This window comes from Scandinavium sp. NPDC088450 (genome assembly GCF_044900545.1).
Classification (GTDB): domain Bacteria; phylum Pseudomonadota; class Gammaproteobacteria; order Enterobacterales; family Enterobacteriaceae; genus Scandinavium.
In genome coordinates, this window is the sequence record NZ_JBJDNI010000008.1 from 1 (window position 1) to 57,671 (window position 57,671).

The 57,671-nt window shown below is 55.0% G+C and carries 49 protein-coding genes, 1 pseudogene and 1 other annotated feature (1 of these 51 running past the window's edge); of the genes and pseudogenes, 22 read left to right on the plus strand and 28 right to left on the minus strand.

All coding sequences use genetic code 11. The features are described from left to right. The first annotated feature begins 308 nt into the window (after positions 1-308). The 3 genes from polB (at position 309) to rluA (ending at position 6,374) form a co-directional block, all read left to right on the plus strand. Positions 309-2,666, plus strand: coding sequence for a DNA polymerase II (gene polB / locus ACI2I2_RS09110; RefSeq protein WP_404657620.1), 2,358 nt, complete (start codon positions 309-311; stop codon positions 2,664-2,666). Between the two features lie 131 nt (positions 2,667-2,797). Then, complete coding sequence (rapA, locus tag ACI2I2_RS09115) at positions 2,798-5,704, plus strand: RNA polymerase-associated protein RapA (protein WP_404657621.1); 2,907 nt, start codon at positions 2,798-2,800, stop codon at positions 5,702-5,704. A gap of 10 nt (positions 5,705-5,714) precedes the next feature. Continuing rightward, positions 5,715-6,374, plus strand: coding sequence for a bifunctional tRNA pseudouridine(32) synthase/23S rRNA pseudouridine(746) synthase RluA (gene rluA, locus ACI2I2_RS09120; protein ID WP_404657622.1), 660 nt, complete (start codon positions 5,715-5,717; stop codon positions 6,372-6,374). A 111-nt stretch (positions 6,375-6,485) separates the two neighbouring features. On the opposite strand, the gene djlA is transcribed toward rluA, so the two are convergent. Continuing rightward, positions 6,486-7,304, minus strand: coding sequence for a co-chaperone DjlA (gene djlA, locus ACI2I2_RS09125; RefSeq protein ID WP_330982305.1), 819 nt, complete (start codon positions 7,302-7,304; stop codon positions 6,486-6,488). A 261-nt stretch (positions 7,305-7,565) separates the two neighbouring features. Between djlA and lptD the strand changes: the two genes are divergently transcribed. From lptD to apaH, 6 genes are read left to right on the plus strand one after another with little or no spacing between them, the layout of a single operon-like run. After that, complete coding sequence (gene lptD / locus ACI2I2_RS09130; RefSeq protein ID WP_404657792.1) at positions 7,566-9,911, plus strand: LPS assembly protein LptD; 2,346 nt, start codon at positions 7,566-7,568, stop codon at positions 9,909-9,911. 54 nt (positions 9,912-9,965) lie between these two features. Continuing rightward, positions 9,966-11,252 (plus strand): peptidylprolyl isomerase SurA, encoded by a 1,287-nt coding sequence (gene surA, locus ACI2I2_RS09135; protein WP_404657623.1) that lies wholly within the window; start codon positions 9,966-9,968, stop codon positions 11,250-11,252. Continuing rightward, a complete protein-coding gene (gene pdxA / locus ACI2I2_RS09140) occupies positions 11,252-12,241 on the plus strand; it encodes a 4-hydroxythreonine-4-phosphate dehydrogenase PdxA (RefSeq protein WP_404657624.1) in 990 nt (329 codons plus the stop codon). Before surA ends, pdxA begins: the two co-directional genes overlap by 1 nt. After that, entirely contained in the window at positions 12,238-13,062 is an 825-nt protein-coding gene (rsmA, locus tag ACI2I2_RS09145; RefSeq protein ID WP_404657625.1) for a 16S rRNA (adenine(1518)-N(6)/adenine(1519)-N(6))-dimethyltransferase RsmA, read from the plus strand. Before pdxA ends, rsmA begins: the two co-directional genes overlap by 4 nt. Positions 13,063-13,065: 3 nt before the next feature. Continuing rightward, on the plus strand, positions 13,066-13,443 hold the full coding sequence (apaG, locus tag ACI2I2_RS09150) for a Co2+/Mg2+ efflux protein ApaG (protein ID WP_330982300.1): 378 nt from the start codon (positions 13,066-13,068) through the stop codon (positions 13,441-13,443). A gap of 15 nt (positions 13,444-13,458) precedes the next feature. Further along, on the plus strand, positions 13,459-14,307 hold the full coding sequence (apaH, locus tag ACI2I2_RS09155) for a bis(5'-nucleosyl)-tetraphosphatase (symmetrical) ApaH (protein ID WP_404657626.1): 849 nt from the start codon (positions 13,459-13,461) through the stop codon (positions 14,305-14,307). An 80-nt stretch (positions 14,308-14,387) separates the two neighbouring features. Here apaH and folA read toward each other — a convergent pair whose 3' ends face one another. The 8 genes from folA to rihC all read right to left on the minus strand — a co-directional run bounded on the left by folA (position 14,388) and on the right by rihC (position 24,653). Next, the gene (gene folA, locus ACI2I2_RS09160; protein WP_404657627.1) at positions 14,388-14,867 is read right to left on the minus strand and encodes a type 3 dihydrofolate reductase; all 480 of its coding nucleotides are present in this window, start codon (positions 14,865-14,867) and stop codon (positions 14,388-14,390) included. A 114-nt stretch (positions 14,868-14,981) separates the two neighbouring features. Further along, the gene (gene kefC, locus ACI2I2_RS09165; protein ID WP_404657629.1) at positions 14,982-16,847 is read right to left on the minus strand and encodes a glutathione-regulated potassium-efflux system protein KefC; all 1,866 of its coding nucleotides are present in this window, start codon (positions 16,845-16,847) and stop codon (positions 14,982-14,984) included. Then, positions 16,840-17,370 carry a glutathione-regulated potassium-efflux system oxidoreductase KefF gene (gene kefF / locus ACI2I2_RS09170; RefSeq protein ID WP_404657630.1) on the minus strand — a complete coding sequence of 177 codons (531 nt, stop codon included), beginning with the start codon at positions 17,368-17,370 and terminating at the stop codon, positions 16,840-16,842. Before kefF ends, kefC begins: the two co-directional genes overlap by 8 nt. 105 nt (positions 17,371-17,475) lie before the next feature. Continuing rightward, complete coding sequence (locus tag ACI2I2_RS09175; protein ID WP_404657631.1) at positions 17,476-17,709, minus strand: YgdI/YgdR family lipoprotein; 234 nt, start codon at positions 17,707-17,709, stop codon at positions 17,476-17,478. Positions 17,710-17,897: 188 nt separating this feature from the next. Beyond that, on the minus strand, positions 17,898-21,122 hold the full coding sequence (gene carB / locus ACI2I2_RS09180; protein WP_404657632.1) for a carbamoyl-phosphate synthase large subunit: 3,225 nt from the start codon (positions 21,120-21,122) through the stop codon (positions 17,898-17,900). Positions 21,123-21,140: 18 nt separating this feature from the next. Further along, positions 21,141-22,289: a glutamine-hydrolyzing carbamoyl-phosphate synthase small subunit gene (gene carA, locus ACI2I2_RS09185; protein WP_404657633.1), complete on the minus strand. Its 1,149-nt coding sequence runs from the start codon at positions 22,287-22,289 to the stop codon at positions 21,141-21,143. Between the two features lie 455 nt (positions 22,290-22,744). Beyond that, entirely contained in the window at positions 22,745-23,566 is an 822-nt protein-coding gene (gene dapB / locus ACI2I2_RS09190) for a 4-hydroxy-tetrahydrodipicolinate reductase (protein ID WP_404657634.1), read from the minus strand. A 169-nt stretch (positions 23,567-23,735) separates the two neighbouring features. Next, the gene (gene rihC / locus ACI2I2_RS09195) at positions 23,736-24,653 is read right to left on the minus strand and encodes a ribonucleoside hydrolase RihC (RefSeq protein WP_404657635.1); all 918 of its coding nucleotides are present in this window, start codon (positions 24,651-24,653) and stop codon (positions 23,736-23,738) included. A 94-nt stretch (positions 24,654-24,747) separates the two neighbouring features. On the opposite strand from rihC, the gene ACI2I2_RS09200 reads away from it, so the two are divergent. The 9 genes from ACI2I2_RS09200 (at position 24,748) to ACI2I2_RS09240 (ending at position 33,067) form a co-directional block, all read left to right on the plus strand. After that, complete coding sequence (locus tag ACI2I2_RS09200) at positions 24,748-25,479, plus strand: FadR/GntR family transcriptional regulator (protein WP_404657636.1); 732 nt, start codon at positions 24,748-24,750, stop codon at positions 25,477-25,479. 99 nt (positions 25,480-25,578) lie between these two features. Beyond that, positions 25,579-26,478, plus strand: coding sequence for a 2-dehydro-3-deoxygalactonokinase (locus ACI2I2_RS09205; RefSeq protein ID WP_404657637.1), 900 nt, complete (start codon positions 25,579-25,581; stop codon positions 26,476-26,478). Continuing rightward, positions 26,478-27,134: a 2-dehydro-3-deoxy-6-phosphogalactonate aldolase gene (locus ACI2I2_RS09210; RefSeq protein ID WP_404657638.1), complete on the plus strand. Its 657-nt coding sequence runs from the start codon at positions 26,478-26,480 to the stop codon at positions 27,132-27,134. The genes ACI2I2_RS09205 and ACI2I2_RS09210 overlap by 1 nt, the downstream gene beginning before the upstream one ends. Beyond that, positions 27,131-27,994 (plus strand): SMP-30/gluconolactonase/LRE family protein, encoded by an 864-nt coding sequence (locus ACI2I2_RS09215; protein ID WP_404657639.1) that lies wholly within the window; start codon positions 27,131-27,133, stop codon positions 27,992-27,994. Before ACI2I2_RS09210 ends, ACI2I2_RS09215 begins: the two co-directional genes overlap by 4 nt. Before the next feature lie 25 nt (positions 27,995-28,019). Then, a complete protein-coding gene (locus tag ACI2I2_RS09220) occupies positions 28,020-29,444 on the plus strand; it encodes a sugar porter family MFS transporter (protein WP_404657640.1) in 1,425 nt (474 codons plus the stop codon). A 23-nt stretch (positions 29,445-29,467) separates the two neighbouring features. Then, positions 29,468-29,638, plus strand: coding sequence for a hypothetical protein (locus ACI2I2_RS09225; protein ID WP_404657641.1), 171 nt, complete (start codon positions 29,468-29,470; stop codon positions 29,636-29,638). A gap of 21 nt (positions 29,639-29,659) precedes the next feature. Beyond that, positions 29,660-31,369: a dihydroxy-acid dehydratase gene (gene ilvD / locus ACI2I2_RS09230; RefSeq protein ID WP_404657642.1), complete on the plus strand. Its 1,710-nt coding sequence runs from the start codon at positions 29,660-29,662 to the stop codon at positions 31,367-31,369. Beyond that, entirely contained in the window at positions 31,366-32,274 is a 909-nt protein-coding gene (locus tag ACI2I2_RS09235; protein ID WP_404657643.1) for a dihydrodipicolinate synthase family protein, read from the plus strand. Before ilvD ends, ACI2I2_RS09235 begins: the two co-directional genes overlap by 4 nt. A 10-nt stretch (positions 32,275-32,284) precedes the next feature. Next, entirely contained in the window at positions 32,285-33,067 is a 783-nt protein-coding gene (locus ACI2I2_RS09240; protein ID WP_404657644.1) for an SDR family NAD(P)-dependent oxidoreductase, read from the plus strand. Between the two features lie 30 nt (positions 33,068-33,097). Here the strand turns inward: ACI2I2_RS09240 and ispH are convergent, their stop codons facing one another. The 6 genes and pseudogenes from ispH to ACI2I2_RS09270 form a co-directional block, all read right to left on the minus strand. Further along, the gene (gene ispH, locus ACI2I2_RS09245) at positions 33,098-34,048 is read right to left on the minus strand and encodes a 4-hydroxy-3-methylbut-2-enyl diphosphate reductase (protein ID WP_404657645.1); all 951 of its coding nucleotides are present in this window, start codon (positions 34,046-34,048) and stop codon (positions 33,098-33,100) included. Position 34,049: 1 nt separating this feature from the next. Further along, positions 34,050-34,499, minus strand: a complete 450-nt coding sequence (gene fkpB, locus ACI2I2_RS09250; protein WP_404657646.1) for an FKBP-type peptidyl-prolyl cis-trans isomerase — start codon at positions 34,497-34,499, stop codon at positions 34,050-34,052. A 141-nt stretch (positions 34,500-34,640) separates the two neighbouring features. Continuing rightward, a complete protein-coding gene (gene lspA, locus ACI2I2_RS09255; RefSeq protein ID WP_404657647.1) occupies positions 34,641-35,135 on the minus strand; it encodes a signal peptidase II in 495 nt (164 codons plus the stop codon). After that, positions 35,135-37,951: an isoleucine--tRNA ligase gene (gene ileS / locus ACI2I2_RS09260; protein ID WP_404657648.1), complete on the minus strand. Its 2,817-nt coding sequence runs from the start codon at positions 37,949-37,951 to the stop codon at positions 35,135-35,137. The genes lspA and ileS overlap by 1 nt, the downstream gene beginning before the upstream one ends. A 33-nt stretch (positions 37,952-37,984) precedes the next feature. After that, positions 37,985-38,923: a bifunctional riboflavin kinase/FAD synthetase gene (gene ribF / locus ACI2I2_RS09265; RefSeq protein WP_404657649.1), complete on the minus strand. Its 939-nt coding sequence runs from the start codon at positions 38,921-38,923 to the stop codon at positions 37,985-37,987. Between the two features lie 49 nt (positions 38,924-38,972). After that, positions 38,973-39,134, minus strand: a pseudogene (locus ACI2I2_RS09270) (DUF2575 domain-containing protein); the annotation flags it as partial. Positions 39,135-39,252: 118 nt separating this feature from the next. Here ACI2I2_RS09270 and rpsT point away from each other — a divergent pair. After that, positions 39,253-39,516 carry a 30S ribosomal protein S20 gene (gene rpsT / locus ACI2I2_RS09275; protein WP_404657650.1) on the plus strand — a complete coding sequence of 88 codons (264 nt, stop codon included), beginning with the start codon at positions 39,253-39,255 and terminating at the stop codon, positions 39,514-39,516. 70 nt (positions 39,517-39,586) lie between these two features. Here the strand turns inward: rpsT and nhaR are convergent, their stop codons facing one another. From nhaR to dnaK, 4 genes are all read right to left on the minus strand, one after another. Then, on the minus strand, positions 39,587-40,483 hold the full coding sequence (gene nhaR / locus ACI2I2_RS09280) for a transcriptional activator NhaR (protein WP_404657651.1): 897 nt from the start codon (positions 40,481-40,483) through the stop codon (positions 39,587-39,589). A 60-nt stretch (positions 40,484-40,543) separates the two neighbouring features. Next, entirely contained in the window at positions 40,544-41,719 is a 1,176-nt protein-coding gene (nhaA, locus tag ACI2I2_RS09285; RefSeq protein ID WP_404657652.1) for a Na+/H+ antiporter NhaA, read from the minus strand. A 173-nt stretch (positions 41,720-41,892) separates the two neighbouring features. Then, positions 41,893-43,032 carry a molecular chaperone DnaJ gene (gene dnaJ, locus ACI2I2_RS09290; protein ID WP_404657653.1) on the minus strand — a complete coding sequence of 380 codons (1,140 nt, stop codon included), beginning with the start codon at positions 43,030-43,032 and terminating at the stop codon, positions 41,893-41,895. 86 nt (positions 43,033-43,118) lie between these two features. Next, entirely contained in the window at positions 43,119-45,035 is a 1,917-nt protein-coding gene (gene dnaK / locus ACI2I2_RS09295; protein WP_404657654.1) for a molecular chaperone DnaK, read from the minus strand. Positions 45,036-45,331: 296 nt separating this feature from the next. On the opposite strand from dnaK, the gene satP reads away from it, so the two are divergent. Continuing rightward, positions 45,332-45,898 (plus strand): acetate uptake transporter, encoded by a 567-nt coding sequence (gene satP / locus ACI2I2_RS09300; protein ID WP_404657655.1) that lies wholly within the window; start codon positions 45,332-45,334, stop codon positions 45,896-45,898. A gap of 54 nt (positions 45,899-45,952) precedes the next feature. On the opposite strand, the gene ACI2I2_RS09305 is transcribed toward satP, so the two are convergent. From ACI2I2_RS09305 to tal, 3 genes are all read right to left on the minus strand, one after another. After that, positions 45,953-47,251: an MFS transporter gene (locus tag ACI2I2_RS09305; protein ID WP_404657656.1), complete on the minus strand. Its 1,299-nt coding sequence runs from the start codon at positions 47,249-47,251 to the stop codon at positions 45,953-45,955. A 112-nt stretch (positions 47,252-47,363) separates the two neighbouring features. Beyond that, entirely contained in the window at positions 47,364-47,951 is a 588-nt protein-coding gene (gene mog, locus ACI2I2_RS09310; RefSeq protein ID WP_404657657.1) for a molybdopterin adenylyltransferase, read from the minus strand. A 109-nt stretch (positions 47,952-48,060) separates the two neighbouring features. After that, entirely contained in the window at positions 48,061-49,014 is a 954-nt protein-coding gene (gene tal, locus ACI2I2_RS09315) for a transaldolase (protein ID WP_330982251.1), read from the minus strand. Between the two features lie 204 nt (positions 49,015-49,218). Here tal and ACI2I2_RS09320 point away from each other — a divergent pair, with 204 nt between their 5' ends. Beyond that, complete coding sequence (locus tag ACI2I2_RS09320; RefSeq protein ID WP_404657658.1) at positions 49,219-50,649, plus strand: alanine/glycine:cation symporter family protein; 1,431 nt, start codon at positions 49,219-49,221, stop codon at positions 50,647-50,649. A gap of 65 nt (positions 50,650-50,714) precedes the next feature. Further along, positions 50,715-51,491 (plus strand): peroxide stress protein YaaA, encoded by a 777-nt coding sequence (gene yaaA, locus ACI2I2_RS09325; RefSeq protein WP_404657659.1) that lies wholly within the window; start codon positions 50,715-50,717, stop codon positions 51,489-51,491. Positions 51,492-51,673: 182 nt separating this feature from the next. Here the strand turns inward: yaaA and ACI2I2_RS09330 are convergent, their stop codons facing one another. From ACI2I2_RS09330 to ACI2I2_RS09355, 6 genes are all read right to left on the minus strand, one after another. Next, on the minus strand, positions 51,674-51,970 hold the full coding sequence (locus ACI2I2_RS09330; RefSeq protein ID WP_404657660.1) for a DUF2502 domain-containing protein: 297 nt from the start codon (positions 51,968-51,970) through the stop codon (positions 51,674-51,676). A 203-nt stretch (positions 51,971-52,173) separates the two neighbouring features. After that, positions 52,174-53,460: a threonine synthase gene (gene thrC / locus ACI2I2_RS09335; protein ID WP_404657661.1), complete on the minus strand. Its 1,287-nt coding sequence runs from the start codon at positions 53,458-53,460 to the stop codon at positions 52,174-52,176. Positions 53,461-53,463: 3 nt separating this feature from the next. Beyond that, entirely contained in the window at positions 53,464-54,393 is a 930-nt protein-coding gene (thrB, locus tag ACI2I2_RS09340) for a homoserine kinase (RefSeq protein WP_404657662.1), read from the minus strand. Position 54,394: 1 nt separating this feature from the next. Beyond that, positions 54,395-56,857, minus strand: coding sequence for a bifunctional aspartate kinase/homoserine dehydrogenase I (gene thrA / locus ACI2I2_RS09345; protein ID WP_404657663.1), 2,463 nt, complete (start codon positions 56,855-56,857; stop codon positions 54,395-54,397). Positions 56,858-56,881: 24 nt separating this feature from the next. Beyond that, positions 56,882-56,999 (minus strand) — a sequence feature (Thr leader region). Next, a complete protein-coding gene (thrL, locus tag ACI2I2_RS09350) occupies positions 56,938-57,006 on the minus strand; it encodes a thr operon leader peptide (protein WP_404657793.1) in 69 nt (22 codons plus the stop codon). It overlaps the preceding feature by 62 nt. A 211-nt stretch (positions 57,007-57,217) precedes the next feature. Continuing rightward, on the minus strand, positions 57,218-57,671 hold the 3' portion of the coding sequence (locus tag ACI2I2_RS09355; protein WP_404657664.1) for a tRNA/rRNA methyltransferase. Its footprint extends 233 nt past the window's final position; only the last 454 of its 687 coding nucleotides appear in the window; the start codon falls outside the window, past its right edge — the gene reads right to left on this strand; the stop codon is at positions 57,218-57,220.

Consider the following 57,671-nt stretch of genomic DNA (forward strand, 5'->3'; position numbering starts at 1 on the left):
CCATCGTGTAACCATCCTTGCGAATGCGGGGTACCGGGTGTTCCGGTCCATGATACTGTTCGGTTTATCACATGTGGAGAGGTGCAGTCCGGCGCTAATTATCTACGGTACAGATTCGAAATCTAAGGCCGGATACGGCGTCCGGACTGCAGGCAGAAATAACTGGCCGGTTCTTTCTGCACGAGAGGAATAATACAAGGCCGGATAAGCGTAGCGTCATCCGGCAAAAAAAATAGCTGTATATAAACCCAGCAAAACATCCTCAACCAGGCTATACTCAGGCCTGGTTTTCTTTTTGAGTAGAGTGCGTGGCGCAGGCGCGAGAAGGTTTTTTATTAACCCGTCACTGGCGGGATACCCCGCAGGGCACGGAAGTCACTTTCTGGCTGGCGACGGATAACGGCCCGCTGCAGGTGACGCTTGCGCCGCAGGAATCTGTGGCTTTTATTCCGGAGTCACAGCGAGCGCAAACTGAAAGCTTACTGCGCAGTGAGCGAGATGCACGCCTTGCTCCGCTCGCATTGAAAGATTTTCACCGCCAGCCAGTATTCGGGCTTTATTGCCGTTCACATCGCCAGCTGATGCGTCTTGAAAAACTGCTGCGTGAAGACGGCATTACGGTTTATGAAGCCGATGTGCGCCCGCCCGAGCGCTATCTGATGGAACGCTTTATCACCGCGCCCGTTTGGGTCGAAGGTGAGCAACAGGGTCACGCGCTGGTCAACGCCCGCCTGAAACCCAATCCTCATTATCGCCCGCCGTTAAAATGGGTCTCACTCGATATCGAAACCACTCGCCATGGCGAGCTTTATTGCATTGGGCTCGAAGGCTGTGGTCAGCGCATTGTCTATATGCTCGGTCCGGAAAATGGCGATAAGTCTGCTGTGGATTTTCAGCTGGAATATGTTTCCAGCCGCCCGCAACTGCTGGAAAAACTCAATGCCTGGTTTGCGGAGCACGATCCTGATGTGCTGATCGGCTGGAATGTGGTGCAGTTTGATCTCAAAGTGCTGCAAAAACATGCCGAACGCTACCGAATTCCTTTGATGCTGGGGCGCGGTAACACGGAAATTGACTGGCGCGAGCACGGTTTTAAAAACGGCGTTTTCTTCGCCCAGGCCAGTGGCCGTTTGATTATCGATGGCATTGAGGCGCTGAAATCGGCCTTCTGGAATTTCTCTTCGTTCTCGCTGGAAAACGTGTCGCAGGAACTGCTTGGCGAAGGCAAGTCCATCGATAACCCCTGGGACAGAATGGACGAAATTGACCGCCGGTTTGCCGAAGATAAGCCCGCATTGGCGAAATATAACCTCAAAGACTGTGAGCTGGTGACCCGCATTTTCCATAAAACCGAGATCATGCCGTTCCTGCTGGAACGCGCCACGGTCAATGGTTTACCCGCGGACAGACACGGCGGTTCGGTCGCGGCCTTTGGCCATCTCTATTTCCCGCGCATGCATCGGCTTGGTTACGTCGCGCCGAATCTCGGCGAAGTTCCCCCGCAGGCAAGTCCTGGCGGCTACGTGATGGACTCACGCCCAGGGCTGTACGACTCCGTGCTGGTGCTCGATTACAAAAGCCTGTACCCGTCGATCATTCGCACCTTTCTTATCGATCCTGTCGGGTTGGTGGAAGGGATGGCGCAACCAGATAGCGAACACAGCACGGAAGGTTTCCTCGGCGCCTGGTTTTCACGAACCAACCACTGCCTGCCGGATATCGTCGGCCAGATTTGGCAGGGTCGCGATGAGGCGAAAGCACATCACAATAAGCCGCTGTCTCAGGCACTGAAGATCATCATGAATGCTTTTTACGGCGTTCTGGGTACCAGCGCCTGCCGTTTCTTCGATCCTCGTCTGGCTTCGTCGATCACCATGCGCGGGCACGCGATCATGCGTCAGACTCGCGAACTGATTGAGTCGAAAGGCTACGATGTGATTTACGGTGATACCGACTCCACGTTTGTCTGGCTGAAGCGCGCGCACAGTGAAGACGCTGCCGCCAGTATTGGCCGTGAACTGGTTGCGTTCGTGAATGAATGGTGGGCGAACGAGTTGCAAAAACAAGGCCTGACCAGCGCGATGGAACTGGAGTTTGAAACGCATTTTTGCCGCTTCCTGATGCCAACGATCCGCGGCACGGAAACGGGCAGCAAAAAGCGCTATGCCGGAATGATTCAGGAGGGCGAAGAACAGCGTATGGTGTTCAAAGGCCTGGAAACAGTGCGAACCGACTGGACGCCGCTGGCGCAACAGTTCCAGCAAACGCTCTATCGGCGCATTTTCCGCAATGAGCCGTATCAGGACTTTATTCGTGAGACCATCGACAAGTTAATGTCCGGCCAGCTCGACGACCAGCTGGTCTATCGCAAGCAATTGCGCCGCCCGCTGGCTGAATATCAGCGTAACGTGCCGCCCCATGTGCGTGCGGCAAGGCTAGCCGATGAACAAAATGCTAAACTGGGCAGGCCATTACAGTACCAGTCTCGCGGCAGCATCAAATACGTCTGGACGACAAGCGGCCCTGAACCGCTGGCGTATCAGCAGTCGCCGCCGGATTACGAACACTACCTGAGCAAACAGCTTGAACCCGTTGCTGATGGAATTTTACCGTTTGTCCACGATGACTTTGCTACACTACTGACAGGACAACTGGGGCTATTTTGACAGGTGACTAACACCCTGGCTTCCAGTACCATAGCGCCCTTTCCATTCCTGGACCCCAATTTTGACTCTCCGTGAAGCTTTTCGCGGAGGACACTTATTGCCTGCAATTAAAGATATAGAGCCCAAATTATATGCCTTTTACACTTGGTCAACGCTGGATCAGCGATACAGAAAGCGAGCTGGGATTAGGGACAGTCGTTGCGCTGGACGCGCGCATGGTAACCCTTCTCTACCCTGCTACAGGTGAAAACCGTCTGTATGCGCGTAACGACTCTCCTATCACCCGCGTGATGTTCAACCCGGGCGATACCATTACCAGCCACGACGGCTGGCAGCTGCGCGTTGACGAAGTAAAAGAAGAAAATGGTCTGCTGGCGTACGTCGGGTTCCGTCTGGATACCGAAGAAGAAGGCGTGGTACTGCGTGAAGTGCTGCTCGACAGCAAGCTGATTTTCAGCAAGCCACAGGACCGCCTGTTCGCCGGGCAGATTGACCGTATGGACCGCTTCGCCCTGCGTTACCGTGCGCGTAAATACCAGAGCGAAGAGTACCGCATGCCGTGGAGCGGCCTGCGTGGACAGCGCACCAGCCTGATCCCGCACCAGTTGCATATCGCCCACGACGTTGGCCGTCGCCATGCGCCACGCGTGTTGCTGGCCGATGAAGTCGGCCTTGGGAAAACGATTGAAGCCGGGATGATCCTGCATCAACAGCTCCTCTCCGGCGCGGCTGAACGTGTGCTGATCGTGGTACCTGAAACACTGCAACACCAGTGGCTGGTGGAAATGCTGCGTCGTTTCAACCTGCGCTTTGCGCTGTTTGATGATGAGCGCTATGCCGAAGCGCAGCACGACGCGGACAACCCGTTCGAAACTGAACAGTTAGTGATTTGCTCGCTGGACTTTGTTCGCCGCAGCAAGCAGCGTCTGGAACACCTTTGTGATGCCGAATGGGACATCATGGTGGTCGACGAAGCCCACCATCTGGTGTGGAGCGAAGAGGCCCCAAGCCGCGAATATCAGGCTATCGAGCAGCTCGCTGAACGTGTCCCAGGCATTCTGCTGTTGACCGCAACGCCGGAACAGCTGGGTATGGAAAGTCACTTTGCCCGTCTGCGTTTGTTAGATCCAAACCGTTTCCACGATTTCGAGCAGTTCGTTGAAGAGCAGCAAAATTATCGCCCTGTCGCAGACGCCGTTTCTCTGCTGTTGAGCGGCGAGCAGTTGAATAACGATCAGATGAACGCCCTGAGCGAACTGATTGGCGAGCAGGACATCGAGCCGCTGTTGCAGGCAGCAAACAGTGGTCGTGACGGTGCCGAAAGTGCTCGTCAGGAACTGATTGCCATGCTGATGGATCGCCACGGCACCAGCCGTGTCCTGTTCCGTAACACCCGTAACGGCGTGAAAGGTTTCCCGAAACGCGAACTGCACACCATCAAGCTGCCGTTGCCGACGCAGTATCAGACGGCAATTAAAGTGTCCGGCATTATGGGCGCACGCAAAACGTCAGAAGAACGCGCTCGCGACATGCTCTATCCGGAGCAGATTTATCAGGAATTTGAAGGCGATACCGGTACCTGGTGGAACTTCGATCCCCGTGTTGAATGGCTGATGGGTTACCTGACCGCGCATCGCTCGCAGAAAGTGCTGGTTATCTGTGCGAAGGCCGCCACTGCGCTGCAACTCGAACAAGTGCTGCGCGAGCGTGAAGGCATTCGCGCCGCCGTGTTCCACGAAGGCATGTCCATTGTGGAACGTGACCGTGCTGCGGCCTGGTTTGCGGAAGAAGACACCGGTGCGCAAGTGCTGCTGTGTTCTGAAATCGGTTCTGAAGGCCGTAACTTCCAGTTCGCCAGCCACCTGGTGATGTTCGATCTGCCGTTCAACCCGGATTTGCTGGAGCAGCGTATTGGTCGTCTGGACCGTATCGGTCAGGCGCACGATATTCAAATCCACGTGCCGTATCTGGAAAAAACCGCTCAGTCCGTGCTGGTGCGCTGGTTCCACGAAGGTCTGGATGCGTTCGAGCACACCTGCCCGACGGGCCGCACTATTTACGATAGCGTTCATACGCAACTGATTGAATACCTTGCCGCGCCGGAAAACACCGACGGTTTTGACGAGCTGATCAAAGCCAGCCGCGAGCAGCACGATGCGCTGAAAGCCCAGCTGGAACAGGGGCGTGACCGCCTGCTGGAAATCAACTCTAACGGCGGCGAAAAAGCGCAGGCGCTGGCAGAAAGCATTGAAGAGCAGGATGACGATACCGGGCTCATCAGTTTCTCGATGAACCTTTTCGATATTATCGGTATTAACCAGGATGATCGTGGCGAAAACCTGATCGTGCTGACCCCGTCCGATCATATGCTGGTACCGGATTTCCCTGGCCTGCCAGAGGACGGTTGTACCGTGACGTTCGAGCGTGATGTCGCACTTTCCCGCGAAGATGCGCAATTCCTGACCTGGGAGCATCCGCTGATCCGCAACGGTCTGGATCTGATTCTTTCCGGCGACACAGGCAGCAGCACCATTTCGCTGCTGAAAAATAAAGCATTGCCGGTCGGTACCCTGCTGCTGGAACTGATTTACGTGGTTGAAGCGCAAGCGCCTAAGCAGCTGCAGTTGCACCGCTTCCTGCCGCCAACGCCGGTCCGTATGCTGGTTGATAAGAACGGTAACAACCTGGCCGCTCAGGTTGAGTTCGAAACCTTCAACCGCCAGTTAAGCGCGGTGAACCGTCACACCGGCAGCAAGCTGGTGAACGCTGTTCAGCAGGACGTGCACGCCATTCTGCAACAGGGTGAAGCGCAGGTAGAAAAAACCGCGAAGGCCTTGATTGAAGCGGCGCGTCAAGAAGCGGACGAGAAACTGAGCGCCGAACTGTCGCGTCTGGAAGCGCTGAAAGCCGTCAACCCGAACATCCGTGATGACGAGCTGGAAGCCATTGAAAGCAATCGCCAGCAGGTGATGGAAGCTCTGGCTCAGGCTGGCTGGCGTCTGGATGCGCTGCGACTGATTGTCGTCACGCATCAGTAAGGAAAAGGTTATGGTACTGGAGTCCTACAATCCGCCTCAGGATCCCTGGCTGGTGGTGCTGTATCAGGATGAACACATTATGGTGGTCAACAAGCCGAGCGGCTTGTTGTCCGTGCCGGGTCGTCTGGAAGAGCACAAAGATAGCGTGATGACACGCATTCAGCGTGATTTTCCTGAGGCGGAGTCTGTTCATCGTCTGGATATGGCAACCAGCGGCGTGATTGTGGTGGCTCTGACCAAAGCCGCAGAACGTGAGCTGAAGCGGCAGTTCCGCGAGCGCGAACCGAAGAAGCAGTATCTGGCACGCGTCTGGGGTCATCCGGAAAAGGCAGAAGGCCTGGTGGATTTACCGCTGATCTGCGACTGGCCGAATCGCCCGAAGCAAAAAGTCTGTTTCGAGACAGGCAAATCAGCGCAGACGGAATATGAGGTGCTGGAGTATGCCGATGACAACACCGCACGCGTGCTGCTGAAGCCGATTACCGGACGTTCTCATCAGTTGCGTGTGCATATGCAGGCGCTAGGCCATCCGATTCTGGGCGACCGCTTTTATGCCACGCCAGAAGCTCTGGCGATGGCACCTCGCCTGCTGCTGCACGCAGAAATGCTGACGATTACCCATCCTAAATTTGGCAATAGCATGACGTTTAAAGCGCCGGTGGATTTTTAATTCGCTGCGGCCTGACGCCCTCTCCCCCGGCCCCTCTCCCACAGGGCGAGGGGAGCAAAACCGGCACTAATCCAATCCCCTCTCCCCGCGGGAGAGGGGTTAACTCCCAAACTACTTAAACCCTTTCTGCTCTTTGATGAGCTCATAGGCCTTCTGAATTTCTTGCGCTTTTTGCTTCGCCATTTCCATCATTTCTGGCGGCAAACCTTTGGCGACCAGTTTGTCAGGGTGATGTTCGCTCATCAGCTTACGGTACGCGCGCTTGATGGTCGCCGCATCGTCCGTCGACTTCACGCCCAGCACGTTACAGGCATCTTCAAGGGTGGGCCCGCGCTGTGCTTGTTGCCAACCGCCGCCGGATTGCGATTGCTGCTGATATCCACCGCCAAACTGCGCGCCGCCTTGCATCATGCGCAGGAACTGATCGAACTGCGCTCGGGAAATGCCCAGCTCATCGGCAATAACGAACAATACTTCACGTTCATTCGGGTGCAGTGAACCATCCGCAAAAGCCGCCTGAATCTGAATTTCCAGAAACATCCGAATTAAATCGAAGCGACCAAAACAGACGCTACGCAGCTGACGCATTTTCTCGCGCAGCGGGTAGTTATCGGCCTTACCCACGCGGAAGGCATGCTGTGCAGCAACACGAGACTCGCCGTGCAGATTCATGCGATCCATCAGGATGCTGGCGACATGAATGTCCGCTTCCGTCACCCGCCCTTTGGATTTGGTCAGGTGCCCCATCACTTCAAAGGTGGTCGCGAAGAACAGCGACTGACGTTCCTGCTGGTTGGCAAAAAAGTTGAGTCTGCGGCTACGCGCTTTGTCAAACATGTGGCCAATGAGCAACCCGAGTACTGCGCCCCAGAATCCGCCGCCCATCATCAGCGCCACGGCCACACCAATCACTTTACCCCAATACTGCATAGACTCCCCGGATAGTCAAAATCATCATGCCGCAGGCATTTTCTTGCGCCTTGATAAAAGGCGAGTTTCCCTGCATTGACCTGATGGTCATTGCAGGACATAACCTATAATTTGCTTTATCATACTCGCCATTCTACACAGTGCCTAACGTCACTGGCTCGAAGCGGCAGGATTAACACTGGCGCGTTAACGATGAGTACGTTAGTCTCTGACCGTTTGCAAGCCGCGAAGCCACAGATGACGGAACAACTAATAAAACGTATGAAAAAACGTATTCCCACCCTTCTGGCTACCCTGATCGCCAGCGCTCTCTACAGTCAGCAGAGTGCGGCGGCCGACCTCGCATCACAATGTATGCTGGGGGTACCAAGCTATAATCGTCCGCTGGTGCAGGGGGATACTAATAGTCTGCCTGTCACCATTAATGCCGATCACGCCAAAGGGAATTACCCTGATAATGCCGTATTTACCGGCAATGTCGATATCAATCAGGGTAATAGCCGCTTACAGGCCGATGAAGTGCAGTTGCACCAGAAGCAGGTGCCTGGTCAGGTAGATCCGGTGAGAACCGTCGATGCGCTGGGCAATGTACACTATGACGACAATCAGGTGATCCTGAAAGGTCCGAAAGCCTGGTCGAACCTGAATACCAAAGATACCAACGTCTGGGACGGTAACTACCAGATGGTGGACAGACAAGGTCGCGGCACCGCTGATGTAATGAAACAGCGCGGACAAAACCGCTACACCATTCTTGATAACGGCACCTTTACTTCTTGTCTGCCGGGTTCCAATACCTGGAGCGTGGTCGGCAGCGAAGTGATTCAGGACCGTCAGGAAGAAGTGGCCGAAATCTGGAACGCCCGCTTCAAAATTGGCCCTGTGCCGGTGTTCTACAGCCCGTATCTTCAATTACCGATTGGTGACAAACGCCGCTCGGGTTTCCTGATCCCTAACGCAAAATACAGCAGCAACAACGGCTTTGAATTCTACTTGCCGTACTACTGGAACATTGCACCAAACTTCGATGCCACCATTACGCCTCACTATATGCAAAAGCGTGGCGGCATCATGTGGGAAAACGAATTCCGCTACCTGACTCAGGCAGGTTCTGGCCTCTTTGAATTCGACTATCTGCCGTCTGACAAGGTGTATGACGACGAGCACCCAAGTGACGATAGCCGCCGCTGGTTGTTCTACTGGAAACACGGCGGGGTGATGGATCAGGTGTGGCGCTTCAACGTCGATTACACCAAGGTCAGTGACCCGTATTACTTTAACGATTTCGACTCGAAATACGGTTCAAGTACCGACGGCTACGCCACGCAGAAATTCAGCGTCGGCTATGCGGTAGAGAACTTTAACGCCACCGTCTCCACCAAGCAGTTCCAGGTCTTCGACACCCAGAGCAACAGCTCTTACGCGTCGCAGCCACAGTTGGATATGAACTTCTATCAGAACGACGTTGGCCCGTTTGATACCCGTATTTATGGCCAGGTTGCGCACTTCGTTAACACCAATGATGACCTGCCTGAAGCCACGCGTGTCCACATCGAACCGACTATCGACCTGCCGCTGTCCAACGGCTGGGGAAGTATTGATACTGAAGCCAAACTGATGGCGACTCACTATCAGCAAAGCGATGTCGAGTGGTACAACCAACATTACAACGCGGATTTGAAAGAGTCTGTTAGCCGTGTTCTGCCGCAGTTCAAGATTGACGGCAAAATGGTCTTCGAGCGTGATATGGACTGGTCTCAGGGCTATATCCAGACGCTGGAACCGCGCGTTCAGTATCTGTATGTGCCTTACAAAGATCAGAGCAATATCATGCAGTACGATTCCACACTGTTGCAGTCGGACTACAGCGGCCTGTTCCGTGACCGTAGCTACAGTGGTCTCGACCGTATTGCCTCAGCCAACCAGGTCACTACGGGCGTGACTTCCCGCGTTTATGATGAAAATGCGGTTGAACGTTTTAACGTGTCCGTGGGTCAAATCTACTACTTCACCCCGACTCGTACGGGTGATGAGAGTGATGACTGGTCTTCCAGCGATCAAAAAGGCTCTCTGGTATGGGCTGGTGATACCTACTGGCGCATGAGCGACTTCTGGGGCCTGCGTGGTGGTGTTCAGTACGATACTCGTCTGGATAACGTCGCCACCGGCAACGGTACCATTGAGTACCGCCGCGATCAGGACCGTTTAGTGCAATTTAGTTACCGTTATGCAAGCCCGGAGTATATTACGGCCACTCTGCCGTCTTACTCCAACAGTGCACAGTACAAAGACGGTATTTCTCAGGTCGGTATGACAGCAAGCTGGCCAGTGGTTGATCGCTGGTCGGTGGTCGGTGCGTATTACTACGACACCAATGCCAACAAACCTGCTGACCAAATGCTCGCTGTACAGTACAACTCTTGCTGCTACGCCATCCGTCTGGGTTACGAACGTAAACTCAACGGTTGGGATAGCCCGAACGCGCAAGGGAAATACGACAACGTCATCGGCTTCAATGTTGAACTGCGCGGCCTGAGCTCTAACTATGGCCTGGGCACTCAGCAGATGCTGCGTACGCCGATCATGCCGTATCAGAGCTCTTTGTAACGCCACAGTTTAAAAACGTAATCCGCCTTTGCGGTTAATTGAAATGGAAAGAGTATGAAGAACTGGAAAACGCTGCTTCTCGGTATCGCCATGGTTGCGAATACCAGTTTCGCCGCCCCACAGGTTGTCGATAAGGTCGCAGCAGTCGTGAATAACGGCGTGGTACTGGAAAGCGACGTCGATGGTATGATGCAGTCCGTGAAAGGCAGTGCAGGCCAGGCAGGCCAACAGCTGCCGGATGACGCCACTCTGCGCCACCAGATTCTGGAACGTCTGATCATGGATCAGATTGTCCTGCAAATGGGCCAGAAAATGGGCGTAAAAGTCACCGACGACCAGCTCGATGCCGCCATTGCCAACATTGCAAAACAGAACAACATGACCATGGATCAGATGCGTAGCCGTCTGGCCTATGACGGCATGAACTACAACACCTATCGCGCACAGATTCGTAAAGAGATGATTATCTCTGAAGTGCGTAACAATGAAGTTCGTCGCCGTATTACTGTTCTGCCGCAGGAAGTTGACGCATTGGCTTCCCAGATTGGTAACCAGAATGATGCCAGCACCGAACTGAACCTGAGCCACATTCTGATCCCACTGCCAGAAAACCCATCCTCCGATCAGGTCAAGGATGCTGAAAGCCAGGCGCGTTCAATCGTCGATCAGGCTAAAGGCGGCGCGGACTTCGGTAAACTGGCTATCACCTACTCTGCAGACCAGCAGGCGCTGAAAGGCGGCCAGATGGGTTGGGGTCGTATTCAGGAACTGCCTTCTATCTTCGCTCAGGCACTGAGCACCGCGAAGAAAGGCGACGTTATCGGCCCTATTCGTTCTGGTGTGGGCTTCCACATCCTTAAAGTGAATGATCTGCGCGGTCAGACACAAAGCATTTCTGTGACGGAAGTTCATTCTCGTCACATCCTGCTGAAGCCATCGCCTATCATGACCGACGATCAGGCACGTGCGAAGCTGGAAGAAGTGGCTGCTGATATCAAGAGCGGTAAAACCACCTTCGACAAAGCGGCAAAAGAGCTTTCTCAGGACCCAGGTTCAGCCAATCAGGGCGGTGATTTGGGTTGGGGTACGCCGGATATGTACGATCCTGCGTTCCGTGATGCTCTGCTGAAATTGCAGAAAGGCGAAATCAGCGCACCGGTTCACTCCTCTTTCGGCTGGCACCTGATTCAGTTGCTGGATACACGCAACGTTGACCGTACCGATGCAGCTCAGAAAGATCGTGCTTACCGCATGCTGATGAACCGCAAGTTCTCTGAAGAAGCGGCGACCTGGATGCAGGAACAGCGTGCCAGCGCGTACGTTAAAATTCTGAGCAACTAATGACGCAGCCACAACGTGTTGTTATCACTCCCGGCGAACCCGCCGGGATTGGCCCGGACCTCGTGGTTCAGCTCGCCCAGCTAGACTGGCCGGTTGAACTGGTGGTGTGCGCCGACAAAACGCTTTTAACAGACCGGGCAGCAATGCTCGGTTTGCCGTTAACGCTTCTGCCTTACGCGGCCTCTCAAAAGCCTGTCCCGCAGCGCGCGGGCACATTGACTCTGCTACCTGTCTCCCTTCACGCTCCCGTTATACCTGGAACGCTTAACGTTCAGAATGGTGCTTATGTGGTGGAAACATTAGCCCGAGCTTGTGACGGTGCCACCAGCGGTGAATTCGCGGCACTCATCACAGGCCCTGTGCAAAAGAGCATTATCAACGATGCAGGCATCCCGTTTATCGGGCATACCGAATTCTTTGAAGAGCGTTCAGGCACGAAGAAAGTGGTGATGATGCTGGCGACAGAAGAGCTGCGAGTCGCGCTGGCGACAACGCATCTGCCGCTGAAAGCCATTAGCGAAGCCATTACCGGCGATTTATTGCGTGAAGTGATCACCATTCTTCATGACGATCTGCGTACCAAATTTGGCATCAAAGAACCCCATGTTCTGGTCTGTGGCCTGAATCCCCACGCAGGGGAAGGCGGACACATGGGCATGGAAGAGATCGAGACGATCATTCCCGTGCTTGACGAGCTACGCGCAAAAGGCATGAACCTCAGTGGTCCATTGCCCGCAGACACCCTTTTCCAGCCAAAATATCTCGACCATGCCGATGCAGTCCTGGCGATGTACCACGATCAGGGCCTGCCCGTGCTAAAATACCAGGGATTCGGCCGCGCAGTGAACATCACGCTCGGTTTACCCTTTATCCGTACGTCCGTCGATCACGGCACCGCACTTGAACTGGCGGGCCAGGGAAAAGCGAACGTCGGCAGTTTTATTACGGCGCTTAATCTCGCCATCAAAATGATTGTTAACTCTCAATGAATAATCGAGTCCACCAGGGCCACTTAGCCCGAAAACGCTTCGGGCAAAACTTCCTCAACGATCAATTTGTGATTGAAAGCATTGTCTCAGCCATCAATCCTCAAAAAGGCCAGGCGATGGTAGAAATCGGCCCGGGTCTGGCAGCACTGACCGAGCCGGTTGGCGAACGTCTTGACGAACTGACCGTTATCGAACTGGACCGCGATCTGGCTGCACGTCTGCAAACGCACCCGTTCCTTGGCCCAAAACTGACCATTTACCAACAGGATGCGATGACCATGAACTTCGGCGAGCTGTCGGAGAAAATGGGTCAGCCGCTGCGCGTGTTTGGCAACCTGCCGTACAACATTTCTACCCCGCTGATGTTCCACCTGTTTAGCTATACTGATGCCATTGCCGATATGCACTTTATGTTGCAAAAAGAGGTGGTCAATCGTCTGGTTGCAGGCCCAAACAGTAAAGCGTATGGTCGTTTAAGTGTAATGGCGCAGTATTACTGCAACGTAATCCCAGTGCTGGAAGTGCCGCCAACCGCCTTCACACCACCGCCGAAAGTCGATTCCGCCGTTGTCCGCCTGGTGCCGCACGGCAGCAACAAGCCTTACCCGGTGAAAGACGTGCGTGTCCTGAGTCGTATTACAACCGAAGCGTTTAACCAACGCCGTAAAACGATTCGTAACAGCCTCGGCAACCTCTTCTCTGTTGAGCTTCTGACAGAGCTTGGCGTCGACCCGGCGATGCGTGCAGAAAACATCTCGGTAGCCCAGTATTGCCGTCTGGCGAACTGGCTGTCAGAAAACGCGTCCCCGAAGGAGAGCTAAACCATGATCAATTCGCCCCGCGTCTGTATTCAGGTTCAAAGCGTTTACATTGAGGCGCAGTCCTCACCCGATGATGAGCGCTATGTGTTTGCCTATACGGTCACGATTCGCAATCTGGGGCGAGGATCGGTTCAGCTTCTTGGTCGCTACTGGCTGATAACTAACGGCCATGGCCGAGAAACCGAAGTTCAGGGGGAAGGTGTGGTTGGTGTTCAGCCGCACATTGCTCCAGGCGGTGAATATCAGTACACCAGCGGTGCCGTGCTGGAAACACCGCTCGGCACGATGCAAGGCCACTATGAAATGATCGATGCTGAAGGCAATCCGTTTAGCATCGATATCCCTGTTTTCCGTCTGGCCGTGCCAGCCCTCATCCATTAATACAACACTACTACAATGAGCACATACCTTATTGGCGACGTTCACGGCTGCTACGATGAACTGATCGCGTTGTTAAAGCAGGTGGAATTTACTCCAGGGCAGGATACCCTTTGGCTGACGGGCGATTTGGTGGCGCGAGGCCCCGCATCGCTTGAAGTGCTGCGTTACGTGAAGTCTCTGGGCGACAGCGTGCGTATCGTGCTGGGTAATCACGATTTGCATCTGCTGGCCGTGTTTGCAGGCATCAGCCGCAATAAGCCAAAAGACAGATTGACCCCGCTGCTGGAAGCGCCGGATGCTGATGAGCTGCTGAACTGGCTACGCCGTCAGCCGCTGTTGCAGGTCGATAAAGAGAAAAAACTGGTCATGGCGCACGCCGGGATCACCCCGCAATGGGATCTGGAAACCGCCGAACAGTGTGCTCGTGATGTGGAAGCCGTTCTGTGCAGTGATTCCTATCCGTTTTTCCTCGATGCGATGTACGGCGACCTGCCAAACCACTGGTCAACTGAGCTGTCCGGCCTGGCGCGTCTGCGTTTCATCACCAATGCATTCACCCGCATGCGTTACTGCTTCCCGAACGGCCAACTGGACATGTACACCAAAGAGTCACCGGAAAACGCACCAGCCCCGCTGAAGCCGTGGTTCGCGATCCCTGCACCGGTCACAGACGAGTACAGCGTAGTGTTCGGACACTGGGCATCGCTGGAAGGCAAAGGCACACCAGAAGGGATTTACGGGCTGGATACAGGATGTTGCTGGGGCGGAGAACTGACTTGTCTGCGCTGGGAAGATAAAACTTACTTTGTGCAGCCGTCCAATCGCCATCTGGATTTGGGCGAAGACGAGGCTGTGGCTTCCTGATTCAATGCCTGATGGCGCGTTGCTTATCAGGCCTACAAAAACGTGGCCCCGGTAAGCAAACGCCACCGGGGACAACGACATCAACGACGGTCTAAGATCTCAAAGCAATAACTGTGTGAGTTCTGCTCGTCTGCGTCGTGAAACTCGCTGAAGGTTGATTCCCAGTCGTCTGGATCATAATCCGGGAAGTGAGTATCGCCTTCGACTTCCGCATCAATGTGCGTCAGGTACAGACGATGCGCTTTCGGCAGGAACTGTTCGTACACGCGTCCGCCGCCAATCACCATGATCTCTTCCGCGTCGCCGCAGGCAGCAATCGCTTCATCGACTGATTTCACCCACTCAACCCGATCGTCAGTACCAGGCTTGCTGCTGATGACGATGTTCTTACGGCCAGGCAAAGGACGACCGATAGATTCCCAGGTCAGGCGCCCCATCACCACAGGCTTATTCAGCGTGGTGCGTTTAAACCAGGCGAGATCGGCTGGCAGGTTCCAGGGCATGGCGTTTTCCATGCCGATAACGCGATCCACCGCTAACGCCGCAATCAGACTGATCATTGAAAGTATCCCGGATGCAAAAAATTGCCGCCACTATACGGAAAGCATAATCTTTCGTCGACTGGCGGCAGAGTAAAGAAGACGAAATTTTTTCGTCTTCTGGCTAAGTCACGGTTATACGGAAGGTTTCGTTTCAGGTTCGTCAGCCGGATTTCCGGTATGTTTGCCCTCTTCCGTTCCCTGCCAGCCGTGACGCTGAATAATCGACAGGTTACTGCGGTCTTCATTAATGATATCGGTCAGCATGGCGCTGGTGCGTTTGAACGCAGCAGCAAACGAAGCATCGTCTTCATCGGCCATATCCACCATTTCTTCAACCATCCGTACGTTGAAACGACGAAACACATCCGCACGTTCGCGAGCTTCATACGGCCCGAGCCCTAACGCTTCCAGCGCCATACGGCCTGATTTCAGCGCCCCTTCAAACGTTTCACGCTCCGGCGCATCAATCCCCGCCTGGCGCAGTTGAATGTAATGGTCGATATCGCGCGCACGAGCAATAATCCGCAGATTCGGGAAATGCTCTTTCGCAAGCTCGGTCAGCAGCACGCTAGTTTTGGGATCGTCGATGGCGTTGATCAGCACTTCCGCTCTCGCGGCTCCGGCGGATTCCAGCAAATCGACACGCGTCGCGTCACCGAAAAACACCTTCATATCAAATTTACGCAGCGTATCAACGTGGTCAGGATCGTGGTCGAGGATCACCATTTTGACCCCGCTGGAAAGCAGTAAGCGCCCTGAAATCTGGCCGAATCGCCCGAACCCGGCGATGATCACTCTTGGCTGTTCTTCATCAATTTCATCGGCTTCACGTTCCTGTTCACTGCCCGATTTTTCCATACGCGACAGCAGAACCAACAAAATCGGCGTAGCCGCCATCGATAACGCAACGGCGAGGGTTAGCGCTTTCGCCCACTCTGAATCCAGCACATTCGCCATTTGCGCTGCCCCAAACACCACAAATGCAAATTCACTGCCCTGCCCTAACAACACAGCAAACCAGCGACGTTGGGCTTTTGGCACACCAAGTGGACGAGCAATCAGCCACAGCATGCCCATTTTAATCAGCAAGAATCCGAGCAGCAGGATTAAGATTCGCAACGGATGCGTGACCAATGTGCCGAAGTCGATAGACATGCCGACGCCGATAAAGAACAGCCCGAGCAGCAGGCCTTTAAACGGTTCAATATCGCTTTCAAGTGCGTGACGATATTCGGAGCTCGCCAGTAATACCCCGGCAAGGAAGGCTCCCATCGCCATCGACAAGCCGACTTCTTCCAGCAATAACCCGAAGCCAAATACCAAAAAGAGCGCCACGGCACTGAACACTTCGCGTAACCCTGAACGTGCTACAAAACGCAGCACAGGCCGGGTTACATAGCGGCCAAGCAATATCACCAGCACCAGAGCACCCGCAACTTTCAGTGCCGAGAGGCCAAAGGCTGCGAGCGTTGTAGACGCACCGCTGGCGGCCAGCAGTGGGATCATCGCCACCAGCGGAATGGCAGCAATATCCTGGAACAGCAGCACAGCAAAAGCGCTGCGCCCAAGCTGCGAGACCGTCAGGTTACGCTCATTCATGGCCTGCATGGCGATAGCGGTGGAGGAAAGCGCCAGCGTCAGACCGATGAGTTCCGCCACTTTCCAGTCGAGGCCGAGCAACATGCAGAACACGCCGATCAGCACGCCACAGGCGACCATTTGCAATGCACCGCCACCGAAGACGGAAGCTCGCAGTTTCCATAAACGCTGCGGATCGAGTTCCAGACCAATGACAAACAGCATCAACACCACGCCGATTTCAGCGAAATGCAAAATCGCCTCAGCGTCCGTCACCAGACGAAAACCCCAGGGGCCAATGATGCAGCCAGCAATCAAATACCCCAGCACAGAACCCAGCCCCAAGCGCACCGCAATCGGCACAATGAGCGCGGCTGAACCGAGGTAGATCAAGGCTTGTATGAGCGTATGACTATCCATGATGCACCTCCTGCCACTCCAGCAAACGTTGTTTGAAGTGACGGGCCTGAGCCACCAGCGTCTCGTCATCGCAGATAAAAGTGCAGTGCATTGAAAAAGGCGGGAGCCAGTTCAAACCACAATACAGTGCAGTGGCCTGTAACGGTTGAGCCAACACGTCAAAGCCCGGGAAGCTGCCAATCGCAAAATGATCTTCACCGCCGCCCGTCGTCACGGCCCACATCAGGCTTTTGCCGTGTAGCGCAGCGCCGCCGTGCCCGTAGGCCCAGCCGTGTGAGAGCACTTTGTCGATCCAGAGTTTGAGCAGCGGCGGGACGCTGTACCATTGCATAGGATGTTGCCAGATAATCAGATCAGCACGAGAAAGTGCTTCCTGTTCGGCCGCGACATCAATGTTGAAATCGGGATAAAGGTGATAGAGCGAACGGATTTCGACGCCGTCGATTTCCCTTACCTGCTCAAGCATCCTTTTATTCGCATGCGAATGCTGCGGATAGGGATGTGCATAAATAATCAAAATCATCTGTTAGCCTGCTTGTGCACTTCACTGTGTAATCAGCAGAGTGTAGTCAGATAACCGGCAGGCTAACAGTGAAGATTGGTGATCGCTTCGGTCGAATTTCCTGAACTAGTTGTCCAGTTCGCCCATCGATTTGACCTGATCCCGATTGATTTGCTCGGTCTTACCCGTCTCCGCGTTTTTATACGAGACCAGGCCGGTGTCGCTGTCTACCTCGGGTTTACCGTCGGTGACGATGGTTTTGCCATCGGTAGTTTTGACAGCCTGATTAGAGGAACAGCCTGCCACGGTAAAAAGGGCAGCGGCAGCAAAAATAGAGGTCAGTAGAAGGTTGGTTCGCATGGTGTTCTCCCGTGCTGTGTCGTCATGAATTTATTATCTCGCTAACCATTTTAGGCTAACTGACTGAACAGGGATGGAAAACCAGAAGGTTCTTAACTTGAGATGGGGTTTTGTAGGCCCGGCAAGCAGAGCGCCGCCGGGCAATATTGCCGGGTGGCGGCTAGCGCCTTACCCGGCCTACAGCGAGATTAGTTGTTAATCTGCGCGTGCATTTCCTGCACCGAAATCACCTTCTCAGTGGCATCCGCGTTCAGCGCCATGGCTGTGGCGAAACCGCCGTTCAGGGTGGTGTCGTAATGCACTTTGTACTGCAGCGCGCTGCGGCGAATCAGCTTGGAGTCTTCAATCGCCTGACGACCTGCGGTGGTGTTGATGATGTAGGTGTACTCGCCATTCTTGATACGGTCCTGAATGTGCGGACGGCCTTCATGCACCTTGTTTACCAGACGCGGGTTGATGCCTGCTTCACCCAGCACGACAGCGGTGCCGTGGGTCGCATCCAGTTCGAAGCCTTGTTTCAGCAGCTTCGCGGCCAGGTCGACCACGCGCTCTTTATCACCTTCACGCACGGAGAGCAGTGCACGGCCCTGCTTCTTCATGGTGGAGTTGCTGCCGAGCTGCGCTTTAGCGAACGCTTCTGCGAAGGTGCGGCCCACACCCATCACTTCACCGGTAGAGCGCATTTCTGGCCCTAACAGTGGGTCAACGCCCGGGAATTTGTTGAACGGCAGCACCACTTCTTTCACCGAGTAGTACGGCGGGATGATTTCCTGAGTGTGGCCCTGCTGTTTCAGTGACTGACCGACCATCACACGCGCCGCCACTTTCGCCAGCGGTAAGCCGGTCGCTTTGGAGACGAATGGCACGGTACGCGCCGCACGCGGGTTCACTTCAATCAGGTAGACTTCGTTGTCTTTCACCGCGAACTGAACGTTCATCAGACCACGAACCTGCAGCTCAAATGCCAGCTTCTGCACCTGCTCGCGCATCACATCCTGAATCTCTTTGCTCAGGGTGTAAGCCGGCAGAGAACAGGCGGAGTCCCCGGAGTGAACGCCAGCCTGTTCGATGTGCTCCATGATGCCGCCAATCAGCACGCTTTCACCATCACAGATGGCGTCTACGTCCACTTCTACCGCATCGTCGAGGAAGCGGTCGAGCAGCACTGGCGCATCGTTAGAGACGCTGACCGCAGTCTGGAAGTAGCGACGCAGGTCGGCTTCGTCATACACGATTTCCATCGCGCGGCCGCCCAGGACGTAGGAAGGACGCACCACCAGCGGATAACCGATGTCTTTCGCTTTCTCGACAGCCATTTCGATGGTGGTCACAGTGGCGTTCGCAGGCTGTTTAAGCTTCAGACGGTCAACCGCCTGCTGGAAACGCTCGCGGTCTTCAGCACGGTCAATCGCATCCGGGCTGGTACCGATTACCGGCACGCCAGCAGCTTCCAGAGCACGCGCCAGTTTCAGCGGGGTCTGGCCGCCGTACTGGACGATGACGCCTTTCGGCTTCTCGATACGCACGATTTCCAGCACGTCTTCGAAGGTCACAGGTTCGAAGTACAGGCGGTCAGAGGTGTCGTAGTCGGTTGATACAGTTTCCGGGTTACAGTTGACCATGATGGTCTCGTAACCGTCTTCACGCAGCGCCAGAGAGGCGTGAACGCAGCAGTAGTCGAACTCGATACCCTGACCGATACGGTTCGGGCCGCCGCCAAGGACCATGATTTTATCGCGGTCAACGGACGGGTTCGCTTCACACTCGTCTTCGTACGTGGAGTACATGTAAGCGGTATCGGTAGAGAATTCTGCCGCACAGGTGTCAACACGCTTGTAAACCGGGTGCAGATTGAACTGTTCGCGCAGCTTGCGAATTTCAGACTCACGCACGCCAGCCAGTTTTGCCAGACGCGCATCGGCGAAGCCTTTGCGTTTCAGGGTACGCAGGAAATCAGCGTTGAGGCCAGTAATGCCGACTTCAGCCACCTGCTCTTCCAGACGCACCAGCTCTTCAATCTGCACCAGGAACCAGCGGTCGATGTTGGTCAGGTTGAAAACGCCGTCGACAGACAGGCCCGCACGGAACGCATCGGCGATATACCAGATACGCTCAGCGCCCGCGTCTTTCAGTTCGCGACGGATTTTGGTCAGTGCTTCCGGGTCATCCAGGCTGACTTTCGGGTCGAAACCTGTCGCGCCCACTTCCAGGCCGCGCAGGGCTTTCTGCATGGATTCCTGCTGAGTGCGGCCAATCGCCATCACTTCACCGACAGATTTCATCTGGGTGGTCAGACGGTCATTCGCGCCAACAAATTTCTCGAAGTTGAAGCGAGGAATTTTGGTCACAACGTAGTCGATAGACGGTTCGAACGACGCAGGCGTTTTGCCGCCGGTGATGTCGTTCATCAGCTCATCGAGGGTGTAACCCACGGCCAGTTTGGCGGCGACTTTGGCAATCGGGAAACCGGTCGCTTTAGAAGCCAGGGCGGAAGAGCGCGAGACACGCGGGTTCATTTCGATAACGATCAGGCGGCCGTTTTTCGGGTTCACGGAGAACTGCACGTTAGAGCCGCCGGTTTCCACGCCGATTTCACGCAGTACCGCCATCGAGGCGTTACGCATGATTTGGTATTCTTTATCGGTCAGCGTCTGGGCAGGTGCCACGGTGATGGAGTCACCGGTGTGGATGCCCATCGCATCGAAGTTTTCGATAGAGCAGACGATGATGCAGTTGTCGTTTTTATCACGCACCACTTCCATCTCGTACTCTTTCCAGCCGATCAGGGATTCATCAATCAGCAGCTCGTTGGTCGGAGAGAGATCCAGACCGCGAGCACAGATTTCTTCGAACTCTTCGCGGTTGTACGCGATACCGCCGCCGGTACCGCCCATGGTGAAGGAAGGACGGATGATGCACGGATAACCGACGTCAGCGGCAACCGCCAGCGCTTCTTCCATGTTGTGTGCGATACCAGAGCGCGCGGTGTCGAGGCCGATTTTCTTCATCGCCACGTCGAAACGACGGCGGTCTTCAGCTTTATCAATCGCATCAGCGGTCGCGCCAATCATGGTCACGCCGAACTCTTCCAGCACGCCCTGACGCTCCAGTTCCAGCGCGCAGTTCAGCGCAGTCTGGCCGCCCATGGTTGGCAGCACCGCATCCGGACGCTCTTTTTCAATAATTTTGCGGACCACTTCCCACTGAATCGGCTCGATGTAGGTGGCATCGGCCATTTCCGGGTCGGTCATGATGGTGGCCGGGTTGGAGTTCACCAGAATGACGCGGTAACCCTCTTCGCGCAGCGCTTTACACGCCTGCGCACCGGAGTAGTCGAATTCGCAGGCCTGGCCGATAACGATCGGGCCAGCGCCAAGGATCAGGATGCTTTTTATGTCTGTACGTTTTGGCATGGTCTTCTCGGCTCCTGATTATTTAGCGGTCTTACGGTATTGCTCGATAAGTTCGATGAAGTGATCGAACAGCGGCGCGGCATCGTGCGGGCCTGGGCTGGCTTCCGGGTGGCCCTGGAAGCTGAACGCCGGTTTGTCGGTGCGATGAATGCCTTGCAGCGTGCCGTCGAACAGTGACTTGTGCGTCACGCGCAGGTTGGCAGGCATCGACGCTTCATCTACGGCAAAACCGTGGTTCTGCGCGGTGATCATCACGGTGTTGTTGTCGATATCTTTTACCGGATGGTTGCCGCCGTGGTGGCCGAACTTCATCTTGATGGTTTTCGCCCCGCTCGCCAGCGCCAGCAGCTGATGGCCGAGGCAGATGCCAAAGACCGGAATGTCGGTCTGGAGGAATTTCTCAATCGCGGTAATCGCGTAGTCACACGGTGCCGGGTCGCCCGGGCCGTTGGAGAGGAAGATGCCATCTGGATTCATTTTCAGGACGTCTTCTGCAGAGGTCTGCGCCGGTACCACTGTCAGGCGGCAGCCGCGGTCAACCAGCATGCGCAGGATGTTGCGCTTCGCGCCGTAGTCATACGCCACGACGTGGAATGGCAGTTCTTCTTCTTTCTTCGCTTCTGGCAGTTCATCAGCCAAAGTCCAGCTGCCCTGCGTCCAGCTGTAGCTTTCAGTGGTCGTCACTTCTTTCGCCAGATCCATGCCGTTCAGGCCCGGGAACGCTTTCGCTTTTTCCAGTGCCAGCGCTGCATCCAGGTTATCGCCCGCGATAATGCAGCCGTTCTGTGCGCCCTTCTCACGCAGAATGCGCGTCAGTTTACGGGTATCGATATCGGCGATGGCCACGATGTTATGGCGCTTGAGGTAAGAGGAGAGATCTTCAGTATTGCGGTAGTTGCTGGCAATCAGCGGTAAATCGCGAATGACGAGGCCTTGAGCGTGTACCTGAGAAGATTCTTCATCAGCGGCGTTGGTGCCGACATTACCGATATGGGGATAAGTGAGAGTGACAATTTGGCGAGAATAGGAAGGATCAGTGAGGATTTCTTGATAACCGGTCATTGAAGTATTGAAAACGACTTCCCCAACCGCCGAACCTGTTGCCCCTATGGCCCGACCGTGAAACTGGGTTCCGTCTTCCAGAACCAAAAGCGCTGACTTAATCAAAACATCCTCCGGAGAATATTCACTCAGTTTATTTGCATATTAATTCACTCGGTATCATGAATCAATGCAAATCTGCTGCTCGCGAATTTTGTGCAAACGGCGGCATTCTGGGGATTATCGAGGATAAAGTCAACGTAAAAACCGGGATTTTTTATCTGTTTTTACGTCACTGACGGGTAGTGTGCTGTAAAGCTGGCAAAAAGATCAGCTAAATGCCTTTCGGTAAACGCTTGCGCACCAGGATAACTGTGAATGGGCTTGTGGGATAGAGAAAAAGTGGACCAAATGGTCAAAATTTACAATTACTCAACACAAAATGACAGGAAGAGCTGGCATTTTATGCGCTTTAATAGAAAATTAAGTGAAAACAGATAAAATTAAAGGGCAATAAAATATTGCCCTCTGCAATCAATAAGTTGAGATTGCCACAACCACATCACGATGGGGTAATAAACTCACAAATTGTTGAGATCAAGGACATCTCGCATATCAAAAAGACCATTACGTTTCTCTTTAAGCCACAAAGCCGAGCGAACCGCGCCATTAGCAAAGGTCATACGGCTTGAGGCTTTATGGGTAATTTCAACGCGCTCGCCGATATCGGCGAACATCGCCGTATGTTCACCGACAATGTCGCCAGCTCGCACCGTGGCAAAACCAATGGTGCCCGGCACGCGCTCACCGGTATACCCTTCCCGGCTGTAGACCGCGCACTCTTTCAAATCTTTGTCCATCGCCTGAGCAATCGCTTCACCCATTGCCAGCGCCGTGCCAGAAGGGGCATCCACTTTGTGACGATGATGCGCTTCGATGATTTCGATATCGGTGTAATCGCCCATCACCTTCGCCGCTTTCTCCAGCAGCTTGAGCATCACGTTCACTCCGACACTGAAGTTGGCGGCGAAAACAATCGCCATGCTTTCAGCGGCATCACGAATCGCCTGCTTACCAGCGTCGTCAAAGCCCGTGGTACCAATGACCATGCCTTTACCGTGCTCACGGCAAAAAGCCAGATGCTTCAGCGTGCCTTCCGGACGGGTGAAATCGATGAAAACATCGAAATCATCTTTTACGCCATCAAGGCTGCTCTGCACCTTAACGCCCGTCGCACCTATACCTGCCAGCTCGCCTGCATCAGCGCCTAATAGTGAAGATCCTTCACGCTCCAGCGCCGCACCAAGCTTCACGCCCTCAAGCTGCGTCGCTGCCTGAATCAGTTGCCGTCCCATACGGCCGCCCGCGCCAGCAATGGCAACGCGGATGTGTCCATCTTGCATATCTATTCTCTTCGTTAATACAGTGTGAATCGTTTTCAGAGTAACCAGCGTCCGCATGGCCCGCCACTCTTAAACGGCGATAATTAGAATTTAACGTGAAACTCAGGCCGATATCAGTAAAAAGCATGATGCTGGCTACACATAAGCATCATGCTATTGCTCTGTCCGCTTACGGCGCGAGAGCAAACACCTCTTCGACCCAACGCTGGAAACCTTCGACATTCAGATCCAACGCCACCTGAGCATTGGCCGGTTGACCAAGACGTCCTTCGATATCCACGACGGTGGTGCCCGAGGTGTACGTTCCCTGAGTTTCGACGGCGACAAAGCAAGATTTCAGGGTGAACAGGTCAGGACGAACCAGCCATGCAATGGCACACAGGTCGTGCATGCGTAAGCCGCTGCCCATGCTGCCGCTGCGATAGTGGCTAAACAATGAATGCAGCATTTTGCCGGTCTTATTGAGCTCAGGCAGTTGCGCCAGATACTCCGGCGTTAACATCGCCTGATTAGTGACATCGAGACCGCACATAACGATCTCCAGCCCGCTCTGGAAAACACGCGCTGCGGCTTCAGGATCAATCGCGATGTTGAACTCCGCATTCGGCGTGAAATTGCCTCGCCCTGCTGAGCCGCCCATGATAACCAGGCGTCGGATATTGAATTTGCATTCCGGGTACTGGGTTAGCAATAGCGCAATGTTGGTTAGCGGACCAATGGCGACCAGCGTCATTGGCTCTGGCGCATTCATCAGCTTGTCGCGAATCGCAATACACGCTGGTGTTGCCAGTGGCTGACGCTGATGCTCGACGAAGTCATACCCTTCCATCCCTGATTCGCCATGTACGTAAGCAGCATCACGCAGTGGGCGAAGCAAAGGCGTTGCCGCACCTTGAGCCACCGGAATATCTGCCTGCCAGAAATGCAGCAGCTGTAGCGCGTTGCGGGTAGTTTTCTCTACGGAAACGTTACCTGCCACCGTGGTAATCATTTGCAGATCAAGCTCAGGAGCAAACAAGGCAGCGGCGATGGCGGCGGCATCATCAATGCCGGGATCGGTATCGAGAATAAAGCGAACAGGTTCCATAAGTGATTCTCCCTTCTGCGTTTATTAGCCATTTGACGGGCGATTAGCTTACTATATATGCCACTACTGTGAATGAACTTAGCCGGGAATTGCAATGAAAGTTGTGCAGGCCAGTATTTCAGAATCCGTTACTCAACACCTTGCCACTCGTATTCTGCGCGGCGAGCTTACGCCCGGGATCTCATTACCGGGTGAGAATGAGCTGGCGGCGGAGTACAGCGTGTCTCGCACCTCGATTCGTAACGCGATGGCGACCCTGGCGGCCAAAGGGCTGATTGCCACCCAGGCGAAAAAGCGCAGTACCGTCAACGCCCGTGAGCAGTGGAACCTGCTGGATATGGACGTGCTCAACTGGCTTTCAACGGGAAAAGTAGATACCCAGTTGGTCGAGCAACTGATGGTCACGCGTCTGATTTTTGAGCCCAACGTTGCCACGCTTGCGGCCCTGAACGCCAACGCACACGATCTCGCAGCGATGGAAGACGCGTTGGTGCTGATGCGTCACGGCCAGACGGAGGCGGATAAATCGGCTTTTGAAGCCGGAGACGTCGCCTTCCATCAGGCGCTGTTGCGGGCCACTCACAACGCCTTTCTGCTGTCACTGGGCAACGCCCTGAGCGCAGCGATGGTGCTCTCGTTCCGCCAGACTCTGGAAGAAGACCTGCACCAGACCAAAACAGCGGTTGATGAACATTTTCTGTTATTCGAGGCTATTCGCCTGCGCCAGGTCGACGAGGCCCGCACGCAGATGCGCAGCATCCTGCTGCACGCAGCAGAGAAGAGCATCTGGCAGGATCGACCCGCTTTTCTCGCCAGCATTCTCTGATCCCTTCCTGACGTAATTTCGATCGCCCTCACAGATCGTGGTGTTTTTTTGTTCTATCTTTCTTGTATTACAAGATTAACTTATTTGTATTACATGAAAATGAAAACACACTGGATTGCTGTCGACTGGGGCACCACTAACTTTCGTGCCTTTCTGCTTCAAGACCACCAGCAAGTGGCAAAAATTGCCCATCCTTGCGGTCTGTTATCCCTGACAAAAGAGACCTTCGCCAGCACGCTCGGTCAGCATCTCGCGCCGTGGTTGCAGGAGTACGGCGCGTTACCGATCGTGATGGCGGGTATGGTGGGCTCGCAGCAGGGATGGCAGGAAGTGCCTTACGTCACCGCCCCGGCTGGCGCACAGAACCTGATGGCGCACGCCTACTCTGTTTCCACGCAATGGGGCAGCCCGGCGTGGATTGTTCCCGGCGTCAACAACCTCAGCGCGTTCGGCCAGCCCGATGTGATGCGCGGCGAAGAGGTTCAGCTGCTTGGCCTGCACGCGCTGCATCCTGGTACAGAGCATTACGCCGTGCTGCCCGGTACCCACAGCAAACATGCGCACCTCTGCCACGGCGAAATCACCCACTTTTCCACGTTCATGACCGGAGAGCTGTTCTCGCTGCTAAGCCAGCATTCGCTGCTGGGCCGGGCGCTCCCGGAGCAGACCGACGACGACGGCGCATTTCTGGCGGGGGTTGAAGCCGCCCGCCACGGTGCGCCTTTCAGCCATCTCATTTTTTCCGCCCGTACCCGGCGCCTGAACGGGGAAATTCCGCCGCAGCATGTGCACAGCTATCTCTCCGGCCTGCTGGTGGGCCATGAGCTGGCGGTTATCCCGCAGGAAACCCGTGCCTGGGTGGTGGGCTCGCCTTCACTGACAGCACGCTATCAGCTTGCCGCCAACGCCCTGCAAATCCAGCTCCACGCGGCAAACGGCGACGACTGCTTTTTACGCGGGATGACCGCGCTACGCACGCAGCTTAAGGACACGATCTGATGAATGCCGAACGTTTTTACGAATGCTGGCAGCAGGAACCCCTGCCGCTGGTAGCCATCCTGCGGGGCATTGCGCCGCCGCAAGCCGAAGAGGCCGCTGAGATCCTGATCTCCTGCGGTTTTCGCTGGCTGGAAGTGCCGCTGAACAGTCCTTCGGCGCTGGAGTCTATCGCGCTGATGCGCAAACATGCCGGGGATAAGGCCCGGATCGGGGCCGGTACCGTGCTGACCACAGAACAGGTTGATGAGGTCGCAGACCACGGCGGTCAGTTGATCGTCTCCCCGAACTGCAACCCGGCGGTTATCCGCCGCAGCCGCGAACGGGGGCTGATCAGCCTGCCGGGCGTGACGACGCCAACCGAAGCCTTTAACGCCATTGAAGCCGGGGCCAGCGGCCTCAAGCTGTTTCCCGCCGAGCAGATGTCTCCCGCCGTCGTTAAAGCCTTTCGCGCCGTGCTACCTGCAAAAATCGCCTGTTTACCTGTGGGCGGCATCACGCCGGACGCGCAAACCCTGCGCACATGGCTTCAGGCGGGGGCGAACGGTTTTGGCTTAGGCGGCGCGCTGTATCAAGCGGGCATGAGCTTCAAGACCCTCCACGTACGGGCCTCCGCCTTCCATCTGGCGTGGCTGGCCGCGAGGGGACTGGAAAAATGACCTTCGCGCTGAGTCAGCCAGAAGCCATCGGAAAGTGGCGCGCCCGCCTCGGCGAAACACCGGTGTGGTGCGATCGCAGCGCCTCTCTGTTGTGGGTGGATATCCTGGCGGGCAAACTGCTGCGCTACTGGCCTGCCACTCAGCGCTGTGCGATCCGCGAAATGCCGCGTTTTACCAGCGCGGTTCTGCTGACCAACGAAGACAATTTGTTGTTGGTCGTCAGCCAGCAGGGGATTGGTCTGTACGACTACCAGTGCGAGCGGCTGATCCCTTTCTGTGCCTGGCCTGAAAACGAAATCAACACCCGCCCGAACGAAGCGGCGATCGCCCCGGACGGCGCGCTGTGGTTCAGCACCATGGATCCCCAGGCGCAGCAGGTCGCGGGAAGCTGGTATCGGCTGACGTCAGGGCAAGACGCTCCGCAGCCGATGCTCGCCGATCAGTGGGTGCCGAACACCCTGATCTGGCATGAGGGAGAGCAGTGGTTTGCCGATTCTCTGCGCCACTGCTTTTATCGCGCCGAAGCGAGTGCTGACGCCCTGACCATCCGCCAGGAATACCCCGTAGAGGGGATCCCGGATGGGTCCGCACTCACCGAGGACGGACGGTTGATTAACGCCCGCTGGGGCGCGGCGAAACTGGTCTGCTACACCCTTGGGGCTACAGACATGAAAGAAGAGTGCACTTTACCCCTTCCTGTCTTACAACCCAGCAACTGTACCTTCGGCGGCGACACGCTGTCCGATCTGTATATCACCTCCGCCCTGGACGGCCTCGCCCGGCCCAGTGAGCTCGACGGTGCTGTTTTAAAAATAAAAACAACGATGACTGGCCTGCCGGAAAACCGTTTCCGGTTCTGACATTTTGCTTAACCGAGACCCTACTATGACCACCACAAAGACGACTCCACTCAACCGGCAGGCGCTCCTCGTTTGCTTTCTCGCGGCACTGGCCGGGCTGTTGTTTGGCCTCGATATGGGCGTTATCGCCGGTGCTTTACCGTTCCTCGCGCAGGAATTTCAGCTCAACAGCCACCAGCAGGAAATTGTGGTCAGCGTGATGATGTTTGGCGCGGCGCTGGGTGCACTCTGCAGCGGCCCAATGTCCTCTTCGCTCGGCCGACGCAAAAGCCTGCTACTGGGCGCGACGCTGTTTATTATCGGCTCCGTCGGCTGCGCGCTGGCGGGCAGCCTCGAAATGCTGTCCGTTTCCCGCTTCATTCTTGGCCTGGCGGTCGGCGTGGCCTCTTTCACTGCCCCGCTCTACCTCTCTGAAATTGCGGCTGAAAACATTCGCGGCAGCATGATTTCGCTGTACCAGCTGATGATCACCCTCGGCATTCTGGCGGCCTTTTTGTCTGACACCGCGTTCAGCGGTGGTGGCCACTGGCGCTGGATGCTCGGCATCATCACCTTCCCGGCGATTGTGCTGTTTATCGGTGTGCTGACGCTACCAGAAAGCCCACGCTGGCTGATGATGAAGGACCGCCACGAGTTGGCCGCCAAAGTGCTGAAGCTGCTGCGTAACAGCGAGCAGGAAGCACGTAACGAGCTGGCGCAAATCCGCGAAAGCGTGAAGATGAAGCAGCGCGGCTGGCAGCTTTTCCGCCATAACCCGCACTTCCGCCGCTCTACTGGCCTCGGCATCCTGTTGCAATTCATGCAGCAGTTCACCGGCATGACGGTGATCATGTATTACGCGCCGAAAATTTTTGAAATCGCCGGCTTCGCCACCACCCGCGAGCAGATGTGGGGCACGGTGATCGCCGGGCTGACCAACGTGCTCGCCACCTTTATTGCCATCGGCCTCGTCGATCGTTGGGGCCGTAAGCCGATCCTCAAGCTGGGCTTTGCGGTGATGGCGATTTGCATGGGCATTCTGGGCTATATGTTCCACAGCGGCATTCAGGGCAGCAATGAACAGTATCTGGCGGTGAGCGTGCTGCTGATCTTCATCACCGGTTTCGCGATGAGCGCCGGGCCGCTGATCTGGGTGCTGTGTTCTGAAATTCAGCCGCTGGCGGGCCGCGACTTCGGCGTTACCTGCTCCACGATGGCCAACTGGATTGCCAACATGATAATCGGCGCCACCTTCCTGACGCTGATCGACACCCTCGGTAGCCCGGCAACGTTCTGGCTGTATGGCGTGCTAAACGTGCTGTGCATCGTACTGACGCTGCTGTTCGTGCCTGAAACCAAAAATATCTCGCTGGAGCACATCGAACGCAACCTGATGGATGGCGCGCCGTTGCGCGAAATAGGTCGTCGTCAACAGGCGGCTCCTGCGCCGTCCACGGCCACCACTCCGTAACTCGCTTATACCGAGGAAAAATCATGTCGAAGCTGCTGGAAAACCAGGTTTACCACAAAATTACGCGCAGGCTGATCCCCACCTTCTTCAGCCTGCCCGCGCGGCTCGCCAACCCAAAAAGAACCGTTTCTGAACCTGAACTCCGCGATGAGCACACCGCAGCCCATCACCCTGACGCGACCGTACGTCGCTAACTGAAGAAAGAGATTGCACTTATGAGTAGTTGTGGAGGATGTGCCAGCTGTGGCACGCATTTCAATCCCGTACTGGAAGGCGATGATGGCGCGCTGAAACGCGCGCTGTATAAATCAATGGGCCACACCGACGAACAGCTCCGCCGCCCGGTCATTGCGGTGGTGAACAGCTACACCAACGCCACCGCCGGTCACGCCAACCTCAACGAGCTGACGGCGAACGTATTGAAAGGTATTGATGAGGCCGGCGGCGTGGGAATGGTGTTTGGCACCATTGCGCCGTGCGACGGCATCGCCGAAGGGCATCTGGGGATGCGCTATATCCTCGCCGCCCGCGAAGTCATTACCATGTCGATTGAAAGCATGATGCGTGCCCACCGCTTCGATGGCATGGTGCTGCTCGGCTCCTGCGACAAAATCGTACCGGCGATGCTGATGGCCGCCGCGCGACTCGATATTCCGGCCATTATGGTCAACGGCGGGCCGATGTACCCGGCGGAATACAAGGGCAAACACTGGGACGGTAATATCGTTACCGAAGCCATCGGCTGGAAAAAACGTGGCGAAATCAGCGAAGAAGAATTTGCCCATATCGAAAATATTGCCGAACCGGGGCCGGGCTCCTGCACCATGTACGGCACCGCCAACACCCTGTGCTGCATCGCCGAAGTGCTGGGCATGAGCCTGCCGGGCAGCAGCACGCTGCCTGCCGTTTCGCAGGCGCGTCGTGACTGTGCGTTTGAAACCGGTAAACAGGCGGTGACGCTGGTCAGTAATGGCGTGAATGCCCGGCAGATTATCACCCCTCAGTCTATTCATAACGCGATGGTGTATCTGCTGGCAACGGGCGGCTCGACCAATGCCATTCTGCATTTGCAGGCCATCCACTATGAAGCGGAGTACGGCCATCTGCCGCTGTCGGCATTCGATGAGCTTAGCCACCGCGTGCCGCTGGTCGCTTCGCTCTACCCGGCCTCTGAACATGACATGATCGACTTCTGGGAAGCGGGTGGCGTTCCGGCGGTGGAGCATGAAATCGCCTCGCTGATGCACGCCGATGCGCTGACCGTGGTGGGCAAAACCAAAGGCCAGCTACAGGCTGAAGGCCATCGCAGCCACCGCCCGGAAGTCATTCATACGCTAGCGATCCCCGTGCGTAATGAAGCGGGCGTGGCGGTGCTGCACGGCAATCTGTCGCCGCTCGGCTGCGTGGTGAAACCTGCGGCAGTGCCGGAAAACCTGATGACCTTCCGCGGCCCGGCGGTGGTATTCAACAGCGAGCAGGAATCCGTTGAGGCGATAATGTCCGGCACCATTGCCCCGGGCAGCGTGCTGGTGCTGCGCTACGAAGGGCCGAAAGGCGGGCCGGGGATGCCGGAAATGTACAAGCCGATGAAAAGCCTGGAAGGGATGGGCCTGTCAGACAGTTGCGCGCTGATCACCGATGGGCGTTTTTCCGGCTCTAATCGCGGATTGTTCGTCGGGCACATCTCCCCGGAAGCGACCGACGGCGGCGCGCTGGGGTTGGTGGAAAACGGCGATGAGATTTCAATCGATATTCCGTCCCGCATGCTCACACTGCACGTTGCTGAGAGCACTCTGGCGCTGCGTCGTGAAACGTGGCAACCCGTCTTTAAAGAAGTGCCGAAAGGCTTTCTGCGCCTCTATCGCCGCTGGGCTCTGCCCGCCGCGCAGGGTGCGGTGCTGGCCGACCGGGAAGACATGGTATGAATAAAATCTACACCGCCACGGAGATTGTGGGCGTAAACCCGATCGTTGCGATGCCGTTTACGCCTTCAGGCGAGACTGACGAGCACAGCTTTGTCCGCCTGCTGGAACATCTCGCCGCCACTGGCGCTAACGGTGCCACATTGTTTGGCATCGCCAGCGAATTTCCTAAACTTGACGATAGCGAACGCCAACGGCTGGCACAGATGTTTGTCAGCACCCTTGCAGGCAGTCCACTGTATCGGGCGATGTCCGTGACCGATCACAGCACCGAACTGGCGGTCAAACGGGCGAAATATTATCAGCAGCTGGGTACCGATGCCCTGATGCTGCTGCCGCCGTTCTTCTTAAGCCCCAGCCCGCAGGCGATACAGCAGCACATTTTTGCGGTGCTGGAAGCCGTCGATATTCCGGTGATGGTGCAGTACGCGCCGGGTGAAACCGGGCTGCCGATCACACCGGACCAGCTCGCTGCCGTCGCCGCGCGCTACCCGCACGCGGTGTTTAAAATCGAGTGCAACCCGCCGGTGGACTACACCCGCGAGTTTCTGCGCCATGCCCCACAGGCCAGCGTGCTCAACGGCTATGCGGGCCTGTATATCCTGGAAATGCTGGCCGCGGGCGGCAAAGGGGTGATGCCCGGCTGTTCCTTCAGCGAAGTGTACGTGCAGATTTATCGCCACTGGCAGCGTGGCGAGCAGCGCCAGGCGCAGGCCTTGCACCAGCGTCTGCTGCCTTATATCCAGCGCTGGATGAGCCACTGCGAATACATCATTCAGGCTGAAAAAACCGTGCTGTATCAGCGTGGGATCATCGCCAGTGACTATTGCCGCCATCCGGGCTGGACGCTAAGCGCCGAAGACAAGGCCGCCATTGCCCGCCTGACTGAAGAATTTCACCTTTCATGAGAGACAAGCTATGACAACGAATCCGCAACAGCGCGTGGTGATCGTCACTGGCACCAGCCAGGGCATTGGTCACGCCATCGCCAAAACGTTTCTTGATAATGGCGACATCGTCATTGGCTGCGCCTTTTCGACGCTGGAAAAGGCTTCCCAGGCGCAGCAAATGCTAGCCGATTATCCCCAGCAGTTTCATTACCATTCGGTCGACGTCACCCAGACCACACAAATCAAACAGTTTGTGGCGGGCGTGGCAGAACAGTTTGGGCGCATTGACGTGGTGGTGTCCAACGCCGGGAAAAATGTGTTCAAAGGCATCGACTGCGAAGAGAGCGACTGGGCACACAATTTCGATCTCAACCTGCGTTCGCACTGGTACCTCGCCAAATGCGCCCGCCCGGCGCTGGAAAAAAGCCGGGGCGTTATCCTGGTGATCACCTCGAACCATGCGTTCTCGACCATGCCGGGGTGTGCGCCGTACAACATCAGCAAACGCGCCCTGCTTTCGCTGGTACAAAGCCTGACAATTGAATGGGGTCCGGCAATCCGTACCGTCGGCATTGCCCCGGGTTTTATTGATACCGCCGGGAATCAGGCGTGGTTTGACGCCCATCCGGATGCGATAATTGCTCGGGAGAAAACGGTGCGGAAGCATCCAGTAGGACGCATCGGTCGCCCGGAGGAAGTCGGCGAGCTGTGTCTGTTTTTGGCGAGTGGCAAAGCCGGGTTTATCGCAGGTACCACGATTGTGATGGACGGCGGGCGCAGCGCGATTATGCAGGATGAGGATGACGAGTAAAAAAAGGGGGAGCGTGATGCTCCCCCTTTTTTATTCCACTTCGCGGATATCGAGCCGCAGCTCTTTCGGCACTTCGAAGACAATGTTCTCTTCGCGGCCTTCCAGCGGAACCGCTTCGCCGCCACCCAGCTCCTGCAAGCGGGAGATAACATTCTGCACCAGAATGTCCGGCGCAGAAGCCCCGGCTGTTACGCCAACGCAGCTCGCGCTTTTTACCCACTCTTCCTGAATGTCAGTTGAATCATCAATCAGAAATGCGGCTTTCCCCATTCGCTGAGCAAGTTCTGCCAGACGGTTAGAGTTGGACGAGTTTTTCGAGCCGACCACCAGCACCACGTCAGCACGTTGCGCCAAATCTCGCACAGCTTCCTGACGATTAGTGGTGGCATAGCAGATATCGTCTTTGCGCGGGCCGATGATTTTTGGGAAGCGCGCACGCAGCGCATCAATCACATCAGAAGTGTCATCCACGGAAAGCGTCGTCTGGGTCATAAAGGACAGTCTGCCTTCATTCTTGACGTTCAGCTTCCAGACATCTTCCGGTGACTCGACCAAATACATGCCACCTTCCGGGTTGCTGTACTGGCCCATGGTGCCTTCTACTTCCGGGTGCCCGGCGTGACCAATCAGGATCGACTCTTCACCACGACGACTGGCACGGGCGACTTCCATATGCACTTTGGTCACCAGCGGACAGGTGGCATCGAAGACCGTCAAATCGCGGCTCTTCGCTTCGTTACGTACCGCCTGAGAAACGCCGTGCGCTGAGAAAATCAGAATGGTGCCGTCCGGCACTTCGCTAATCTGCTCGATAAAGATAGCGCCGCGCTGACGCAGGCTGTCGACCACATAGCGGTTGTGTACCACTTCGTGGCGAACATAAATAGGCGCGCCGAAAATCTCCAGCGCGTTTTCAACAATGCTGATAGCGCGGTCTACACCGGCGCAGAAACCGCGCGGGTTGGCCAACAGGATCTGCATTTTATGCCTCCAGTGCCGGGTCTATCTCCAGCACTTCAATATCAAAATGAACGGTACGTCCCGCCAGCGGGTGGTTGAAATCAACGGTGATGGAATCACCATTAACTTCACGAATAACCCCTGGCATCTCGCTGCCATCCATTGCAGTAAAGAGCATGATTGCGCCGACTTCCGGCTCGCCTGCGTCCATGAACTCGCGACGAGAGAAGTACTGGATCAGGTCAGGGCTTGGTACGCCAAACGCCGCATCAGGCTCCAGAGAGAAGGTGGTTTTCTCGCCTTCTTTCAACCCTAACAAATGCTGTTCAAGGCCTTCTGAGAGCGAGGCATCGCCGAGGCGAAACAGCGCCGGTTTGCCGTTGCTGCGAGTGGATTCAGCGGTAGATCCATCATCCAGTTTCAGCGTGAAGTGCACCAGCACTGCGCTATTGCTCTGTACAGATTTAGACATGCAGGTTTGCTCTAAAGTTTAGGCTATTTGCCCGGTGGTACGGATTACCCGGTGGCGCTTCGCTGACCGGGCCTACAAACCGGGCCTACGGGATTCGTCGTTATCGTAGGCCGGGTAAGCAACGCGCCACCCGGCAGGTTTTTACGCTTGCTTCTTAGCACCGGGCAGGAAGCCTTCCAGCACAATCAACGCCGCGCCGATACAGATGGCTGAATCGGCGAGGTTGAAGGTGGCGAAGTGCCAGTTGCCGACATAGAAATCAATCATGTCGACAACGAAGCCGTGCCACAGGCGGTCGAACAGATTGCCGAGCGCGCCACCAATGATCAGCGCGTAGGCAATGTTATTCAGCTTCTGGCTGGCTTTGCCGCGGTACATCAGCACCGCCAGGATCACACAGATACCGATGGCGATACCCGCGAAGAACCAGCGCTGCCAACCGCCGCTGTCGGCGAGGAAGCTAAATGCCGCGCCGTAGTTACGCGCATAGTGCAGATTCAAAGACGGGAACAGCGAGACAGTTTCCCCCAGCTCAAAATGCTGGAGGATCAGGAACTTGCTGCCCAGGTCGATTATCAGCACCACCACCACCAGCCACAGCCAGCGCAGTCCGCTTTTACAAATAGATTGGCTCATCAGGCAAACTTACGCTTTTCGCCTTCACCGGCGACGTTGCTGACACAGCGGCCGCAGATTTCTGCGTGTTCCGCCACCTGACCGACATCGGTAGTGTAATGCCAGCAACGCGGGCACTTCTCACCGTCGGCTTTCTGCAACGCCACTTTCAGGCCTTTCAGCAGTTCGCTCTGCTGTGCCTCGGCGGTTGCTGCAGCATAATCCGCAACTGTGGCGCCAGAGGTCAACAGGACAAATCGCAATTCATCGCCCAGTGCTGTCAGCTTCGCCGCGAGTTCTGGTTCCGCAAACAGGGTTACTGCCGCTTCCAGAGAACCGCCGACTTTCTTATCAGCACGCGCCTGTTCGATGACTTTGTTCACTTCGCCACGAACCTGCAGCAGCACATCCCAGAAACCGTCGTTCATGGCTTCGGTGTCTGCCAGACCAAACAGGCCGGTGTACCACTCGCCAGTGAAGACGTATTTCTCGCGGTCACCTGGCAGGTAGCCCCAGATTTCATCTGCGGTGAAGGACATGATTGGCGCCATCCAGCGAACCAGTGCTTCTGCGATGTGATACAGCGCAGTCTGGCAGCTACGACGCGCCACGCTGTCCGCTTTCGCGGTGTACTGACGGTCTTTGATGATGTCGAGGTAGAACGAGCCCATTTCGATGGAGCAGAAACGCATCAGGCGCTGCACCACTTCGTGGAAGTCGTAAGACTCATAGGCTTTGAGGATGTCTTCCTGCGCGGCCTGAGCACACCCTACAGCCCAGCGATCCAGAACCACCATCTCTTCTGGTTTCACCATGTCAGTTTCAGGATTGAAACCGTTCAGGTTCGCCAGCAGGAAACGAGCGGTGTTACGGATACGACGATAGCTGTCGGCAGCACGTTTGAGGATCTCATCAGACACCGCCATCTCGCCGGTGTAGTCAGTCGACGCCACCCACAGACGCAGAATATCCGCGCCCAGTTTGTTCATCACATCCTGCGGCGAAACGGTGTTGCCGATGGATTTGGACATTTTGCGGCCCTGACCATCCACGGTGAAACCGTGAGTCAGTACCTGGCGGTAAGGCGCTTTGCCTTTCATCGCCGTGGAGATCATCAGAGAAGACATGAACCAGCCGCGATGCTGGTCAGAACCTTCCAGATACATATCCGCTGCGTGACCAGAGAACTCCGGACGCACATCAACGACGGAAGCATGCGTTGATCCGGAATCGAACCACACGTCGAGGGTATCAGGCACTTTCTCATAAGTGTCAGCATCGTCACCCATGATGTCGCGCGGATCGAGATCCCACCACGCCTGAATGCCGTCCTGCTCTACGCGTTTAGCGACTTCTTCCATCAGCTCCAGCGTGCGTGGATGCAACTCCTGAGTCTCTTTGTGCACGAACAGAGACATCGGTACGCCCCAGGTACGCTGACGAGAGATACACCAGTCAGGACGGTTAGCGACCATGGATTCAATACGTGCCTGGCCCCAGTCCGGGATCCACTGCACGCCTTTGATCTCTTTCAGCGACTGCTCGCGCAGGCCTTTCTGATCCATGCTGACGAACCACTGTGGGGTCGCGCGGAAGATGATCGGCGACTTGTGACGCCAGCAGCACGGATAGCTGTGTTGCAGCTTCTCAACGTGCAGCAGCGCACCGCTGTCGCGCAGCATGTTGACGATGATGTCATTGGCTTTGAAGACGTTGATGCCATCAAGCGTTGGGTAAGTGCCTGGCAGATATGCGCCATCCGGGCCAACCGGGTTAGCGATTTCCAGACCGTACTTCAGGCTGATGTTGTAATCGTCCGGGCCGTGGCCACCGGCGGTGTGTACCGCACCGGTACCCGCGTCCAGCGTAACGTGATCGCCAAGGATTGCCGGTACGTCGAAATCGAGGAAAGGATGCTTGAAGCGCATCAACTCCAGCGCGTCGCCTTTCGCAGTGCCCAGCACGGTGAACTCAGTGATGTTTGCACGCTTAAGAACGCTTTCAACCAAATCTTTCGCCAGAATCAGCGCCTGACCATCAACCTGCACCAGCGCATAGTCGAACTCTGGGGACAGAGAGATGGCACGGTTCGCAGGCAGTGTCCACGGCGTGGTGGTCCAGATAACCAGTGATACCGGGCCGTTTACGGAAGTGACGCCGAATTTAGCTTTCACTGCATCCTGATCGACGGCGTGGAATGCAACGTCGATAGAAGGAGACGTTTTGTCGTAATACTCAACTTCCGCTTCTGCCAGCGCAGAACGGCAGTCCACACACCAGTGAACCGGCTTAGCCCCTTTATGCAGGTGACCGTTACCGATGATTTTGCCCAGCGCGCGGATGATGTTGGCTTCAGTGTTGAAGTCCATGGTCAGGTACGGACGAGACCAGTCGCCCAGCACGCCCAGACGGATGAAGTCAGCACGCTGGCCATCAACCTGAGTGGCGGCGTATTCGCGGCATTTCGCACGGAATTCAGCGGCGGTGAACTTCTCGCCCGGCTTACCGAACTCTTGCTCTACTTTCAGTTCGATTGGCAGACCGTGGCAGTCCCAGCCTGGTACGTACGGGGAATCGAAGCCCGCCAGACCTTTGGACTTAACAATAATGTCTTTCAGAATCTTGTTAACAGAGTGACCAATATGAATGCTGCCATTCGCATAAGGAGGGCCATCATGCAGAATGAACGTCTTTTTGCCTTTTTTCGCTGCACGGATGATGCCGTAGAGATCATCATCGGTCCAACGGGCCAGCATTCCCGGTTCGCGTTTGGCGAGGTCGCCACGCATCGGGAACCCTGTTTCCGGCAAATTCAGGGTTGATTTAAAGTCACTCATCAGATTCTCGTTTCCGTATTGATAACGTTGGCATTACGCCGGGTTTGATAGCCCAAACAACGCTCGGGCTGTTAACTCATCTCGCGCGATTTGCGCTTTTAATTCATCCAGCGAGGAAAAACGCTGCTCGTTGCGGATTTTCTTCCGCAGTATGACATCGATATGGCGACCATAGAGGTCCATTACAACGTCCAGTAAATGCACTTCTAACTGCTGACGTACACCCGCGACGGTTGGGCGAGTGCCGATATTCGCTACGCCTGGAATCAGCTTATCGCCGAGACCCGCGACTTCGACGGCATAAACCCCTTTCACCGGGGAAACCTGACGACGCAACGGCAAATTCGCCGTGGGAAAGCCAATGGTGCGCCCAAGCTCATCGCCGTGCACCACTCGCCCTGAAATACTGAAAGGATGGCCCAGCAGTGTTTGCGCCAGCTCCAGATTGTCTTCAGCCAGCGCCTGGCGAACCGCGGTGCTGCTGATACGTAATCCGCCTTCGCAGAACGTTTGGGTGCTGGTGACATCAAAGCCAAATTCAGCGCCAGCCTTCTGTAATAACAAGAAATCCCCTTCGCGACCAGCGCCAAAGCGGAAATCATCCCCCACGGCCAGAGACTGGACGCCGAGGCGTTTGACCAGCAGATCGCTGATAAATTCCTGCGCCGTGAGTGCGGCAAAGCGCCTGTCGAAACGCACGCACAGGACATAATCCACACCGCTTTCGCTGAGATAACGCACTTTTTCGCGCAGTCTCGTCAAGCGAGCGGGAGCCTTATCGGTCGCAAACAGTTCCAGCGGCTGCGGCTCAAAAATCATCACCACAACAGGCAGCCCGCGCTCACGGCCTTCAGCGCGTAAACGCTGGAGTAATGCCTGGTGGCCACGATGCACGCCGTCGAAATTGCCAATGGTCAGCACGCACCCGTGCAGTGCCTGACTCAGATTGTGTATGCCGCGTATCAGCTTCATGTCTGGCTCAAAACAGTGAAAATCGTCAAAGTATACCTTGTCGAGCAGGCTACGTTAACCGACGATTGCACCTGAGAACCGAAAGATGCAAGGATTTCATCCACCTTGGGACGAAACTGGGTAAATTCCCCCTTGCCCCGGTGATTTTTATGGCGGAAAGGCTGTATTCGAAGGGCGCAAGCTGGTAGAATCCTGCGCCATCACTACGTAACCAAGTGCCGTCACACTAACGGCGCTTATTTGCACAAATCCATTGACAAAAGAAGGCTAAGAGGGCATATTCCTCGGCCTTTGAATTGTCCATATAGATCATATTTGGGAGTTGGACCTTGGCTAATATCAAATCAGCTAAGAAGCGCGCCGTTCAGTCTGAAAAGGCCCGCAAGCACAACGCTAGCCGTCGTTCTATGATGCGTACTTTCATCAAGAAAGTATACGCAGCTGTAGAAGCTGGCGACAAAGCTGCTGCACTGAAAGCATTTAACGAAATGCAACCAATCGTGGACCGTCAGGCTGCTAAAGGTCTGATCCACAAAAATAAAGCTGCGCGTCATAAGGCTAACCTGGCTGCACAGATCAACAAACTGGCTTAATCGCTACGCTGTTGAAGCTTTGTAGAAAAAACCCGCTTTTAGCGGGTTTTTTTATGTCTGCGATTCGGGCTTAGCGCGGTAACTCAAACAGTGCCGAGTAGTCACGATTGCAGATTCGCTGTACCGCAGGATGCTGAATCATGCGTTCGGCAAAAATGGCGTGGTACTCCTCCATCACGTTTTCCACCCGACCAATCTCCACAATATTGTCATCTGCATAGAGATCGTGCGCGTAGAGCGTAGGTGCGACAAAAATCGCAGTGTGCGCAGCACCAAAAGCTTTCATTAACGCGGCATCATCAAACTCGCCGAGTACTTCGACTTTCAGCCCTTGAGTGTTAATCCAGTTCAGCAACTTACGACCGAGCATGGAACGTCGCCCAGGGATCAGCAGACGGCGTTCTTCGAGACAGGCTGGAAAAGGCTTCTCAGGCAGAGGGTTCATGCACCAGAAGCTGACGCTGCACTCACCAATTTTCACCGAGAACAAGCCTTCCTGCTGCGTCGAATCAATCGGGCAGTCAGAGATAATCATATCGAGCTTATGCTGGCTAAGCTGCTCCAGCAGCATCTCGTGGGTCGATTCAAAGCAGCGCAAATGGATTTGTTCATCTTCCACCACTGCCGCATCCAGCACGCCGCTCACCAGTCGTTTTGACAGCGCATCTGCCACACCCACATCAAACAACAAATTCGATTCTTTGCGGTAGTTGATGATGTCGAGCATTTCCTGGCTAAGGGTGAACATCTTGTCCGCATAACGGAACACCAGTTCACCCAGTTCGCTCGGCTCCAGTCCGCGTCCTTTACGTTTGAACAGCTTGCCTTGCAGGCGCTCTTCCAGGGCTTTGATTTGGCCGGTAATGGTCTGTGGCGTGAGATACAACGCTTCCGCGGCCCCTACCACTGACCCTTCTTTGTAGACGTGCCAGAAATAATAAAGATGGTTGTAATTGATATGAGACATTCGTTTCTCTCCCTGAACTTTGCGCATCATGGCCGCCCGAAGGCGGCCTTTCGTATCCTGTTATGCCGGGTAACGGGAACCCTTGCTGCCCGAGCGAAGCAAACTATACCCGGTGACCGCCGCCAGAAGCGAGCCAATCAGAATCCCGAGTTTCGCCCATGTGATGAGTGACGGGTCCAGGCCGCCGAAGGCCAGCGTCGAGATGAAAATCGACATCGTGAAGCCGATACCACAGAGCACACTAACTGCCACAATTTGTTTGCAGGTGGTTTCCTGCGGCAGCGTGGCAAGTTTCAGTTTTAGCGCCAGCCAGCAGAACAACCCGATACCCAATGGCTTACCGATAAACAGGCCCGCCATGATCCCCAGCGGCAGCAAAGACGTCAGCCCTTCAATTGTCACGCCCTGCAGTGAAACGCCCGCATTGGCGAAGGCGAACAAGGGCAGGATCAGATAAGCCACCCAAGGATGCAGCACGTGCTCCAGCTGTTTCGCCGGGGATTTGCCCGCCTGCTCTTTCAGTGGAATAAAGAAGCCAACTATCACTCCAGCAAGCGTGGCATGCACGCCAGACTTCAGCACCGCCGTCCACAAGATCATACCGACCAGAATATAAATGCCAGTTCGACGAACGCCAGTCAGGTTGAGGATCGCCAGCACGGCAATCGCCGCCGCGGCCACACCAAGAGACAGCATTGAAAGGTCACTGGTGTAAAACAGGGCGATGATAATGATCGCGCCCAAATCGTCGATAATCGCCAGCGCCATCAGGAAAATCTTCAGGGTGACGGGCACGCGGTTACCTAAAAGTGCCAGCACACCAAGTGCAAAGGCAATATCGGTGGCCGCCGGAATAGCCCAGCCCTGACGAGCAATCGGATCCTGATAGTTAAACGCCAGATAGATAAGCGCTGGCACGACCATACCGCCAATAGCCGCAATCACCGGGAAAGCAGCCTGCTGACGGCTTGCCAGTGAGCCCAGTACCATCTCACGCTTCACTTCCAGACCAATCAACAGGAAGAAGACAGCCATCAGTGCATCGTTGATCCACAGCAGCATGTTTTTGTTGATTTCCAGTGGCCCAACTTTGAGCTGCACCGGAGTGGAAAGAAATGCCTGATAGAGATGGCTGGTTAGCCCGGAATTGGCAAGGATCATCGCCAGTGCCGCAGCAATGATGAGGATGATGCCCCCGGAGGCCTCACTGCTAAAAAAACGCTGAAGATGTTTCACTTTTACTCTCTCTGTTGCTCTTATTATTCGATTAAACCATATTAACCGCTATAAACACTCGGTAAAATCAGGTTATTCGTGATAGTTAGATCGGTATAAGCGAAGTATAGCGCCAGAATGAAAAAAGCCCGGACTGGGTGGTCCGGGCCTTTGTTTTCAAGCAGCTGCTGCGATTAGCGAGTCAAATCATCAAAGAATTTTTTCACGCCATCGAAGAAGCTTTTTGAGCGCGGGCTGTTTTTCTCACCCGTTGGGCCACCAAAGCTTTCCTGCAGATCTTTCAGCAGCTGTTTCTGCTTGTCGTTCAGGCTAACCGGAGTTTCCACCACGACACGGCACAGCAGGTCTCCCTGTGCACCACCGCGAACGGATTTGACGCCTTTACCGCGCATGCGGAACAGTTTGCCGGTCTGCGTTTCGCCAGGCACTTTTAGGTTCACACGGCCATCCAGTGTCGGCACTTCGATTTCACCGCCCAGGGCAGCCATTGCAAAGTTAATCGGGACTTCGCAGTACAGGTTATTCCCTTCGCGTTCGAAGATTGGGTGCTGTTTCACCTGCACCTGAACGTACAGATCGCCCGCTGGCGCACCGTGCTCACCTGCTTCACCTTCGCCGGACAGACGAATACGGTCACCGGTATCAACACCTGCCGGGATTTTAACCGACAAGGTTTTGTTCTTTTCAACACGACCATGACCGTGGCACTTGTTGCACGGATCTTTAATCAGCGTGCCGCGACCCTGACAGTGTGGACAAGTCTGCTGTACGGCAAAAAAGCCCTGACGCATCTGCACCTGGCCCTGACCGTGACAGGTTGGACAGGTCTGTGGTTTAGAGCCTGCTTTCGCGCCGCTGCCGTGGCAAACATCACACTCCTCCAGCGTCGGAATACGAATCTCTTTGGTGACACCGCGAACGGCTTCTTCCAGCGTCAGATCCATGTTGTAGCGCAGGTCTGCACCGCGAGATGCACGCTGACGCCCACGTCCGCCGCCAAAAATGTCGCCAAACACGTCGCCGAAGATATCGCTGAAATCAGCACCGCCGCCGCCAAAGCCGCCGCCACCGAAACCACCACCGCCCTGCTCGAACGCCGCATGACCATACTGGTCATAGGCCGCACGCTTCTGCGCGTCGGTCAGGATCTCGTACGCTTCTTTGATCTCTTTAAATTTTCCTTCGGCTTCTTTGTCACCCTGATTACGGTCGGGGTGGAACTTCATCGCCAGGCGTTTGTAAGCCTTTTTGATTTCACGCTCTTCCGCTGTTTTGGAAACGCCTAAAACCTCGTAATAGTCTCTCTTCGCCATCTCTTTTTATCTGCCCTTAACATGCGAGCACGGGCGTGGAGTAAACTCCGACGCCCGTGCCAGTTAATTACCCTGCATCAGGGCGATTATTTTTTATCTTTAACTTCTTCGAACTCAGCGTCGACAACATCGTCATCTTTCGCGTTGCTCGCGGTAGCGTCAGCAGAACCTGCCTGCTGTTGTGCATGCTGCTGCTGAGCAATTTCCAGCAGTTTCTGGGAAGCCTGAGCCAGCGCCTGCATTTTCGCTTCGATATCCGCTTTGTCTTCGCCTTTCAGAGAAGATTCCAGCGCAGTCAGTGCTGACTCGATAGCGGTTTTGTCTTCAGCCGGCAGCTGTTCGCCGGCTTCTTCAACCTGCTTACGCGTGCTGTGCAGCAGATGGTCGCCCTGGTTGCGGGTCTGAACCAGTTCTTCGAACTTACGGTCAGACTCGGCATTAGCTTCAGCTTCACGCACCATTTTCTGGATTTCTTCTTCGTTCAGACCGGAAGAAGCCTTGATGGTGATTTTCTGCTCTTTACCGCTGTTTTTGTCTTTCGCGGAAACGTGCAGGATACCATCAGCATCGATATCGAAGGTCACTTCGATTTGCGGCATGCCGCGCGGTGCTGGGCTGATACCATCCAGGTTGAACTGACCCAGAGATTTGTTATCACCGGAACGTTTACGCTCACCCTGCAGCACGTGGATGGTCACTGCAGACTGGTTGTCTTCCGCAGTAGAGAACACCTGGCTGTGCTTGGTCGGGATGGTGGTGTTTTTGTTGATGAGCGCAGTCATCACGCCACCCATGGTTTCGATACCCAGCGACAGCGGGGTGACGTCCAGCAGCAGAACGTCTTTCACGTCACCGGTCAGTACGCCGCCCTGAACCGCAGCACCGATAGCAACAGCTTCGTCTGGGTTCACGTCTTTACGTGGTTCTTTACCGAAGAACTCAGCAACTTTCTTCTGAACCATTGGCATACGGGTCTGACCGCCGACCAGGATAACGTCCTGAACGTCAGAGACAGACAGGCCAGCATCCTGCAGAGCAACTTTCAGTGGCTCGATAGAACGGTTCACCAGATCTTCGACCAGGCTTTCCAGTTTCGCGCGAGTCACTTTGATGTTCATGTGTTTAGGACCGGTCGCGTCTGCAGTGATGTACGGCAGGTTCACGTCGGTCTGCTGCGCAGAAGAGAGCTCAATTTTTGCTTTTTCTGCGGCTTCTTTCAGGCGCTGCATTGCCAGCGGGTCGTTACGCAGGTCAATGCCCTGATCTTTCTTAAATTCTTCAACCAGATAGTTAATCATACGGCTGTCGAAGTCTTCACCACCGAGGTGGGTATCGCCGTTGGTTGCCAGCACTTCAAAGGTTTTTTCGCCATCAACTTCATCGATTTCGATGATGGAGATATCGAAGGTACCGCCGCCCAGGTCATAAACAGCAATGGTGCGGTTGCCCACTTCTTTATCCAGACCGTAAGCCAGTGCGGCTGCGGTTGGTTCGTTGATGATACGTTTGACTTCCAGACCTGCGATACGGCCAGCATCTTTGGTTGCCTGACGCTGAGCATCGTTGAAGTAAGCAGGAACGGTGATAACAGCTTCAGTTACCGGCTCACCCAGGTAATCTTCCGCGGTTTTCTTCATTTTTTTCAGCACTTCTGCAGAAATCTGCGGCGGTGCAGTTTTGGTGCCTTTCACGTCCAGCCAGGCGTCGCCGTTATCAGCAGCAACGATTTTGTACGGCATGATAGCTTCGTCACGCTGGACTTCTTCGTCCTGGAAACGACGGCCAATCAGGCGCTTGATCGCGAACAGGGTGTTCTGCGGGTTTGTCACGGCCTGACGTTTAGCCGGCTGACCAACCAGAGTTTCACCGTCCTGGGTATAAGCAATAATAGAAGGCGTGGTGCGATCGCCCTCGGCGTTTTCCAGCACACGCGGAGTGTTGCCATCCATAATCGCTACACAAGAGTTGGTAGTACCCAGGTCGATACCAATAATTTTACCCATCTAAACGTCTCCACTAAAAATTCGATCAACATGTGGTTGTGAACCTGTAATAAGGGCGAAACAGACTGTTTCAAGCGCCCCGCTACGTTTTTTTTCAGGCTCACCACTGCGGTTGCTTACAAGATGGGGTCGTTAGGAGGTTCATCAAGGGGGAGGGATAAAAAATTTTTTAATTTCCCCCTGCTCAGATCATAGACGGCAGACACGACACTGATTATTATGCCGCGCCCCGCAACCAGAGGATTGGCGCGGGGTTCAGACATTTCTCCCTTTATTGATACGTTTTTTGAGGAAATATGGTTAACACTAAGTTGGCTAACCCGGCACCGCTGGGACTGATGGGCTTCGGCATGACCACCATTCTGCTGAACCTGGCAAACAGCGGTCTTTTCCAGTTTGATACCGCCATTCTGGCGATGGGTATTTTTTACGGTGGCCTGGCACAGATCTTCGCTGGCCTGCTGGAATTTAAGAAAGGCAACACCTTCGGTCTGACCGCGTTCACCTCCTACGGCTCTTTCTGGCTGACTCTGGTCGCCATTCTGATCATGCCGAAAATGGGCCTGGCAGAACCGGCTAACGCGCACTTTATGGGGATGTACCTGGGTCTGTGGGGCGTGTTCACCCTGTTCATGTTCTTCGGAACGCTGAACGGTCCACGCATGCAGCAGTTCGTCTTCCTGAGCCTGACCGTGCTGTTTGCCCTGCTGGCTATCGGCCACCTGGCGGACAACGAAGGCATCGTTCACATCGCAGGCTGGATTGGTCTGGTGTGTGGCGCGAGCGCTATCTACCTGGCAATGGGTGAAGTGCTGAACGAGAAGTTTGGCCGCACCGTGCTGCCAATTGGTGAGAAGCACTGATCCTAAGTTGATCACGATAAAAAAAGCCGGGTGACTCTCTCACCCGGCTTTTTTTTAATTCGCCGCAAGCGTTGCTTTCTCTGGCGCTATATAGCTCTGACGCAACCAGATGCCTAATCCCAATCCCACCAGCGATAACGCCAGAACATACCAGGCTGGAGCCATTGGCGACACGCCCATCAGCACAGTGACAACGATCGGCGTTAAGCCGCCAAAAATCGCATAAGAAACGTTGTAGGAAAATGAAATCCCGGTGAAGCGCACTTCCGCTGGAAATGCCCGAACCATGACGTAAGGCACAGCGCCAACCACGCCAACACACAATCCCACCAGGCCATACAGCAGGAACAATTGCCCAGGATGCGAGCCCGACAAATGGTAAAACGCCCAGCTTGATGCCGCTAACAGCAGGCTTCCGACAATAAATGTGCGGCTCGCACCAAATTTATCTGCCGCAAGCCCGGCCAGCAAACAGCCCACACAAAGCATGACTGTCGCGATGCTATTGGCCTGCAACGTCAACGCTGGTGCAAAACCATAATGCTTTTGCAGCCACACCGGCGACATCAGGATAACCACCACAATGCCCGCCGACAGCAGCCAGGTCAGCAGCATGGAAATCACCACAGCCTTCTGGTGCTTCATCACCACCGATTTAACCGGCAGTTCCTGCGCCAGCTGTTTACGCTGCTGCATTTCAAGGAAGACTGGAGTTTCCTGCAACCAGCGACGCAAGTACATCGCCACCAGCCCAAACGCACCGCCCAGCAGGAAGGGAATTCGCCAGCCGCCGTCATGGATAGTCTGCTGCGTCATGCTGGTATTAATGAGTGTTGCCACAACAGAACCGAGGAGAATGCCGACGGTGAGACCCGCGGTGAGCGTGCCACAAGCGATACCAATTCTCTGCGTCGGCACATGCTCAGCGACAAACACCCAGGCACCCGGCACTTCTCCCCCAATCGCAGCGCCCTGCAGCACACGCATCAGCAGTAATAATAACGGCGCAACGATACCAACCGAGGCATATGTTGGCAGCAAGCCAATCAGCAGTGTCGGCACGGCCATCAGCAGGATGCTGAGCGTAAACATCTTTTTGCGCCCGACCAGATCGCCAAAGTGCGCCATGACGATGCCGCCCAACGGACGAGCCAGATAACCTGCGGCAAAAATGCCAAAGGTCTGGACCTGACGCAGCCATTCAGGAATATCGGCAGGGAAGAAAAGCTCGCCCACAACGGCGGCGAAGAAGACAAAGATGATGAAATCATAAAACTCCAGAGCGCCACCGAGTGCAGCCAGCGTCAGCGTTTTATAATCCTGTCGGTTCAGAGGTCTTACGGAATGTGACATAGCGGGCCATTTGTTTTGATTAATTTACAGGTTTCGTAAAGAAAAAATTACTATACCGTAAATCATTGGTCAATCGATGACCCGCACAGGTTATGTCATAAAAGGCTTAATTTCAGGAGATTGTCTCGCGACGTGCGCTTTTAGGGCGAAACGCGGCAACGACCTGGTCATCAGTCTCGATGTAAGGCCCCTCGAGAAGCTGTACACAATACGGTACACTCGCAAAAATCCCGTGCACCAGCACTTTGCCGCTCTCATCTTTAACGCCTTCCAGCGTTTCCTGAATTGACTTCGGCTGCCCCGGTAAATTGAGGATCAGCGCCTGTTTGCGGATAACCCCAACCTGGCGCGAGAGGATCGCCGTCGGCACAAAGTGCAGGCTAATCTGGCGCATCTGCTCGCCAAAGCCCGGCATTTCACGGTCGGCAATCGCCAATGTCGCATCCGGCGTCACATCACGACGTGCAGGCCCCGTGCCACCCGTGGTCAACACCAGATGACAGCCCATTTCGTCCACCAGCTCACACAAGGTTTGCTCAATGATCGACTGTTCATCCGGGATCAGACGGGTTTGCAGTTCAAAAGGGGATGTCAGGGCGCGGGACAGCCACGCTTCCAGAGCCGGAATACCCTTATCCTGGTAAACGCCGTTGGAGGCGCGATCGGAGATGGAGACAAGGCCAATGCGTAGAGTGTTCATATCAATTCCGTTCAAAGTGCTGTTAGGCGGAATGATACACGCTGGAGGGAAAAGGAGACAAATAGCAGAACAGCATGCGTGACCGGGAGCCCGGCCACGCGATAAATGATTACAGCAGGTCGCCGATCATTTTTTCCAGTTTTTCCTGGTCGATTGCAAACTTACGGATACCTTCCGCCAGCTTGTCTACGGCCATTGGGTCCTGGTTGTGCTGCCACAGGAACTGAGATTCGGTGATGCGCTCTGGACGCGCTTTCACTTCACCGGTGTAAACCAGTTTGCGCTCGATAGCGCCGTCAGCTTCAGCCAGCTCTTTCAGCAGTGCCGGAGCAATGGTCAGGCGGTCGCAACCAGCCAGTTCCAGGATCTCACCGACGTTACGGAAGCTCGCACCCATCACGACAGTTTCGTAGCCGTGCTGTTTGTAGTAGCTGTAGATTTCAGACACAGAAACCACGCCTGGATCTTCTGCCGGTGCGTACTCTTTCTTGTCCGTGTTGGCTTTGTACCAGTCGAGGATACGGCCCACGAACGGAGAAATCAGGAACACGCCCGCTTCAGCACAAGCACGAGCCTGAGCGAAGGAGAACAGCAGCGTCAGGTTACAGTTGATGCCTTCTTTTTCCAGCTGTTCAGCAGCACGAATGCCCTGCCAGGTGGACGCCAGCTTGATCAGAATACGGTCGTTGCTGATGCCAGCATCGTTGTACAGCTTGATCAGATGTTTCGCTTTAGCAATAGAGGCTTCGGTGTCATAGGACAGACGCGCATCCACTTCCGTTGAGATACGACCTGGGATCAGCTTCAGGATCTCCAGACCGATGTTGACCGCCAGTTTGTCGGTCGCATCAACAATCTGCTGCTCGCGGTTGCTGCTCTGGCTTTTCGCCCAGGCAATCGCTTCATCAATCAGCTTGCGGTATTCAGGGATCTGGGCAGCGCCGAGGATCAGAGAAGGGTTGGTTGTCGCATCCTGAGGCTGATACAGCTTCATTGCCGCGATGTCTCCGGTGTCAGCCACTACGGTTGTGTACTGACGCAGGGAGGTCAATTTATCCGTCATGATAGTGTTTCTCTTTAAACAGCTGTTAGGGGGATGTAACCGGTCTGCTCCCGATAATATCACGCCCCCATATCAGCGCAACCGCAGACGGCCCAAGAGCGCAGAGTATGATAAACTCAGATTATTCGCTTGCTACCCGATAATGGATTGTCTGGAATGTGGTAGCGCTTACATTCATCTTCGGCATCGATTAAAGGACGTTACATGCCTGAGTTTCTCTCATTCATCAACGACATACTCTGGGGCTCGGTAATGATTTACCTGCTGCTCGGGGCCGGAGTGTGGTTCACCTGGCGGACAGGTTACATTCAATTCCGCTACATTCGGTATTTCGGCAAAAGCCTTAAAAGCAGCCTGAGCCAACAATCAGGCGGGCTGACCTCCTTTCAGGCACTCTGTACCAGTCTCGCTGCGCGTGTAGGAAGCGGCAACCTGGCCGGCGTCGCCATCGCCATCACTGCCGGTGGCCCTGGTGCCGTGTTCTGGATGTGGGTATCAGCCATCATCGGCATGGCGAGTAGCTTCGCTGAGTGCTCGCTGGCTCAGCTCTACAAAGAACGAGACGCCACAGGACAGTTCCGTGGCGGCCCGGCGTGGTACATGTCACGCGGTCTTGGCATGCGCTGGATGGGGGTGATGTTTTCCGTTTTCCTGCTGCTGGCTTATGGCTTAATTTTCAACACAGTACAAGCCAATTCAATCGCAAACGCGATGCATTTTGCGTTCAACCTTCCTGAGTACGTAACGGGCCTGGTACTGATGGGTTGCACGCTGTTGGTCATTGTGCGCGGCCTGCGGGGTGTCGCGAAGATAATGCAGTGGCTGGTGCCCGTCATGGCACTGGTCTGGGTTGGCGCCAGCATTGTCATTAGCCTTTGGCATTACGCCGCCATTCCTGCCATTTTTGAAAGCATCATTCGCAGTGCATTTGGCTGGCAGGAAGCCGCCGCTGGCGCAGTGGGTTACACCATCAGCCAGGCGCTAACCAGTGGATTTCAGCGGGGAATGTTCTCGAACGAAGCCGGCATGGGTTCTACCCCGAATGCCGCCGCAGCCGCCGCTTCGTGGCCTCCACATCCGGCAGCCCAGGGCATCGTGCAAATGATTGGCGTCCTGGTCGACACCCTCATTATTTGCACTGCCACGGCGATGGTGGTGCTCATTGCAGGCCACGACACCACCCAAAGTTCCATCAACGGCATTCAGTTAGTTCAGAAAGCGATGAGCGTTATCGCAGGCAGTTGGGGCGCGAGTTTTGTCGCCGGAATTGTGCTTCTTTTCGCCTTCAGCTCTATCGCTGCAAACTATATCTACGCCGAAAATAATCTGATTTACCTGAAGATGAACAGCCCACGCAATATCTGGATTTTGCGGACCATCACGCTGCTGATGGTCATGATGGGAACCCTGCTGAGCCTGCCGGTCGTCTGGCAATTGGCAGATATCATTATGGCACTGATGGCCATCACTAACCTGACGGCACTGCTGCTGCTTTCCCCGGTCGTACGGATCATTGCCAGCGACTATCTGCGCCAACGCAAGCTGGGTGTCAAACCGGTCTTTGACCCGACTCGCTATCCCGAAATTGAACAGCAAATTGCCCCTGGAAGCTGGGATGATGTGCCGCGCCGATAGCTGCTATCGATCCCTTCATGACCGTTTTTTGCTAAAGTCTCGGAAAATGCCTGCAAGGACTGATTATGCTGATTCTGATTTCACCTGCGAAAACGCTCGACTACCAAAGCGAACTTGCGACAACCCGCTACACCCATCCTGAGTTGCTGGATTACTCCCAGCAGCTCATCACGGTGGCGCGCAAACTCTCCGCGCCGCAAATCGGCAAGCTGATGAGCATCAGCGACAAACTTGCCGATCTCAATGCCACCCGTTTCCACGACTGGCACCCTGATTTCACGCCGCAAAATGCCCGTCCGGCTATTCTGGCCTTTAAGGGCGATGTCTATACCGGCTTGCAGGCAGAAGAGTTCAGCGAAGCAGATTTCGATTTTGCTCAGCAGCATTTACGCATGCTCTCTGGTCTTTATGGCGTGCTGCGTCCGCTGGACTTGATGCAGCCTTATCGCCTGGAAATGGGCATTCGCCTTGAGAACGCGAAAGGTAAAGATCTCTATCAGTTCTGGGGCGAGGTTATCACTAACAAGCTGAACGACGCGCTAAAAGCCCAGGGGGACGATGTCGTCATTAATCTGGCCTCCGATGAGTACTTCAAAGCGGTGAAACCGAAAAAGCTGCAGGGAAAAATCATCAAGCCAGTCTTCCTCGATGAGAAAAACGGCAAATTCAAGGTCATCAGTTTCTACGCCAAAAAAGCACGTGGCCTGATGAGCCGCTACATCATTGAGAATCGCCTGACGACAGTTGAAGCGCTGAAAAGCTTTGATAGCGAAGGGTATTTCTTTGATGAAGCCGCATCGAGCGATGTTGAGCTGGTGTTTAAGCGGCACGAGCAGAAGTAAAAGCGAGAAAAGAGGTCGCCTCAACCTCCTCCATGCACCCTCACCCCGGCCCTCTCCCCAGGGAGAGGGAGAAAACCAGACCGCACTCCTGGGTTCCCTCTCCCTTGAGGGAGAGGGAGAAAACCAATCACATCCGCATCAAATTCCCTCTCCCAGCGGGAGAGGGTTAGGGAGAGGGGAAATCAGTGGTGATGCCCATGATCGTCATGGTGGTCGTGATGATCATCGTGATGGTCGTGGTGATCGTCATGATGATCGTAATGGGGACGCGGACGCCAGTGGTTGTTGTAACGCTCGTAATGATGATCCCACCAGTCATGGTCGCGCCAGTTGCCACCATCCCAGTAGTTACCGCGGTTATCCTGATCGCCAATCTGTAATTTGACCGCTGGCACCAGAGTGATTTCTGAAGCGTGTACCATCACCGGAGCCACCAGCATCATAGAAAGCGCGAGGATCACAGGTTTCAATTTAGACATAGGTTACTCCTTTGCATCATTGCCCGTTATGGGTCGATGAAGTCAGAGTACCTGTTGCGAACCCCGGTTGTTATTCTCCGCAATCCCAATTTCTAAGTGCCCGCATTTAATGGGAATTCCTGCGTAATTTCTGCCATTTGTCTTCACATTCTCTCCCCAATCCGGGAAATATCCTGGTCTCAGGGAGAGAAAAATGAACACTATCAGGCTTTAGCCATCATCAGCTTACGCAGTGCAGTAAACTCGGCAGGCAACTCATGCGACAACAGAGGCAAGTCGGCACGGTCGGCCAGCTCTTTCGGCAACGGAAGTTTGGTGTCGAGAATCGCTTCCACGCTCTCAATGAACTTCGCTGGGTGCGCAGTCCCCAGGAACAGACCGTATTCGCCCGGCTGAAGCTGGTCGCGCAACGCGCGATAAGCCACCGCAGCGTGCGGCTCAGAGGTATAACCGACTTCCTGAAGTTCACGCATGGTCGCTTTAGTGGTTTCATCATCCACGGCGGCATAGCCCAACTCGTTCAGGCGCCACACTTTGCGACGGAACAGTTCTTCAACGCGCGGCCAGTTGTTCGGCTGGCTGACGTCCATTGCGTTAGACAGCGTCGCTTGCGTAGATTTTGGTTTCCATGCGCCATCCTGCAGGAAACGTGGCACCGTATCGTTGACGTTGGTTGCAGCAATAAAACGCTTCACCGGCAGACCCAGCGATTTCGCCAGCAGGCCCGCCGTTAAATCGCCAAAGTTGCCGCTTGGCACAGAAACGACCAGCTGATTACGGGCTTCCTGTGGCAGCTGCGCCACGGCTTCAAAGTAGTAGCAAATCTGCGCCAGCAGACGGCTGATGTTGATCGAGTTCGCCGAGTTCAGGCCCAACGCCACTTTCAGTTCTTCATCGTCAAACGCCTGTTTCACCAGCGCCTGGCAGGCATCGAAATCGCCTTCGATAGCGACAGTTTCAATGTTGCCACCTAAAGTGCAGAACAGTTTCTCCTGCAGCGGGCTGATTTTGCCTTTCGGATACAGGATAACGACGCGTACATTCTTCAGACCGTAGAAAGCATGCGCCACGGCAGCGCCTGTATCACCAGACGTCGCGGTCAAAATGGTCACAGGTTTGTCGCCACTGATGTGCGTCAGCATCTGCGCCATAAAACGACCGCCGAAATCTTTGAACGCCAGCGTCGGGCCGTGGAACAGTTCCAGACAGCCCACATCGTCCTGCACCTTTTTTACTGGTGCAGGGAAAGCAAATGCCGCGCCTACGCGAGCTTTCAGCTCATCGGGTGCAATTTCATCGCCAATAAAGGCGGAAAGAATTTTTGCACTGCGGGAGACGAAATCCAGCTTCAGCATTTCGTCGATTTCGGTCAGGCTGAATTCCGGCAAATCGTGTGGAAAGAACAGCCCCTGATTTTTGCCTAAACCTTGCGTCACGGCCTGCGCGAAGCTGACCTGCTCGTTATGATCTTTTAAGTTATACAGTTTCATTGGTTATCCCACTACGCGTGCGCCCGCTGTATCCAGCCGACAAATATGAACGAAGCCTTCCTGATTTTGCAGATAGTGTTTACTGAGCCAGTCTGCGACTCGTTGTGCGGTTCCCGGGTTGTCGCACAGGGCAAACATCGTCGGGCCTGAACCTGAGATGCCGCTTGCCAGCGCGCCAATTTCCGCCACCGCCTGACGGGCTTCGCCAAAGCCAGGCAGCAATTTGGTGCGATACGGTTCGGCAATCACGTCTTTCATCAACTTTGCAGCAAGCTGCGGCTGACGGCTGTAGCAGGCGTGAATAAAGCCCGCTAAATGACGCCCATGCGCGATGCAGTCCTGACGACGGTACTGCGCCGGTAAAATGGCGCGCGCTTCTGCGGTAGAGACTTTAATCCCCGGATAAGCCAGCACCCACAGCCATTCATCAAAGGCCGGAATTTGCTGGCTGATAATGCCGTTTTCTTCCAGCATCAATTGAATGCCGCCGAGGAAGCAAGGCGCGACGTTATCGTAATGCACGCTGCCAGAAATACGCCCTTCCAGCTCACCCATCAGTGAGAGCATTTTGCTGTCATTGAGTGGCTTGCCGCAGTACTCATTCATCGCCACCAGCGCGGCAACCACAGAGCAGGCACTGGAGCCTAACCCAGAGCCAATCGGCATGTTTTTTTCCAGCGTCATGGCGACAGGCACCGTTTTGCCAATCTCCTGGCAGAAGCGTTCCCAGCACTGGTAAACGATGTTTTCACGCGGCTCTGTCGGCAATTTATTGGCGAAATGGCCGACGTTTTTCAGACTGAAAACATCAGCCGCAACGACTTCAACGTTATCGCCGAGCAGCGTGCCATCCACCGGCGTGACCGCCGCGCCCAGTACGTCGAATCCGACGCTCATATTGGCGCTGGACGCCGGGGCATAGACTTTAACCATCTTAAACTCCTAACTTCCAGGACAAGGTACGCAGCAGATCGGCAAAGACCCCGGCGGCCGTTACGTCGTTGCCCGCGCCATAACCGCGCAGCACCAGCGGTAACGGCTGATAATAATGGCTGTAAAACGCCAGGGCGTTCTCGCCGTTTTTCACTTTATAAAGCGGATCGTTGCCATCGACTTCAGCGATTTTCACCCGGCAAACGCCGTCTTCTTCGATGTTACCGACGTAACGCAGCACTTTACCTTCATCGCGTGCTTTCGCGATACGCGCCGCAAACTCATCATCCAGCTGCGGCAAGCGTGCCATAAAGCTGTCGGTGTCGCCGCTGTCATCGAAATGCGAAGGCAATACAGATTCCACCACAATATCACTCAACTCGAGATGACGGCCTGTTTCACGGGCGAGGATCAGCAGCTTACGCGCCACATCCATGCCGGAAAGATCATCACGCGGATCGGGTTCGGTATAGCCCAATTCACGTGCCATACGGGTGGCTTCAGAGAGGCTCATGCCTTCATCCAGCTTACCGAAGATAAACGACAGGGAACCGGAAAGAATGCCTGAGAAGCGCTGTAATTCATCGCCAGCATTGAGCAGGTTTTGCAGGTTTTCGATAACCGGCAGGCCAGCCCCAACGTTGGTGTCATACAGGAACTTACGACGAGAACCGGCAGCCGCCTGACGCAGCTCGTGATAGTAGTTCATCGACGAGGTGTTCGCCTTTTTGTTTGGCGTCACAACATGGAAACCTTCGCGCAGGAAATCAGCGTACTGATCGGCGACGGCCTGGTTGGAGGTACAGTCCACAATCACCGGGTTCAGCAGGTGATACTCTTTCACCAGACGAATCAGTCGGCCGAGATTAAACGGCTCTTTGGCATCGGCCAGTTCGCTTTTCCAGTTATCGAGGCTCAGACCGTGCACGTTGGTCAGCAGCGCACGTGAGTTCGCCACGCCGCAAACACGTAAATCGATATGCTTATTTTTAAGCCAGGTTTGCTGGCGCTTGAGCTGTTCCAGCAATGCCCCACCCACGCCGCCGACGCCAATCACAAACACTTCAATCACCTGATCGGTATTGAACAGCATCTGGTGAGTGACGCGAACGCCAGTGGTCGCATCATCGTTATTGACGACGACAGAAATGGAGCGCTCGGAGGAGCCCTGCGCAATCGCTACAATATTGATATTGGCGCGAGCGAGAGCCGCAAAGAATTTTGCAGAGATGCCGCGCAGTGTGCGCATGCCATCACCCACCACGGAGATGATTGCCAGGCGCTCCATGATCGACAGTGGTTCGAGCAGCCCTTCTTTCAGTTCAAGATAAAACTCATCTTCCATTGCCTTCTTCGCACGTGCGCAATCGCTTTGCGGTACACAGAAACTGATGCTGTATTCGGAAGAAGACTGAGTGATCAGGACCACGGAGATCCCGGCGCGGGACATTGTGGCAAACACGCGTGCCGCCATCCCGACCATGCCCTTCATGCCCGGGCCGGACACGTTGAACATCGCCATGTTGTTGAGATTGGAAATCCCCTTCACCGCCAGGCCATCTTCATTGTGGCTTGAGCCGATAAGTGTGCCCGGTGCCTGAGGATTACCGGTATTTTTGATGAGGCAAGGGATCTGGAACTGAGCAATTGGCGCAATGGTGCGAGGATGCAGAACTTTCGCGCCAAAGTAGGAGAGCTCCATGGCTTCCTGATAGGACATCGATTTCAGTAAGCGCGCATCCGGTACCTGGCGCGGATCGCAAGTATAAACCCCGTCGACATCGGTCCAGATTTCACAGCAGTCAGCACGCAAACAGGCGGCCAGCACTGCGGCGGAATAGTCAGAGCCATTACGCCCCAAAACAACCAGTTCACCTTTCTCATTTCCCGCGGTAAACCCGGCCATCAGCACCATATGGTCAGACGGGATTTGGCTTGCTGCAATACGGCGAGTGGATTCGGCGATATCAACCGTGGATTCCAGGTAATGTCCAACGGCCAGTAATTTCTCAACAGGGTCAATCACGCTAACTTTATGACCACGCGCTTCCAGCAAACCCGCCATGATGGCGATAGAGAGCTTTTCACCGCGGCAAATCAGGGAGGCATTAACGCCATCCGGGCATTGTCCCAGCAGGCTTATCCCGTGCAGGACATGCTTAATCTGGGCAAATTCTTGTTCAACAAAAGCGTTGAGCTGGGCCAGGGGAAAACCGGGTTGAATGTCGGCCAGACCTTGAAGCAGTTCGGCAAAAATGCGTTCGGCATCGGTGATATTGGGGAGTGCGTCCTGACCGCCAATGGTTTTTTCAATCATCGCGACCAGATGGTTGGTGATTTTAGCCGGGGCAGAAAGCACGGTGGCGACCTGCCCCTGCCTGGCGTTGCTCTCCAGAATATCGGCAACCCGCAGAAAACGTTCTGCATTTGCCACTGATGTACCGCCGAACTTCAAGACTCGCATGGTATTACCCCTTGATCTTTAGCCGAAAAAAAAGCCCGCACTGTTCAGGTGCGGGCTTTTTTCTGTGTTTCCTGTACGCGTCAGCCCGCACCGTTACCTGTGGTAATGGTGATGGTGGTAATCATTGTCGTCGTGCTGATGCGAATCATGGATGTTGTGTGCTCTGTTATTTTACTTTGTCTGTCGTCTGCCTATATTGGTTAAAGTATCTGCCAGGCTAAGTCAACGAATTTTTACATTCGCCACCATTTGTCATACCATTAGCCAGTACTGCCGATGCAGGCATTTCCTTCGCCTTTCACCACGCTACTCGTCATCAAATCAGCGCATCAGCCCATAACAAATACTTATGGCAGGACATTACTCTGCCAGATTTTTTTCAATATCATGCAACAATCGGTGCAGCATGGCGGTGTCACGCTGCTCAAGCAGGCCGATTCGCTGTTGGAGCCAATCCGTCAGTTTGACATCATCGGCCACCTGCAATTTTTCCAGTAACGACAGCGTACGAGCTCGTAACGCCTGCAGCTGATTTTCATCACCCGGTGTTACCGGAGTGGAAGAAATTTGTGTCAGCGCCGACAGCTGATAACAATACACCATCACCGCCTGACCGAGATTCAGTGAAGGATAATCGGCCACCATCGGGACGCCGGTTAACACGTCGGCCAATTCAAGCTCTTCGTTGGTTAACCCAGAGTCTTCACGCCCAAACACCAGTGCCGCATGCCCCATCCACTGCGACTTTTCCTGGAGGATTGGCAGCAATTCTTGTGGTGTGGCGTAGTAGTGGAAACGGGCCCGACTGCGTGCC

Coding starts and splice junctions, on each gene's coding strand:
- kefF (WP_404657630.1), bottom strand. CDS start 17,370: ATGATTTTGATTATTTATGCACATCCCTATCCGCAGCATTCGCATGCG.
- ACI2I2_RS09330 (WP_404657660.1), bottom strand. CDS start 51,970: ATGTCTAAATTGAAACCTGTGATCCTCGCGCTTTCTATGATGCTGGTG.
- ACI2I2_RS09210 (WP_404657638.1), top strand. CDS start 26,478: ATGAATGCCGAACGTTTTTACGAATGCTGGCAGCAGGAACCCCTGCCG.
- folA (WP_404657627.1), bottom strand. CDS start 14,867: ATGATCAGTCTGATTGCGGCGTTAGCGGTGGATCGCGTTATCGGCATG.
- apaG (WP_330982300.1), top strand. CDS start 13,066: ATGATCAATTCGCCCCGCGTCTGTATTCAGGTTCAAAGCGTTTACATT.
- ribF (WP_404657649.1), bottom strand. CDS start 38,923: ATGAAGCTGATACGCGGCATACACAATCTGAGTCAGGCACTGCACGGG.
- ACI2I2_RS09175 (WP_404657631.1), bottom strand. CDS start 17,709: ATGCGAACCAACCTTCTACTGACCTCTATTTTTGCTGCCGCTGCCCTT.
- lptD (WP_404657792.1), top strand. CDS start 7,566: ATGAAAAAACGTATTCCCACCCTTCTGGCTACCCTGATCGCCAGCGCT.
- yaaA (WP_404657659.1), top strand. CDS start 50,715: ATGCTGATTCTGATTTCACCTGCGAAAACGCTCGACTACCAAAGCGAA.
- thrB (WP_404657662.1), bottom strand. CDS start 54,393: ATGGTTAAAGTCTATGCCCCGGCGTCCAGCGCCAATATGAGCGTCGGA.
- dnaJ (WP_404657653.1), bottom strand. CDS start 43,032: ATGGCGAAGAGAGACTATTACGAGGTTTTAGGCGTTTCCAAAACAGCG.
- tal (WP_330982251.1), bottom strand. CDS start 49,014: ATGACGGATAAATTGACCTCCCTGCGTCAGTACACAACCGTAGTGGCT.
- ilvD (WP_404657642.1), top strand. CDS start 29,660: ATGAGTAGTTGTGGAGGATGTGCCAGCTGTGGCACGCATTTCAATCCC.
- satP (WP_404657655.1), top strand. CDS start 45,332: ATGGTTAACACTAAGTTGGCTAACCCGGCACCGCTGGGACTGATGGGC.
- ACI2I2_RS09225 (WP_404657641.1), top strand. CDS start 29,468: ATGTCGAAGCTGCTGGAAAACCAGGTTTACCACAAAATTACGCGCAGG.
- ACI2I2_RS09305 (WP_404657656.1), bottom strand. CDS start 47,251: ATGTCACATTCCGTAAGACCTCTGAACCGACAGGATTATAAAACGCTG.
- nhaR (WP_404657651.1), bottom strand. CDS start 40,483: ATGTCTCATATCAATTACAACCATCTTTATTATTTCTGGCACGTCTAC.
- djlA (WP_330982305.1), bottom strand. CDS start 7,304: ATGCAGTATTGGGGTAAAGTGATTGGTGTGGCCGTGGCGCTGATGATG.
- rsmA (WP_404657625.1), top strand. CDS start 12,238: ATGAATAATCGAGTCCACCAGGGCCACTTAGCCCGAAAACGCTTCGGG.
- surA (WP_404657623.1), top strand. CDS start 9,966: ATGAAGAACTGGAAAACGCTGCTTCTCGGTATCGCCATGGTTGCGAAT.
- ACI2I2_RS09200 (WP_404657636.1), top strand. CDS start 24,748: ATGAAAGTTGTGCAGGCCAGTATTTCAGAATCCGTTACTCAACACCTT.
- mog (WP_404657657.1), bottom strand. CDS start 47,951: ATGAACACTCTACGCATTGGCCTTGTCTCCATCTCCGATCGCGCCTCC.
- carB (WP_404657632.1), bottom strand. CDS start 21,122: ATGCCAAAACGTACAGACATAAAAAGCATCCTGATCCTTGGCGCTGGC.
- kefC (WP_404657629.1), bottom strand. CDS start 16,847: ATGGATAGTCATACGCTCATACAAGCCTTGATCTACCTCGGTTCAGCC.
- rihC (WP_404657635.1), bottom strand. CDS start 24,653: ATGGAACCTGTTCGCTTTATTCTCGATACCGATCCCGGCATTGATGAT.
- fkpB (WP_404657646.1), bottom strand. CDS start 34,499: ATGTCTAAATCTGTACAGAGCAATAGCGCAGTGCTGGTGCACTTCACG.
- ACI2I2_RS09215 (WP_404657639.1), top strand. CDS start 27,131: ATGACCTTCGCGCTGAGTCAGCCAGAAGCCATCGGAAAGTGGCGCGCC.
- rluA (WP_404657622.1), top strand. CDS start 5,715: ATGGTACTGGAGTCCTACAATCCGCCTCAGGATCCCTGGCTGGTGGTG.
- ACI2I2_RS09205 (WP_404657637.1), top strand. CDS start 25,579: ATGAAAACACACTGGATTGCTGTCGACTGGGGCACCACTAACTTTCGT.
- dnaK (WP_404657654.1), bottom strand. CDS start 45,035: ATGGGTAAAATTATTGGTATCGACCTGGGTACTACCAACTCTTGTGTA.
- ACI2I2_RS09240 (WP_404657644.1), top strand. CDS start 32,285: ATGACAACGAATCCGCAACAGCGCGTGGTGATCGTCACTGGCACCAGC.
- thrC (WP_404657661.1), bottom strand. CDS start 53,460: ATGAAACTGTATAACTTAAAAGATCATAACGAGCAGGTCAGCTTCGCG.
- ACI2I2_RS09220 (WP_404657640.1), top strand. CDS start 28,020: ATGACCACCACAAAGACGACTCCACTCAACCGGCAGGCGCTCCTCGTT.
- ispH (WP_404657645.1), bottom strand. CDS start 34,048: ATGCAGATCCTGTTGGCCAACCCGCGCGGTTTCTGCGCCGGTGTAGAC.
- ileS (WP_404657648.1), bottom strand. CDS start 37,951: ATGAGTGACTTTAAATCAACCCTGAATTTGCCGGAAACAGGGTTCCCG.
- pdxA (WP_404657624.1), top strand. CDS start 11,252: ATGACGCAGCCACAACGTGTTGTTATCACTCCCGGCGAACCCGCCGGG.
- apaH (WP_404657626.1), top strand. CDS start 13,459: ATGAGCACATACCTTATTGGCGACGTTCACGGCTGCTACGATGAACTG.
- thrA (WP_404657663.1), bottom strand. CDS start 56,857: ATGCGAGTCTTGAAGTTCGGCGGTACATCAGTGGCAAATGCAGAACGT.
- lspA (WP_404657647.1), bottom strand. CDS start 35,135: ATGAGCCAATCTATTTGTAAAAGCGGACTGCGCTGGCTGTGGCTGGTG.
- rapA (WP_404657621.1), top strand. CDS start 2,798: ATGCCTTTTACACTTGGTCAACGCTGGATCAGCGATACAGAAAGCGAG.
- dapB (WP_404657634.1), bottom strand. CDS start 23,566: ATGCAAGATGGACACATCCGCGTTGCCATTGCTGGCGCGGGCGGCCGT.
- ACI2I2_RS09320 (WP_404657658.1), top strand. CDS start 49,219: ATGCCTGAGTTTCTCTCATTCATCAACGACATACTCTGGGGCTCGGTA.
- ACI2I2_RS09235 (WP_404657643.1), top strand. CDS start 31,366: ATGAATAAAATCTACACCGCCACGGAGATTGTGGGCGTAAACCCGATC.